Genomic DNA, 57,671 nt, shown 5'->3' on the forward strand with positions numbered 1-57,671 from the left:
AATGCCGGTTGGTATGAATATCTTCATGACGTTATTCCCGCCTCATAAACGCGGAGCGGCGATGGGATTACTAGGTGTAGCGATGATTTTAGCTCCAGCTATCGGACCAACTGTAACAGGTTGGGTAATTGAAAACTATAGCTGGAACTTAATGTTCTATGCGATGTTTATTATCGGTTTAATTATTACGTTCCTATCTTTAAAATTCTTTACACTAGCTCAGCCAGTGTCTAAAACGAAATTAGATATATTCGGTGTGGTTAGTTCAAGTATTGGACTAGGAAGCTTATTGTACGGATTTAGTGAAGCTGGAAATAATAGTTGGACTAGTGCAGAAGTTGTTATTTCACTTATCATTGGTGTAATTGGTTTAGCGTTATTTATTTGGAGAGAGTTAACAACGGACAATAAAATGCTTGATTTACAAGTATTTAAATATCCAGTATTTACTTTCACTTTAGTAATTAACGCAATCGTTACGATGGCATTATTCGGAGGTATGTTATTGCTTCCAGTATATCTGCAAAACATTCGTGGCTTTACGCCAATTGAATCTGGTTTACTACTTCTTCCAGGATCATTAATTATGGGGATCATGGGACCAGTAGCGGGTAAATTATTCGATAAATATGGCATTCGTCCATTAGCGATAATTGGATTGGCAATTACGACGTATGCGACATATGAATTTACAAAATTATCGATGGATACACCGTATAGCGTTATTATGACGGATTATATTATACGTTCAATTGGTATGTCATTCATTATGATGCCAATTATGACGGCTGGTATGAACGCGCTGCCGATGAAATTAATTTCTCACGGTACAGCAACGCAAAATACGTCAAGACAAGTAGCGGGTTCAATCGGAACAGCGATTTTAATTACACTTATGACGCAACAAACGACTGCTCACGTAGCAGATTACGGCAACATGTTAACAACATCAAACCCAATTTTAGTTGATAAAATACACGGCATGGGGCAAAGTTTAGCGGCCTTAGCTGGATCAGCTCAAGCAGGAGACGCGATGAGCACACAACTATTATATGGACAAATTTCAAAGCTATCTGCAATTAACGGTATTAACGATGCCTTCTTAATCGCAACGATACTAGCAGGTATCGCTTGGGTGTTATCGTTCTTCTTACCATCAGGCAATAAACCAAATAGAAAAGCAGGGAATTAAATTCCCTGCTTTTTTGTGTTCTTTATGCAGTTAAATATAAAAGCTGGTAACCAGCTACGGAGCATAGCCCTGTTATAAACAAAATTGTTCCCATAGCACGAATACTTGATATTTGTCTGCCGCTTATAATAGCTAATAGTCCAGCTAAAGAGAAGAGACCCCAATATAAAGTTCCTGAAATTGGAATCATCCCCTCTAAATCTATTCCATAACCTATACAAATGATAGGAACAACGATAAGAGATATGCTAATGAAACCAGCTATAATAGTAAATGATTTACGACATTTCATACCAGAAATAATTAAAAAAATACCGACGATGAATTCGCATAACATTAAAGTAAAAGCTAAAATCATCCAAATTAATATTCCGAACACTTCTGTATTACCTCCGATTTGTGGGTTTCGAAAAAAGTTATATATAGAATCAATCACCTACAGACATGAGTACCCAGAAGATAACTCCTAATATACCAGCGATAAAAATAATGAATCCCATATTACGTATACTTTTAATTTTTGCTTGGAATCCACTTATCCCTGCTAATAATCCAGTTAAAGAAAATAGGGTCCAGTAAAGAGCAGTTGGAATGGGGAAGATTGTATCCATATTAATTCCTATACTTAAAAAAACAAAAGGTAGTGTGACAAAGGATAGGCTAAGTAGCCCCATTAAACCAACTAGTAATTTCCGATATTTAATTCCTGTTACTATTAAAAAAATACCACCAGCAATCCCGCATAGTAAGAGAAGTGGCGTGAAAAGCATCCAAATAACACTGAACATATGTAAACTCCTTTATATGAATTAAGTTATATTTTACTACATGAGGTTTATTTTGGATATTATTAATAAATATGTATAAATTGATAGAGATGAGAAGTGATCATACGAATTAATAAAAGAGGTATCGTGAGGATACCTCTTTCTAATTCAAGAATGCCAACAAATTATTCATAATATGAAATAACATAGCTGGAATAATGGATTTTGTTTTTTTACATAAAATAGCCATTAATAATCCCATGAAGAAAGTAATGACCATTACGCCAAGTGAGTATGTATGAGCGATACCGAAGAAGAAGCTTGTTATAATCGCTGCAATCCAAAATGGGAAGCGTTCTGAGAAAAAGCGAAGTATAAAGCCACGGAAAATAAGCTCTTCAAAAATTGGTGTGAGTATTGCAAAGCCGAGAAGTAATAATATTTGATACTGCTTAAAGACATCTAAGTTTAGTGCGGAAGATTGCTGCTTTGTTGCGTCTTGGAACACATAATTTAACAAGATGTAATTGAGTAAAATGTTTATAGCGAAGAAAAGAAGTAAGTATACGTATGTACGCCATTCTCTCAGTGCTCTAAAGTTAAATGATTGTAGTAGTAATTTTTTTGCGGGTTCGAATTTAAAAATGAAGAATAACAACACGGCTAGCTGTAATGCAATACTTGCAGTATTTACGATAGATTCATACAGGGCAATTTGTTTTTTATCTGTAAGACCGGCTGTATAAATTGTTAAGGGCATTGCGAGGAACACAGTAATAAGTCCGGTTCCGAAAAAAGCGAATACAACGGAGCTAATAAATTGTCCCCATGACATAGAGTATTTCTGTTCATTAGAAAGTTGTGTAGCGGGTTGCATATGTAGAATCACCTCTTTATATTTGTATATTTAATTATAAGGTATTTTGTTTTCAGGCGTAATATTTAAATATTACATATAAAGGTGTATTTTCCATAAAATAATAAAAGAGGTATCACCCTGTAGTGATGCCTCTTTCTCATTGATAACTATGTTCTGTCTTGTTATTCAATTTTGCTTGCTCTATTTGCAATTCACGCTCTACCAATCGATCTAATTGCTGAATTGCTTTAAGTGCTTTTTCATAAGAAATTGTTCGATAATGATGCGCTCCGCCCGGTTCTTCATCTGCTTCATCTGCCCATTTAATAATATTTTGAAGCGATGTTCTTTCAATTTCTTGTTCCACTAAGAAAGAATCTGTATGAAGAAGAATTGCAATAGAAATTTCTTTTGCTAGTTTTGGATGTTCTCCTAATCTAATAAGTAATTTATGTGCTCTTTCAGCACCTTTAATTGCATGGATATCATTCTTTTTATATAAGTCATAATCCCATTCGCCGCCTGTGTACCACGTATGATGTCCGATATCATGAAGGAAGCCAGCTTTTGTGGCAGCATCGACTGAGGCGTGATGCTTTTTGGCTAGGTGAAACGCATGGTAAGCGACAGCGATCGCGTGGACCATTCCAGAACGGTTTACGTATTTTTGTGTAATGTGGTGTTTAAAAATTTGTTCAAGCGTAATACGGTGCATAAAACATTCACTCCTTTTATCTTATGGTGTATATGAAGAAAAATCGATCGGTTTAAATGTATTTTGAACATTGTACTCCATCATAGTTCGTTAGTAAAGTAGAAATGTTTAGGAGAAGAAAAAATTTTTCTGCAAAAAAATCACCTTAGCTTATGCAAAGGTGATTTTCAAATTACTTATTTTTTTAATCCTTGCTCTAGTGTTTCTAACATTTCGTGCTTTTCATTTTCATCAGCGTTTTTCCAAATGACTTCAAATAAAACGCCAAGACCTGGAAGCATTTTTTCTTCACCGCTTTGAATTGCATCGACGATTGTTTCTTGTAATTGATCTTGTGAATTTCCAGATACATTCGCTAATACGGCACCGCGTAAATTAAAACTCATTGCTTTCACCTCTTCTTCAGAATTGAAACTGACGTTAGTTTTTGTTCTTTTTTATGTAAATATGTATGAAAAATAGGCTATAATGATAAGACAAGAAGAGAGGGAAATACATATTATGAAAAACATTGATTCAGTACAAAATCCGCGTGTAAAGCAGTGGAAAAAGCTGCAAACGAAAAAAGAACGCGATAAAAAAGGTTTATTTTTTGTAGAAGGATTCCACTTAGTCGAGGAAGCTTTGAAGGCAGGAATTGTAACAGAACTTATCGTTTCAGATCAGACAGACCTTCCGAAAGATTGGACAGTTAATGATGTGGAAATGTATATCGTACCTGAGGCGATTGTCAAAATACTTCGTGAAACAGAAACGACACAAGGTGTATTTGCTGTTTGTGAGAAGCATGAGAAAGAAGTAGCTCTTACTGATGGGAAATTCCTTTTATTAGATGGCCTGCAAGACCCAGGTAATTTAGGAACAATTATTCGTACAGCTGATGCAGCTGGTATTCACGCCGTTGTGCTTGGAGAAGGTTGTGTTGATGTTTACAATAGTAAAGTACTCCGCTCTACACAAGGCTCTATTTTCCACTTACCAATTGTAAAAGGGAACTTAGAAGAATGGGTAGATAAGTTAAAAGAAAACAACGTTCCTGTATATGGAACAGCTCTTGAAAATGGAGTTCCGTATGGTGAAGTAACGCCGGCTGGCAGTTTTGCATTAATTGTAGGAAATGAAGGAAATGGCGTACGCCAAGAAATTCTTGCAAAAACGGATCAAAACTTGTATATTCCGATTTACGGCGGGGCAGAATCATTAAATGTTGCGGTTGCAGCAGGGATTTTAACGTATTATTTGCAAAGCCCGGTTGCGAACAAATAAAAAACTTCTTATAATAAGTTGAAGTACATTATATTAAAAGTTAAATAACGAAAAACGTTGATAGAGAAGAGTAACTTACAAAATCGCTATATAGGGAGAGAGTGCCGTAGACTGAAAGCATTCTTATGGTAGACGGAAGTGAATTCACCTCTGGAGTTGACGCCAGGACCATGTATATGTAAAGGCGTTCCGGTCAGAATTGATCGTTATAACTAATGAGTGGGCAGACTTGTTCTGTCAATTTAGGGTGGTACCGCGAATTTACCTCGTCCCTTTTTGGGAGCGAGGTTTTTTTATTTTTAAAATTAGGAGGGTTCCAAAATGGAAGCACGTTTAAAAGAGCTAAAGCAAAAAGCGTTAGAGCTTATTGAAGAAGCGAAAGAGCTAAAGGGCTTAAACGACGTACGCGTAGCGTATTTAGGAAAAAAAGGCCCAATTACAGAAGTATTACGCGGCATGGGAAAATTGTCAGCAGAAGAGCGTCCACGTATGGGAGCATTAGTAAATGAAGTGCGTGAAGCGATTCAAACGCGTTTAGATGACAAAATTAGTAACTTAGAAAAAGCAGTAATCGAAGCGAAATTAGCTACTGAAACAATCGATGTTACACTGCCAGGTCGTCCTGTTGAAACAGGTTGTCACCATCCGTTAACAGCTGTTGTTGAGCAAATTGAAGATGTATTCATCGGTATGGGTTATGAAGTAGCTGAAGGAACAGAAGTAGAAAAAGACTACTACAACTTCGAAGCACTAAACTTACCGAAAGATCACCCAGCGCGTGATATGCAAGATACATTCTACATTACAGAAGAAACGTTACTACGTACACATACATCTTCTGTGCAAGCACGTACGATGGAAAATAATAAAGAAAAAGGCCCAATCAAAATTATTTGTCCTGGTAAAGTGTATCGCCGTGATGACGACGATGCGACGCATTCACATCAGTTCATGCAAATTGAAGGTCTTGTAATTGATAAAAACATTCGTATGAGTGACTTAAAAGGTACACTGCAAGTATTCGTGAAAAAGATGTTCGGTGAAGATCGTGAAATCCGTCTTCGTCCAAGTTTCTTCCCATTCACAGAGCCATCTGTAGAGATGGATATTTCTTGTATGATGTGTCACGGCAAAGGTTGCGGCACTTGTAAAGGAACTGGCTGGATTGAAATTCTAGGCGCAGGTATGGTTCACCCGAACGTACTTGAAATGGCTGGTTATGATTCAAAAGAATATCAAGGTTTCGCATTCGGTATGGGCGCAGAGCGTATCGCAATGTTGAAATACGGAGTAGATGACATTCGTCATTTCTATACAAATGATGTACGTTTCTTACAACAATTCAAACGAGCGTAAGGGAAGGAGAGGATAAATATGTTCGTATCATATCGTTGGTTACAAGAGTATGTAGATATTAAAGATGTAACAGCACAAGAACTAGCAGACAAAATCACGAAAAGTGGTATTGAAGTAGAAGGCGTTGAAGTATTAAATAAAGGTGTAAAAGGTGTTGTAGTTGGTCACGTATTAGAATGTGAAAAACACCCAGAAGCTGATAAATTAAGCAAATGCTTAATCGATATCGGTGAAGAAGAGCCAGTTCAAATTATTTGTGGAGCTGCTAACATTGCAAAAGGTTTAAAAGTACCAGTTGCAAAAGTTGGAGCTGTACTTCCTGGTAACTTCAAAATCAAAAAAGCAAAACTACGCGGTGAAGCTTCTCACGGTATGGTTTGTGCTCTTCAAGAGCTTGGTATTGATGGAAAGTTAGTTTCAAAAGAATACGCAGATGGTATCTTCATCTTCCCAAGTGACGCTGAAGTTGGTGCAGATGCACTTGAAATTTTAAACTTACACGATGAAGTACTTGAGCTTGGCTTAACACCAAACCGTGCAGATTGCTTAAACATGTTAGGTGTTGCTTACGAAGTAGCTGCTATTTATGGCCGTGAAGTAAAACTTCCAGCTATCGACTTACAAGAAACAGCAGAAAAAACTTCTGATTATATTTCTGTAAGCGTAGAAGCGAAAGAAGAAAACCCATTATACATTGCAAAAATGGTTAAAAACGTAAAGATTGGTCCGTCACCAATGTGGATGCAAACTCGTCTTATGGCAGCTGGCATTCGTCCAATTAGCAACGTAGTTGATATTACAAACTACATTTTAATGGAATACGGTCAACCGTTACATGCATTCGATTACGATAAATTAGGTTCAAAAGAAATCGTTGTTCGTCTTGCAAAAGAAGGCGAAAAAATTGAAACGTTAGATGATCAAGAGCGTACATTACAAAGCCACCATCTTGTAATTACAAACGGCACGAAAGCTTTAGCTGTTGCTGGTGTAATGGGCGGGGCGGATTCTGAAGTTACAAATGAGACAGTAAACGTTCTAATTGAGTCTGCATACTTTGCAGGTCAAACAGTACGTCGTACATCAAAAGACTTAGGTCTTCGTAGTGAATCAAGTGCACGTTTCGAAAAAGGAATCGATCCAACACGTACATTTGAAGCAATTCAACACGCAGCTGCTTTAATGGCGAAATATGCTGGCGGTGAAGCACTTGAAGGTGTAGTAGAAGCTGACAACTTACAAGTACAAGAGCGTACAGTATCTGTTACTGCTGAAAAAGTAAACCGTGTATTAGGTACAAATATTTCTGCGAGTGAAATGGGTACAATGTTCACAAACTTGAAATTCCCATTTACAGAAGTAGAAGGAACATTCCATGTAAATGTACCAGCACGTCGTCCTGATATTACAATTTCAGAAGACTTAGTAGAAGAAGTGGGCCGTCTATACGGTTATGACCACATTCCAGTTACATTACCTTCTGGAACGATGACTCGTGGTAAATTAACATCAGCACAAACGAAACGTCGTAAAGTACGCCGCTTCTTAGAGGGTGCTGGTTTATATGAAGCAATTACGTATTCATTAACAAGCGCTGACAAAGCGAAACAATATATGGTTGAGCCAAACGAAAAGGCGCCTGTAGGTCTTGCACTTCCAATGAGTGAAGAACGTAGCCAACTTCGTTTAAGCTTAGTACCGCAATTACTAGAAGCAGTTTCATACAATGTCGCTCGTAAAAACGACAGCGTTGCTTTATACGAAGTAGGTTCTATCTTCTTACCGACAGAAGCAGGAGAACTTCCGAAAGAAGAACAACATCTTGCAGGTGTTATGACAGGCCTTGCTCTTCACCATGCATGGCAAGGTGAGAAGAAAGTAGTAGACTTCTTCGTTGTGAAAGGTGTACTAGAAGGACTATTCGACGTGCTTGGCGTTTCAAATCAAATCACATATGCACCAGCAAAACGTGAAGGTATGCACCCAGGCCGTACAGCTGACATCGTATTAGATGGCGAAGTAATTGGTTTCATCGGTCAATTGCACCCAGAAGCAGAAAAACAATTAGATGTGAAAAATACATTCGTATTTGAATTATCTCTTGTAAAAGTATTCGGTGCAGACGCTGAGGAAACTTACTACTCAGCAATTCCACGTTTCCCATCTATGACACGTGACATGGCTGTTGTAGTAACAAAAGAAACAAAAGCTGGTGAAATGAAGCAAGTCATTGCTGAAGCTGGCGGAGAACTTCTGAAAGACGTAACACTATTCGACTTATACGAAGGTGAAAAAATGGAAGAAGGCAAGAAATCACTTGCATTCTCTATGACTTACTTCGATGCAGAACGTACATTAACAGACGAAGAAGTAACAGAAGCACATAACCGTGTACTAACAACGGTAGAAGCGAAATTCGGTGCGGAGTTACGTAAGTAATTAGAAAATTGCCGGATTCATTCCGGCAATTTTTTTATTGGATTGGTTGTCGGACACTGTCGGTAAGTCGATATATTACAAAAATCGCTCATATATTTTCCGACACCTTGCATCTTTCTCTCGAATGTAGTACATTAATTTTAGTTTAACAAAATGAAAGACGATGATAAGGAAAAGTAGTATATACTATAATCCAAAGCGAGTCAGGGACGGTGAGAGCCTGATGAGGCGGTATATGTGAAGAACACCTTGGAGTTGCTAACCGAAATTGAATTTTGTATTCAAGAGTAGACTTAGACGGGAATCCGGCCTGTTACAAACCGGGAAGTATGTATTACATACGAGTTAAAGTTGGTCTTTATGACAAATTGGGTGGTACCGCGAAGTTTAACCTTTCGTCCCTTTATGGATGAAAGGTTTTTTTGTATTTAAATATATGAGCAAAGGAGAATTTCACTATGGAAAACACATTAGTAAAAAGTCTGTATAGAGATACAGAAAAGTATGCAAATCAAACAGTACAAGTATCAGGGTGGATTCGTAACTTACGTGATTCAAAAGCATTTGGTTTCATCGAATTAAACGACGGTAGCTTCTTTAAAAGCGTTCAAATCGTTTTCGATACAGAATTAGAGAACTTCAAAGAAATTGCAAAACTTCCACTTAGCTCTTCAGTTAAAGTAGAAGGTAAAGTAATTGCAACGCCGGGAGCGAAGCAACCATTTGAAATTAAAGCAGAAAAAATTGATATCGAGGGCTTATCAGATTCTGATTACCCACTTCAAAAGAAGCGTCATACGTTTGAATACTTACGTACAATCGCTCACTTACGTCCAAGAACAAATGCATTCTCTGCAACGTTCCGCGTACGTTCTATCGCAGCATTTGCGATTCACCAATTCTTCCAAGAGCGTGGATTCGTACATGTCCACACACCAATCATCACTGGTAGTGATACAGAAGGTGCTGGCGAAATGTTCCGCGTAACAACGCAAGATTTAAATAACCTACCAAAAGGTGAAGACGGAAAAGTTGATGAGTCAAAAGACTTCTTCGGTAAAGAAACAAACTTAACAGTAAGTGGACAGCTGAACGCTGAAGCTTATGCATTAGCATTCCGTGATGTATACACATTCGGACCTACATTCCGTGCAGAAAACTCAAACACAACTCGTCACGCTGCTGAGTTCTGGATGGTTGAGCCTGAGATTGCATTCGCTGAACTAGGTGACGTAATGAACCTTACAGAAGATATGCTGAAATATGCAATGAAATACGTATTAGAGCATGCACCAGAAGAAATGGAATTCTTCAACAGCTTCGTTGATAAAACAGTTCTAGAGCGCATGAACAACGTAATCAACTCTGACTTCGGTCGCATCACATATACAGAAGCAATTAAAGTGCTTCAAGAATCAGGTGCTGACTTCAAATACCCAGTAGAATGGGGAATTGACTTACAAACAGAGCACGAAAGATACTTATCAGAAGAAATCTTCAAACGCCCTGTATTCGTAACTGACTATCCGAAAGACATTAAAGCATTCTACATGCGTTTAAATGAAGACGGTAAAACAGTAGCTGCTACTGACCTTCTAGTTCCTGGCATCGGCGAATTAATCGGCGGAAGCCAACGTGAAGAAAGAATGGACGTTTTAGTAGACAGAATTAAAGAATTAGGTATGAACGAAGAGGACTACTGGTGGTACTTAGAACTTAGAAAATACGGCGGTACAAAACACGCTGGATTCGGTCTAGGTTTCGAGCGCTTCCTAATGTACATCACTGGTATGGCTAACATCCGTGACGTAATTCCATTCCCAAGAACTCCAGGTTCTTCTGAATTCTAAAATATGAAAAAAAGCGAGAGGATTTCCTCTCGCTTTTTATTTTACATATTGTATAGTTTATTCCCTCGTAGCAAAAAGTAACGCGAAGGGGTGAATATAAATGAGTAAAAAAGTGAAAAAAGATCATTCAAGATCGGGCCTAGGTTCTCCAGAAGTTGAAGGACAAGGAACGACGACACATGAAACAGGTTCTCATAAAGTATCTTCATCAAATAAGAAGCAGAAACGAAGCTAACATAACAAAGGAGAGTCTTAAGGGCTCTCCTTTGTTATGTGTTACATCTTATTATCGTTAATTTCTTTTGTAATCTTATTTATGTCTTTGTCTAATCGATCTAAATAGAAAAACCACAGTAAACTTATGAACACGTAATAGATGGCCATCACGCCAAGATTATCAGATATATTTTCGAATGTGGATTTAGTAGTGAAAAAAGCTCCCCAAATGATAGAAATAGTGAGGTAAGAAAGTGGGCCTACGAGGTGTACGAAAGCATATAGTACCTTTTTAACTTTTACAGCGTTCATATGAAAAACCTCCTTTTTCTAATCATACATTCAAGTTCTTCACAGAAGTGTTGTAGTTTTGCTGGATTATGTATTAACAAGCGTGCATCGTGTTTCCCGATAAATCTTCGAATCCGAAAGTTTAATAAGAAAGATCGACCATAACGCTCTATTAAATCGTTGAACGCTGGTTGTTCACTTAGTAGCTGAATGTTTTCTCTAATTTCGAACTGTCTTTCGTGTGGATCGCCTAGTAAAATATTTAGAATCATTTGTAGAAGTAGCAATGTAGATCCCCTCCTATGTTAGAATAATCTGTATATTATAATTATAACAAAACTATAAGGACAATAGTAGGATGAAACAAAAAACAGGAGTTTGTAGGCTCCTGTTTTTGTCGATACTATTTTAATAAGCGAAGCGCCTTCTCCGTATTAGCGAAATGCAGTTTCACAAACTCGGGTAATCGTTCTTTACCAAGCTTTTGAATTAATTTAGCAGCAGCGATATCAACTTGTTTACCAGCACCTTTCGGAAGTGGCATACCAGCTTTTTTACTTAGTTCGTCAAACTGTTTTACGAATGAGTAGCGAGCTAAAATAGAAGCAGCGGCTACTGCTAAATGGACGCTTTCACCTTTTGTAGCGAAATAAACATTTTCACGCTGTACCTGTTTTTGTTTTGCTAAATATTTATAGTATGTATCAGGTTGTGTGAATTGATCAATTAAGACGCCTTCAGGTTTTGTAGGTGCCATTTTCGCTAATAAGTTTGTAATAGCTTTATTATGTAGCAAGGCTTTTAACTTACCTTGGTTGTTGCCTTTATCAAATAGCTCGTTATATTTTTCATTATGAAGGACAAGAGAGCTGTAAGGAACAACGTGTAGAAGTTGTTTCGCAATGGCAGTAATTTGATCGTCATTTAAGTTTTTAGAGTCTTTTACACCAAGTTCTTTTAGTAGTGGAATTTGCTTCGCATCCACATATACAGCAACGACTGTCATCGGTCCAAAGAAATCACCAGTACCAACTTCATCAGACCCTACAATAGACATTGTACTGATGGAAGTAGGCGGCGCATAACGATGGGAATCGACAGATTTTTTTACAGCTGTTTTCGGCGCGTGAGAGACAGTTTGCCAACGAGAAGCTTCTGCTTCAGCGCGGCCTCCTTGGAACATTACTTTTCCAGATTTATACGCTGTAATCGTGCAAGATGGCACCTTAGCCATAAAGATACCGCCTTGCGGAATTTTCGGGCTAAGCGAATGTTTATATTGTTGTTTCATGTCTTCAATTACTGTAGAATTTGTTTGAATTACGATAGAATTTGACATAATGGTCGCCCCTTTTTTTATATTGTTATTTTTATCATATCGGATTGTTCTTTCTGTTTCCATATTATGAAGGTTCATGGTATGATAAACTTTAGGATTCTGTACGTGATTGGAGGCCGGTGAGTTGTCACAACAAAAGGGAAAGAAAAGTCGAATTAATGTAGAAATCTATGGTCAGCAATATTCAGTTGTTGGCGATGAAAGTACAAGTCATATCCGCATGGTAGCAGCGATTGTGGATGATAAAATGCGCGAACTCAATGCCAAGAATCCTTCGCTTGACACGAGTAGACTAGCGGTATTGACGGCGGTAAACGTCATACACGATTACATAAAATTAAAAGAAGAACATGAGAAATTGAAAGAAAGTATGACAAAAAAAGGAATGGAATAACATGATTGATATTATTATCATTTTACTGCTTGTTATGGGATTTTTCCTCGGCTTACGCAGAGGGTTTATTCTGCAACTTGTAAAGTTAACAAGCTTTATTATCGCATACCTTGTTGCATACTGGTACTGTAAAGATTTAGCGCCAGCACTTGCGAAATTTATTCCGTATCCATTTGATAAAAACGTATCTGTTCCAGAATGGATTGATGCAAATAATATTGAGACAGTATTTTATCAAGCGCTTGCGTTTATCATATTGTTTATTATTACAAAAATAGCACTTTCATTACTTGGTAATTTGTTAAATATGTTTGCAGAAATACCGGTTTTAAAGCAAGTAAATGCGTTTGCGGGGGCAATCCTCGGATTTTTAGAAGTATATATTGTTTTGTTTGTCTTAATTATCATTGGAAACATTCTTCCGATTGAACAAGTACAAACACCATTACAAAAATCATCAATTAGCAAAATAATTGTAGACGATACACCGATTCTATCTGAAAAGGTGAAGGAACTATGGCAGACAGGTAGCAGAGTATAACTTCTCTTTTTTCGGAAAGAGAAGTTTTTTTCTATGAAAGAAAGGCGGGGTAATGATGAAAGTAAATAAAAAACAAGTTATCAAATTATTAGAGACAATCGGGCTTTTTATGGAACTAAAGGGTGCGAATCCATTTAAAATATCTGCATTTCGTAAAGCGGCAGCAGCATTAGAAAGTGACGATCGTAGTCTTTCTGAGATTGAAGACTTCACAAAGATTCCGGGCATCGGAAAAGGAACAGCAGCCGTTATTCAAGAATATATAGAATCGGGAACATCTGAAGTATTACAAGAACTTGAAAAAGAAGTACCGAGTAGCTTATTGCCGTTATTAAAACTACCAGGTCTTGGTGGTAAAAAGGTGGCTAAGTTATATAAAGAGCTAGGCGTTATTGATATGGAGACGTTAAAAGCTGCTTGTGAGGAAAATAAAGTACAAGCTTTAGCTGGTTTCGGTAAGAAGACAGAAGAGAAAATATTAGAAGCAATCGATCAAGTAGGCTCTCGTCCAGAGCGTTTACCAATTGCGATGGTATTGCCTATTGCCGGGGAAATAGAGGAGAAATTGTCGAATATTGCTGAAGTAATTCGTTTCTCTCGCGCTGGTAGTTTGCGCCGTGTTCGTGAAACAGTGAAAGATTTAGATTTTATCATTGCAACGACAGAACCAGCAGCGGTACGTGAGCATTTACTACAATTCGATAATATGATTGAGGTAATCGCAAGTGGGGATACGAAAGTTTCTGTTCGTCTTCAATATGAATATGATATTTCAATCGATTTCCGCTTAGTAAAACCAGAAGAGTTTATTACAACACTTCACCATTTCACAGGATCAAAAGACCATAACGTAAAAATGCGTCAAATCGCAAAAGATAAAGGCGAGAAAATTAGTGAGTACGGTGTAGAGAACTTAGAAACAGGTGAAGTGAAAACATTTGAGACTGAAGAAGACTTCTTTGCTCATTTCGGTCTACCATTTATTCCGCCAGAAGTGCGTGAAGATGGAAAAGAAATTGAATTAATTAAAGAGTATCCGAACTTAATTCAGTTTTCCGATATACAAGGTGATTTACATATGCATACAACTTGGAGTGACGGTGCTTTTTCTATTGAAGAAATGGTACAAGCGTGCCGTGCTCGTGGATATAAGTTTATGGCGATTACTGATCACTCGCAATACTTAAAAGTAGCGAATGGTTTAACGAAAGAGCGTCTTCGTGAGCAAGCGAAAGAAATTGAACGTATGAATGAAAAGTATCCAGACATTACAATTTTACGCGGAATTGAAATGGACATTTTACCAGATGCCTCGCTTGATTTTGATGATGAAGTATTAGAAGAATTAGACTATGTCATTGGAGCGATTCACTCTAGCTTCTCACAAGACCGTGAAACGATCATGAAGCGTCTGCGTACTGCACTTGAGAATAAACATGTCACAATGATTGCTCATCCGACAGGACGTCTTCTCGGGCGCCGTGAGGGTTATGATGTAGATACAGATTTATTAATTGAACTCGCAAAAGAGACAAATACAGTTTTAGAATTAAATGCGAATCCGAACCGTCTAGATTTAAGCGCGAAATTATTAAAACAAGCACAAGATGCTGGTGTAAAAGTAGCGATTAATACAGATGCTCATACACTTGAAATGTTGGAAGATATGGAAACAGGTGTAGCAGCAGCACGTAAAGGTTGGATTCAAAAAGATAACGTGATTAACACATGGGATATTGAACGTTTATTAGACTATATTAAACGTAATAAGTAACGCAAGGGGGACCTGCAACATGTTAGAAAGAACGTTGCGTGTATTAGAATACAATAAAGTAAAAGAACAATTACTTGAACATACAGCCTCTTCACTTGGCCGTGACAAAGTGAAGCATTTAGTGCCGAGCACTGATTTTGAAGAAATTGTAGAAATGCAAGATACAACGGATGAAGCAGCGAAAGTTATTCGTTTAAAAGGTAGTGCACCATTAGGTGGTATTACGGATATTCGCTCAAATGTGAAGCGTGCAAAAATTGGGAGTATGTTAAGTCCAAATGAATTACTTGATATTGCGAATACGATGTATGGTAGCCGTAATATGAAACGTTTCATTGAAGATATGGCTGATAACGGTGTCGAGCTTCCGATTTTAGAAACTCACGTCGCTCAAATTGTATCTTTATATGATTTAGAAAAGAAAATTACAAATTGTATCGGTGACGGTGGTGAAGTAGTCGATAGCGCAAGTGATAAACTGCGTGGTATTCGTACTCAAATTCGTACTGCGGAAAGCCGTATTCGTGAAAAATTAGAAAATATGACGCGCTCTTCAAATGCGCAAAAGATGCTGTCTGACTCGATTGTAACGATTCGTAACGAACGTTACGTAATCCCAGTAAAACAAGAATACCGCGGCGTATATGGTGGTATTGTTCACGATCAATCAGCTTCTGGACAAACGTTATTTATTGAACCGCAAGTCATTGTAGAATTAAATAACGCACTGCAAGAAGCTCGTGTGAAAGAGAAACAAGAAGTCGAACGCATCTTATTGATGTTAACAGAAGAAGTGGCAGTAGAAGCCGATATCGTTTTATCAAATGTAGAAGTAGTTGCGAATCTTGATTTCATTTTTGCGAAAGCTTTTTATGCAAAGCGAATTAAAGCAACGAAACCAATCGTAAATAACGAGCGTTATATGGATTTAAGACAAGCTCGCCATCCGCTAATCGATCCAGAAATTATTGTGCCAAATAACATTATGTTAGGTAAAGATTTCACGACAATTGTTATTACAGGACCGAATACAGGTGGTAAAACAGTTACGCTGAAAACAGTTGGTATTTGTGTTTTAATGGCGCAATCTGGTCTTCACATTCCAGTAATGGATGAGTCAGAGATTTGTGTGTTTAAAAATATATTTGCTGATATCGGTGATGAGCAATCCATTGAACAAAGTTTAAGTACGTTCTCCTCACATATGGTGAACATCGTTGATATTTTAGAAAAAGCTGATTTTGAAAGCTTAGTTTTATTCGATGAATTAGGTGCTGGAACAGACCCACAAGAAGGTGCTGCACTAGCAATTTCGATTTTAGATGAAGTATGTAATCGCGGTGCTCGCGTTGTTGCAACGACGCATTATCCAGAATTAAAAGCATACGGATATAACCGTGAGCAAGTTATTAATGCGAGTGTTGAGTTTGATGTAAATACATTAAGTCCAACTTATAAATTATTAATCGGTGTACCAGGCCGTAGTAATGCCTTTGAAATTTCGAAACGTCTTGGATTATCTGATCGCGTTATTGACCAAGCACGCAACCACATTAGTACAGATACGAATAAAATTGAAAATATGATTGCGAAGTTAGAAGAAAGCCAGAAGAACGCAGAGCGTGACTGGAACGAAGCAGAAGCACTTCGCAAACAATCTGAAAAACTTCATCGTGAATTACAACGTCAAATCATTGAATTTAACGAAGATCGCGATGAACGATTATTAAAAGCGCAAAAAGAAGGGGAAGAAAAAGTCGAAGCCGCAAAGAAAGAAGCAGAAGGCATTATTCAAGAACTTCGTCAATTGCGTAAAGCACAGCTTGCAAACGTGAAAGATCACGAGTTAATTGAAGCGAAGAGCCGTCTAGAAGGCGCAGCACCAGAGCTTGTTAAGAAACAAAAAGTAAACGTGAAAAACACTGCGCCGAAGCAACAGTTACGTGCAGGTGATGAAGTAAAAGTATTAACGTTCGGTCAAAAAGGTCAATTACTTGAAAAAGTAAGTGATACTGAGTGGAGCGTACAAATCGGTATTCTGAAGATGAAAGTAAAAGAATCTAACATGGAATACATTAACACACCGAAGCAAACAGAGAAAAAAGCAGTTGCAACGGTAAAAGGTAGAGACTATCACGTTTCATTAGAACTTGACCTTCGTGGTGAACGATTTGAAAATGCAATGGCGCGCGTTGAGAAATACTTAGACGATGCCCAGCTTGCAAGCTATCCTCGCGTATCAATTATTCACGGTAAGGGGACAGGAGCACTTCGCCAAGGTGTACAAGATTACTTGAAGAAGCATCGTGGTGTAAAAACCTTCCGTTACGGTGACATGGGCGAGGGAGGCCTAGGCGTAACAGTTGTCGAATTAAAATAGAAAACAACGAAACAAAGGGGAAACCATTATATGTTTATGGACAAACTTGCAAAAGTATTGTTAGCTTGTTGCGGAATATTTTTGGTGATTGGGGTTATTTATTTAGTTGTTTTTGCGAAGTGAAAAAGCGTCAATCGTGGCAGAATGATATTGCCATAGATTGACGCTTTTAATATATGTGAAAAGGAATAGAACATGAAAATCAACCAATACATAAGCGAAGCAAAATCATGCTCCAGACGTGAAACAGATCGCCTCATTAAAGCTGGACGCGTGGCTATTAATGGCGAAATATGTACGCACGGTGAACTTGTGAGCGATGGTGATGTTGTAACGATTGATGGGCAAGTTATTGTAAAAGAAGAGAAAGAAAAGGTGTACATAGCCTTTCATAAACCAGTCGGAATTACTTGTACAGCAGCTGATCATATTGAAGATAATATTATTGATTATATCAATTATCCAGAGCGAATCTTTCCAGTTGGACGATTAGATAAAGCATCGGAAGGACTTATCTTATTAACGAATGACGGCGGCATTGCGAATCGAATTTTACATGGTGATCATGAGCACGAGAAGGAATATGTTGTCACAGTCGATAAACCTTTTACGGACTGGTTTATTGATGAGATGTCCAGCGGTGTAAAGATTAAAGATGGAATGACGAAGCCGTGCAAAGTGACAAGAGTCGATCAATCAACATTTCGTATTGTTTTAACGCAAGGAATGAACAGGCAAATTCGTAGAATGAGTCGAGCTTTCGGGTTTACTGTAATAAAGCTAAAGCGAGTACGCATTATGAATATAGAGCTAAATGAGCTTGAAGTTGGAAAGTGGCGGAGCGTTACAGCTGAAGAGTTAGAAATTTTAATAGGGCAGTTATAGGGAGGGGAAATTTTCTCCCTATATTTTTTTGTCAGAAAAAATAAAACTATTGATTTTTTAAAAAATAGCCCATATAATAAAAAACAACAAGTTTCGACAAGATATTTTATAAAAGTAATGATGAGGACATGAGTTGTATTTTACGATTCTCAGAGAGGGAAGCCTTAGGCTGTGAGCTTCCTAATACGAAAAGACAAGCTTACCACCTCTAAACTTCAAGAGTGAACTGCATACATGATGCATTGTAATTCTTGGCGGATAAAACCGTTATCAATTTACACGAGCTATAAAATGAGCTTATTTCGTTATAAATTCATTTTATTAGAATAAGGGTGGAACCACGATTTCAACACTCGTCCCTTTGTTAGGGACGGGTGTTTTTTGCGTTCTTTTATGGGGAAGTATGCTTGAAAGAGGATATGTGACGGATTTTTATTCAGAATATTTTGTTAATTCATTATTTTAGGAGGTTAGTAGAAATGAAATCATCTTTAAAGTTTTCAGAGATGTTTGCAATAAGTTTAATGTTATTTGCACTGTTTTTTGGTGCAGGTAATATGATTTTTCCACCAGCGTTAGGGCAAGGTGCTGGAACGGACGTATGGATCGCGCTGTTTGGTTTTATCGTAACAGGCGTTGGACTACCTTTATTAGGAGTAATTGTTATAGCTTTAAAGGGAGATATTAATGAGCTAGCAGGACGTGTACATCCTATATTCGCACTTGTTTTTATCACTGCAATTTATTTATGTTTAGGCGTATTCGTAAGTGTGCCGCGTACAGGAACAGTAGCTTATGAGATGAGTGTTGCACCGTTTTTACCAAGTGAGATAGCTGGTCAGTCATATCCACTTGTTATCTTTACACTTATTTTCTTTGCAGTCACTTTCTATTTAGCTTTAAATCCTTCGAAATTAGTGGGTCGTATTGGTAAGGTGCTAACTCCAATATTATTAGCTGTTATTGCAATTATCGTAGGTAAAGCACTTATTACACCAATTGGAGAATTTGGTGCACCAACAGAAGCGTATAGTGCTCCTCTCTTCAAAGGATTTATTGATGGATATTTAACTTTAGATGGACTTGCAGCACTGGTATTCGGAAATGTTGTAATTCATGCGTTAAAAGAAAAAGGCATTACAAATAAAAACAGTATTGCAAAAGTAACAATCTTTGCAGGATTTATTGCAGCGCTTGGTCTACTACTTGTGTATTTAGCACTTGCTTATCTTGGAGCTTCTAGTGTGTCACTTGGAATGGGTGCAAACGGAGGAATTATTTTAACAAATGTCGTGAATCATTTATTTGGTAGCTACGGAACTTTATTATTAGGGATCGCAATTACAGCAGCATGTTTAACAACTTCTGTAGGTATTGTTGCAGCTTGTGGTGATTACTTCTCTTCCTTATTACCAAAGCTTTCTTATCAAAAAGTCGTTTTCATTTTCTGTGTATTAGCATTTATGGTAGCAAACCTTGGGTTAACTCAGTTAAATGCATTAGCATTACCAATCTTAATCGCAATTTATCCAATTGGAATCGTACTTATCGTATTATCACTTGTTGAAAACTACGTTCGTCTTCCATTAGCGATGTATGTGGGCGGGATTGTAGGAGCATTTGCAATAAGTTTCTTTGATGGATTACACAATGCAAACCTTCAAATTGCAGCGCTAGCACCTATTTTAGATAAGATTCCATTATATAGTGTAGGAATTGGTTGGTTAGTTCCAGGCATAATCGGTATAGGATTTGGTTATATAGTTTCTAAGTTTCAAAAGCAGGAAATTGCTGTAGAGAAATAGAGAAAAGAGACTTTCTATAATAGAAAGTCTCTTTTTTGTAAAAAAAGCCGCATATAGAGAAATTCAGATATTAAAAATTTTATACGTAATATAGTTGACAAAAAATTTATGAGTAGGCTAAGATTGACTTAGTTGTGGAAATATTGGAAGGGAAGTGAGGAAAAAGGGGTTTCTATAACTATAGTGTTGTTATGGGAAGAGGTGAAAGAAGAGGAGAAGAGATAGTTTATTTTTTTTGATTTGCATTGAGAATGATAATCAATAAATGCGTTTTATCATTTTTTCTCAGTTTCTATGCCTTCGTATAAGGAATAGGGTGAGATATTATTTTTAATATTCAATGAGAATGATAATCAATAATACTTATGTTACATAAAAGAATGCTAATTAAATAATAGGTAGAAGAGATTATTTTTTTTCTTATAAATTGAGAATAATTATCATTTTCAAAAAAGTGAAATGAAAGATAACCAAGGAGGAAACAAGAAAAATGAAAAAGGTTTCTGTATTACCTGCTTTTATTATAACGTTCGTATGTATGTTAGCTTTTCTTGTAATGCCATACGGGAATGTATCAGCAAAACTAGCTGATGGTACTTACGATATTAATTACGTAATTCAAAAAGCGGAAAATGATTCAGCTTCAATGGCAAATGACTATTTTGAAAAGCCGGCAAAATTAATAGTGAAAAACGGTGAGATGAGAGTACAAGTTCCGATGAATCATAGTGCTTGGATTACAGAATTTAAAGCACCAGAGAACGGGAATTTTGTTGATGCGAAAGTTGTTAGTAAAGATGAATCGGCAGATAAAAGAACAGTAGAGTTTAAAGTAGATGATTTATCTAAACCGGCAGCTGTAAAAATTCATGTTGTTGTACCAAATGCAAACTATGACCACCACTACACAATTCGTTTTGCATTTGATGCAAATGTAAAAGCTGTAGGTGGCGATAACGGCGTAGCTGCTACAAAAAAAAATAATGATCAAGCGAAAACAGATACACATGTAAAAGAAGAGAAAACAAAAGTAGAGAGTAAGGAAACAGCTAAAGAAGTGAACAAAGAAACAAAAAATGAAAATGGAAAAGCTGAAAAAACAGATAACCCAAAAACAGGCGATGAAGCACGTATTGGATTGTTTGCAGCGTTAATTCTTATTTCAGGTGCTTTCTTAATTCGTAAAGTGAAGTTGAGTAAATAAATCTTTTGAAGGGTGATGAATATATGTTTAAACAATTTAAAATGATTATTGCCGTATTTGCTGTTTTATTTACGTTTATCGCAACACTAGGTTTACAAGATGCAAAGGCTGCTACAAAACTAGCTGATGGAAAATATAATATTGCTTTTACTGTATGGAAAGGCGATAAAGATGAATCGTCTAGAATGAATAGTTATTTTGAAAGCCCAGCAACATTAACAGTTAAAAATGGAAAACAATACGTTTCATTTAAAGTGAAAGATAGTGCTTCTATTAAAAGTTTCCAAGTAGAAAAAGATGGTCAATTTGTAGAAACAACCGTGTTAAGTGAAAACAAAAAAGATAATACTAGAGTAGTAGAATTTGAAGTTGCTGACTTGTCAAAAAAACTAAATGGAAAGGTGAAAATTAATATTCCAATTATTAATTATAATGCTTCGTATGATATTCGCTTTGTATTTGATGGGAGCAGTATTAAATAATTTTCAAAAGGGAGAGTCGTTCCATTGAACAGGTATACAAAAATTATTGTTGCTATGTTTTTAATGATATTTACATTCGTATCAACATTACAACCACTTGCAGTTCAAGCAGCTACCAAGTTGGCTGACGGTGAATATTCAATTGGCTTCAAAGTTTTAAAAGATACATCAGATGAAGAATCGATGATGAATCAATATTCAGTAAGTCCGGGAACTTTAAAAGTGAAGGATGGGAAAAAGAAAGTATCCTTTACATTAACTAATAGTTCATGGATTACGAAGTTTGAAACAGAAAAAGCAGGTAAGCTAGTTGCGACAAATGTAATTAGTGAAGATAAAGAAAAAGATACAAGAGTAGTAGAATTTGATGTAGAAGATGTAGAGAAGGTATTAAATGCAAAAGTAAAAGTAGATATTGATTTTTTAAATTATCATCATGAGTACGACGTTCGTATTGCATTTGATCAAAATAGTATTACACCAATTCATGTGGAACAACCAAATGAAAAAGAGGACCCAGCTAATAAGCCAGATCCAAATGAAAAACCGGATCCAAGTCAGAAGCCCGACCAAAAGCCTGACCCAGATCAACAACCAAATTCTAACACAATTACAGATGGTGCGTACAGCATTCCATTTAAAGTGTTAAAAGATCAAACAGATGAAGAATCTAAGATGAATACTTACATGGTAAATCCAGGAGTATTAAAAGTAGAAAACGGTAAGAAAAAAGCAATTGTAACATTAAAAAGTAGCTCATTAATTAAAAATTTTCAAACGGAAAAAGATGGCACATTTGTTGATGCAAAAGTAGTAAGTGAGGATACGGAAAAAGATACAAGAGTAGTAGAGTTTGAAGTAAACGATTTATCTAAAAAACTAAATACAAAAGTATTTATCGAAATGGCATCAAGAAATTATAAGCAAACGCATGATGTACAACTTTTATTTGAACAAGATAAACTTGAACAAATTAAAAATGAAGAGAAACAACCAGAAGTAGAAAAACCAGAAGCAGAAAAACCAGAAGTAGAAAAACCAGAAGCAGAAAAACCAGAAGCAGAAAAACCGGAAGCAGAAAAACCGGAAGCAGAAAAACCGGAAGTAGAAAAACCAGATGCTGAAACAATTAAAGATGGTGAATACAGCATCAATTTCAAAGCATTAAAAGATCAAACAGACGAAATTTCAATGATGAACACATATACAAAAAGTCCAGGTGTGCTAAAAGTAAAAGATGGTAAGAAGTATGTATCATTTACGTTAACGAACAGTTCTTGGATTACAAAATTTGAATTTGAGAAAAATGGTTCGTTTGTTGATGCACATGTAATAAGTGAAGATAAAAAAGCTGATACACGCGTAGTGGAAGTAGAAGTACCAGATTTATCAAAAAAGTTAAATGCAAAAGTAAAAGTAGATATCGATTCAATGAATTATCACCATTTTTACGATATTCAATTTGCATTTGATAAAGGTAGCATTAAGCCGTTAGATAGCCAAGGCGGAAACGACAACCAAGGTGGAAACGACAACCAAGGTGGAAACGACAACCAAGGTGGAAACGACAACCAAGGTGGAAACGACAACCAAGGTGGAAACAACAACCAAGATGAAAATAATAAACCGAGAGTAATAGTTGATTCGAAAAATTTAGTAGATGGCCAATATGATATTACATTTAAAGTATTAAAAGATAAAACAGATGAGATTTCAAAGATGCATGACTATGTTGTAAATCCAGCGAAATTAATCGTAAAAGATGGTAAAAAATATATTGAGATGACGCTGAAAAATAGTGCGTGGATTACGAAATTCCAAGCGGAAAACAATGAACTATTCGCTGATGCAAAAGTAGTAAGCGAAGATAAAAATGCAAATACGCGAGTAGTACAGTTTGAAGTAGAAGATCTATTTAAAAAATTAAACGCAAAAGTAAAGGTAGACATCGATGAGATGAACTACCATCATTTTTACAATGTACAAATTCAATTTGATACAAATAATATCGGTGCGTTAGGAACTATTAAAGAGGAACCGAAAAATGAACCGAAAAATCCAGTGACTACACCGAAAGTAGATAATGTAAAAACATTAGGTACTCCTGATTTTAATCGAAATGCAGATGGTCACAAGAAAAAAGAAGATACAAAAAATGATTCGAAAAAAGAGAAAAACTCAAAAACTGCAGATACAGCACAACTTGGTTTATACATGGTGTTACTGCTAGGTTCACTTGCTTTACTAGTTCGTAAATATAGAGCAGGTAGATTGTAATTTTTGGAGTCTTGATGCATGTTCGCGTGCATCAAGACTTGTTTCATATTGTATGGAAAGGAGTGGTGATTGAGAGTGAAGAAAATTGCAAGTGTACTAATGGCTATCATTTTGTTAATGAGTATAGCCGGGTGCTCATCACCAAAAAAAGAATCAGCAAAGCAGGTAAAGAGTGAAAGTAAAGAGCGCGTCGTTGCAACAACAGTGGCTGTTACTGAAATTATGGATGCGTTAGAAGTAGATTTAGTCGGCGTTCCAACAAGTTCTAAAACTTTACCGAAGCGATATAAAGGTTTACCTGAAGTTGGGAATCCAATGAGTCCAGATATGGAAAAGGTAAAGTCATTAAAGCTTTCAGAAGTGTTATCTGTGACAACACTTGAATATGAATTAAAGCCAGTTTTTGATGGTGTGGGTATGAAAGCAAACTTTTTAGATTTAACGAGTTTGAAAAATATGCAAAGTTCTATTAGCGATTTAGGTAAGAAATATGGGCGTGAAAAACAGGCCGAAGCAGTAGTAACTAAATTAGATAAAAAGGTTGCTAGCATTCAAAAAGAAGTAAAAGGAAAGAAAGAACCGACAGTGCTTATTTTATTAGGTGTGCCAGGAAGTTATTTAGTAGCAACAGAGCATTCTTATATTGGAGATTTAGTGAAACAACTAGGTGGTAAAAATATTGTGCAAGGTGAACAAGTAGAATATTTAGCTTCTAATACAGAGTATTTAAAGAAAGCTGATCCAGATATTATTTTACGAGCAGCTCATGGTATGCCTGATGAAGTTGTAAAAATGTTTGATAAAGAATTTAAAACAAATGATATTTGGAAACACTTTGCTGCGGTTAAAAATAACCGTGTTTACGATTTAGAAGAGCGTTTATTTGGAACGACAGGTAATTTAGCAGCAATTGAAGCATTAGATGAATTGAAAAAAATGATGTATCCGTGATGCATTTTAATATAAAGGAAGAGTAGAATGAATAAAAAAACTTGGAGTTTCCTCATTGTTACTGCATTGCTTATTGTTATGACATCATTGTCAGCGATGAAAGGTAGTTTAGAAGTAGGTATTGTTGAACTTGTACAAGGGATATTTACAGGTGGAAATGAAGATGTTGAAGTCATTAAAGATTTACGTTTTCCGCGTATTATTATTGCGTTGTTCACTGGAGCGGCTCTCGCTGTTTCAGGTGTGCTTTTTCAAGCTGTTATGAAAAATCCACTCGCTGATGCTGGGGTAATCGGTATATCTTCAGGAGCAAGTTTTATGACACTCGTTATTATTACGTTGTTCCCGCAATTCTTTTTCTGGACACCCGTATTCGCCTTTTTAGGTGGTGCGCTTGCATGTTATCTCGTTTATTCGTTTTCATGGAAATCAGGATTAAGCCCGCTTCGCATTATTTTAATTGGTATTGCCATTAATGCAATGTTTACTGGATTAAATGAATCATTCGTTACGATTTGTGGATATTTTATTAAGAGTATTAAGCAAACGACGACTTCTAACATAACAATGAAGACGTGGGGCGATGTAGAAATAATGGTGACTTATGGAACGATTGGTCTTATTCTTGCTCTGTTCGTAGGAGCTTGGTGTAACTTATTATCGCTACAAGATAAGACTGCGAAAAACTTAGGCTTGCACGTGACGAGAGTTCGTCTTATTATTTCTGCCATTGCAGTACTCTTAGCGGCAGTATCAACAGCGCTTGCAGGTGTTATTGCTTTTGTAGGATTACTAGTTCCGCATATTTCAAGACAATTAGTCGGTTCAGACCATAAAGTATTAATTCCATTTTCTGCTCTTGCAGGGGCGTTATTAATTTTGACGGCAGATACGATTGGAAGGTTAATTGTGCCACCTAACGAAATTCCAGCAGCAACAATTATGGCGGTTATTGGTGGTCCATTCTTAATATTCTTGCTTAGAAAGAGTGATAAAGTTCATGGAAATTAAAAATGTAACCTTTTCATACGATAACGTAACAAATCGATTAAAGTCTGTTAGTAGTGAAATAGAAATTGGGAAAATTACAACAATCATTGGACCGAATGGATGTGGGAAATCAACATTACTTAGTGTCATGTCTAGAAACCACGCTCCTAGCAGTGGAGAAGTAATACTTGATGGGAAAGCGATTAGTGAATATAAACCGAAAGAGTTTGCTAGAAAACTAGCGGTTGTCCATCAACAAAATGAGGCTCCAGCAGATATTACAGTGGAAAAGCTAATAAGCTTCGGGCGTATGCCATATAAAAATATATTCTCTCCGCAAACAGATGAAGATAGAGAAGCGATTGAGCGTGCGCTAGTATGTACGAATTTACAAAGTAAGCGTGATAAGCCAATTTATGCTTTATCTGGTGGAGAGAGGCAGCGAGTTTGGATCGCAATGACATTAGCTCAAAATACACCAATGCTCTTCTTAGATGAGCCGACCACATATTTAGATATTTACTATCAGCTAGAAATATTAGAGTTAGTGAAAGAGTTAAATGAAGTGCATGGACTAACGATTGTAATGGTATTACATGATATTAATCAAGCCATTCGTTATAGCGACCATATTATCGTTATGAAAGATGGAGAAATCATTACGAAAGGTAATCCTAATGATGTAATAACAGAAGAAATGGTTAAAGCAATATATGGTGTAGATGTCATTGTAAAGCAGGATGAAGATACCGGATTGTACATGGTACCTATGGGAATCTAAAGGCTGAGCATAATCCGTTTTGAGGTGATAATTTGAATAGTAAGAAAGGACGGAAAAAGAATTCTTTTTTTCAACGCATACTTACAATTGTGTTTTTAGGAATCTTTTTCTATTCAATGTACGAGTTGGGCGGGATTTTCATGGATTATTATGAAAATCGTAAAGTAATGGCTGAGGCACAACATATTTATAAAAGAAGTCCAATGGAAGAAAAATCAGAAGATGGAGAGGTACGTAAACAGTTTCAGGATCTCCAGAAAATTAATCCAGAGATAGTCGGATGGATTACGATGGATGATACACAAATTAATTATCCAATCGTTCAAGCAAAAGATAATGATTACTATTTATTTCGTAATTATAAAGGTGAAGATATGAGAGCGGGAAGCATTTTTATGGACCATCGTAATGATGTGAAATCTCAAAATCGAAATACGATTTTATATGGCCATCGTATGAAAGACGGTTCTATGTTTGGTAGTTTAAAAAAGATGTTGGATGAAGACTTTTTTATGTCTCATCGTAAATTATATTACGATACATTATTTGAAGGATACGACGTGGAAGTTTTTTCAGTATACACGACAACAACGGACTTTTATTACATTGAAACGGATTTTGAAAATGATGCAGCATATACATCGTTCTTAAAGGAAATTCAAGAAAAATCACTGTACAAAACGGATACGGAATTGACGGCTAATGATGAAATCGTAACACTTTCTACTTGTGACTATGCGCTTGATCCAGAGGCTGGAAGGCTAGTTGTACACGCAAAATTAATAAAAAGAAATTAAAGAAAAAAGTATAGAATATGAGAAGTGATAGATAACGCTTCTCATATTCTATACTTTAAAAAAGGACTGTTTTTACTGTGCTGCAGCCATTGGCATACGTACAACTTTTACATCATAGTAAGCAATTTTATTATCAAGAATATATTCTGGCATTCCGCCTTGATGTGAGTGAGCATCTTTAAATGCAGCGCTCTTTGTCCAACCTTGGAAATCTTCTTTTGCATTCCAGCGAGTGCTAATTGTAACTTCATCATAATCAACTGTATTTTGCGTTAAAAGAACTTCTAGACCTAAAAAGCCTGGCATCGTTTCAACTTTACCTACTTTATTAAAACGCTCAATTAATTTATGTCCATTTCCCTTTGTAATTTTAGCTGTATTTGTAACGATAATCATGTTTATTCCTCCTATAAATATAGCCTTTATTTTCGAGAACTCATATACATTAAATGATAATGAAAATCATTATCATTGTCAATGCTAAATGTGAAATATAAAAGTTTTTTATATTATATTGGACAGTAAGATTTCCAGTTCAAAATGTAGTAAATATGTGGCAGTTAAGCGAGAGAATGAGCGAGTTGTACTAGCAAAGCAATAATATGGTATAGTGAAACGAGGCTGTTTTTTCAGTCTCGTTTTTTAAATGCTTCCTGTAGAGAAAGCATGCAAATGGAAAGGAAGTTATTATATGCGATCAGAAGTAACTGTAAAAATAAAACCGAAATTTATAAAAGAAATTAAAAGTGGATATCCGCTTATTTTAAAAGATGCGATTCAAAATTTAAATGATGTTCGTGAAGAAGGAACAATCATTAAAGTAGTAGATGAGAAGAACCAATTTATCGGAAAAGGCTATTATGGAAAACAAAATAAAGGATACGGCTGGATTTTAACGAGAAAAGAGAGTGAACAAATTAATCAATCTTTCTTTGAAAGTAAAATCAAATCTGCCTTACATAAACGAAAGCAATTTTACAAATCAAGTGATACGACAGCATTCCGCGCCCTAAACGGTGAAGGTGATGGTCTTGGAGGACTAATTATCGATTATTATGATGGCTACTACGTAGTAAGTTGGTATAGTGAAGGGATTTACACTTTCAGAGACGAGATTATAGCCGCTCTTCAAAAAGTAGCAAACTTTAAAGGTATTTATGAGAAAAAGCGTTTTGATACGAAAGGGAAATATATTGAGGGGGATGATTTCGTAGCAGGAGAGCGCGGCGAGTTCCCACTTATCGTAAAAGAGAACGGTGTAAACTTTGCGGTTTATTTAAATGATGGGGCAATGGTTGGGGTATTTTTAGATCAACGTAACGTTCGAAAACAAATTCGTGATAAATATGCAAAAGGAAGAACAGTGTTAAATATGTTCTCTTATACAGGTGCTTTCTCTGTATTTGCAGCTCTTGGCGGAGCGAGTAAAACGACGAGTGTTGACCTTGCAAATCGTAGTTTAAGTAAAACGATTGAGCAGTTTAGTGTAAATGAAGTTGATTATGAAGCGCAAGATATTATTGTAGAAGATGTATTTCTTTACTTCAAATATGCAGCGAAGAAAAAAATGAAATTTGATATGGTCGTACTTGATCCTCCAAGCTTTGCACGCTCAAAAAAATATACATTTAGTGCAGCAAAAGATTATAAAAATTTATTAAAAGAAACAATTGCTATTACAGAAAATAACGGTATTATCGTTGCTTCTACAAACTGTAGCGCATTCGATATGAAAAAGTTTAAAGGCTTTATCGATACAGCCTTTAAAGAAATGAATGGCAAATATAAAATATTAGAAGAACATTCTTTACCAGAAGATTTCCGTACCATTGATCAATTTAAAGAAGGAGACTACTTAAAAGTAGTTTTCATCGAGAAAATTAAAGGTTAATAAAGAAAAGGAGCTCGAGTTTACTTGAGCTCCTTTTCTTATTGAACGATATTTTGTACTCTACCGACTTGCCCGTCCTGCAATCGCACTTTAATGCCATGCGGATGGGAAGGGGAGTTTGTTAAAATATCTTTTACAATTCCACGTGTTAATTTGCCTGTTCGTTGATCTTGTTTTAATACAATATCAACTTCAAGACCGGGGGCGATATCAGAACGTTTTTGTCCGTTCATTTATACACCTGTACGTCTACGTTGGTTGTTTGTTTTCTTTGTTTGTTGGTTTTGTAATTTTTTTGTTTCTTGGCTTTGATTTTTTGCATTTTGACCATTTCCATTTCCTTGCTTTTTCTTAGCAAGTTGTTCACGCATTAAATCAGCTAAGCTTACTTTTTTGTTTTCTGACATGATAAGTCTCCTTTATATAAAGTTAATTATGAACAATCGTAGTGAATTTCATCATATCATTGTTAAGGAAGGAAGGGAAGTTGGTTTGAAAATTCATATAATTGTTTCCAGTCTGTAGTAGTTACGATACAATTGGATTGTTAACGTTTGTAAAAAGGGGATAGACATATGTCACATCATATTTTATTAGTTGAAGATGATATCTCAATTCAAGAGATGGTGGAAAAGTATTTAATAAAGGAAGGCTTTCAAGTTACGATTGCGTCTGATGGAGAAGAAGGCGTGAACACATATTTAAAAGGTTCATTTGATTTGATTATCCTTGACATTATGATGCCAAAGCTAGATGGCTTAGAGGTTGTACGAATCATTCGAGAAAAAAGTGCAGTTCCGATTTTAATGATGTCGGCAAAAGATACAGATGTTGATAAAGCTGTTGGATTAGGACTTGGAGCAGATGATTACATTTGTAAGCCATTTTCTATGATTGAATTGGCTGCACGTGTAAAAGCAGGTATTCGGAGGTCTACGAAATACTCGGCTACAGAAACAATAGAAAAAATGATTCAAATTGGTGATTTAACAATTGATCCAATTAATTTTACTGTAGAAAAAAACGGGAAGCCTCTCAAACTTACTTTAAAAGAATTTGAGATTTTAAAGCTATTTGTAAAGAACCAAAATCGTGTATTTACGAAAGCGCAAATATATACGTTAGTTTGGAATGAAGAGTATTACGGTGACGATAACGTTATTAATGTTCATATGAGAAGATTGCGTGAGAAAATCGAAAGTGATCCATCTAATCCAGAATATATTAAAACGCTATGGGGCATCGGCTATAAGCTGGAAGTGATGTAATATGATCAATTTGTTAATAGGTATTATTTTTATATTGTTATGTGTTATTTATATGCAATATAAAATGAGAAAAAATAGTAGTAAAAATTTACGATACACATATGAAAAGTTAGAAAGTATTGTAAATGAAAAAACAGGCGAGACGTTACTCGTTATGACAGATGATCTAGAATTGCAAAAATTATTAGTGGCAATTAATCAATTATTAGATGCAAAACAGAAAACGAATGCAGATCATGCAAAAGTAGAAATTTCGATGAGAAAAATGCTTTCAAATATTTCGCATGACTTGAAAACACCACTAACAGTTATTCTTGGATATACAGAAATGTTAAATAAGGATAAAACGATAAATAAAGAAGAACAACAAATATTACTTGAGAAAGTGCATACGAAAACACTAGAAGTGATGGAATTAATTCATAAGTTTTTTGATTTAGCGAAATTAGAATCTGGTGACAAAGCAATTGAAATGAAAAAAGTAAATATGAATGAAGTTTGCCGCGAGAAGATTTTATCATTTTATGATTTAGTGACGACGAAAGGTTTTCAGGTTCATATTGATATACCAGAAAGAAATATATATGCACTTGGAAATGTAGAAGTATTAGGTAGGGTATTGAATAATTTAATATCAAATGCAATTACATATGGAGACGATGGAAAGGCACTCGGTATGACGTTAAGAGATGATGACACGGGCGTGTATATAGATGTATGGGATAAAGGAAAAGGGATTGATGAATCTCATATTGATAAAGTGTTTGAGCGTATGTACACACTTGAAGATTCAAGAAATAGATTGTACCAAGGAAGCGGTCTAGGATTAACGATTACGAAACGGCTTGTGGAAGCGATGGACGGAAAAATTCATCTTTCTAGTAAACCGTATGAAAAAACAATTTTTACAATTGCATTAACAAAGATACAGTTTTAGCTTGTAGAGCAGTAGATTCTACAAGCTTTTTTTCAGCGTAAGGAATTTGTAAGAAACGGGTAAGAAAAAAGAGATTTCCGTTGTCTATTATAGAAATATAGAGTATTGCGAAAGGGGAAAGTAACATGACATATATATTAAAAACAAACCAGTTAACGAAAGTGTTTAAAGGGAAAGAAGTTATTTCCGGTGTTAACATGCATGTGAAAAAAGGAGAAATTTACGGTTTTTTAGGACCAAACGGTGCTGGTAAAACAACGATTATGAAAATGATTACAAATTTAATAAAACCGACGAGTGGTGATATTGAAATCTTCGGTGAGAAATTAACAGATACATCTTATGAAGTATTAAAAAGAATGGGGACAATTATTGAATACCCAATCTTTTATGATAAATTAACGGCGAAAGAAAACTTAGACCTACATTGTGAATACATGGGCTACTACGATAAAAATGCAATTGACCATGCTTTACATTTAGTGAAACTACAAGGGGTAGATAATAAAAAAGTAAAAGATTTTTCATTAGGAATGAAACAACGACTCGGTATTGCAAGAGCAATCGTGACAAAGCCAGAATTGCTCATTTTAGATGAACCAATTAACGGTTTAGATCCAATTGGTATTAAAGAGTTACGAGACTTATTTAAAATGCTCTGCAAAGAATATGGCATTACATTATTAGTTTCTAGTCATATTTTAGGTGAAATGGAACTAATGGCCGATACAATTGGTGTGATTCAAAATGGAAAACTAATAAAAGAAGTTTCAATGAAGAGTATTAACGGAAAACAAACAGAGTACATTGAAATCACTGTTCCTGATGTGAAACGTGCAGCTTATATTTTAGAAGATAAACTTGGTATAAAAAACTACAAAATAATGAGTGGAACCATGATTCGTGTGTATGATACGTTAGCGTCTCAGCAGGCCATTTCAAAAGCACTTATTATGAACGATGTGGAAATTGAAAGTATTAATAAGAAACATAGTTCCTTAGAAGAATATTTCTTAAATGTAATGGATGGAGAAGGTATTCATGCTTAATGGACTATGGCTGAACCTGATAAGTGGATTTATCGTAATGCTAATAAGTGGAATTTTATATTATAGAAAACCAGAGCGGAAATGGTTGTTCATTGTACTAGTGATAGGAATGTTAAGCTTCGTTACTGCTGGAATTAGAATGTTAGCAGCGTAGAGACAGGTATATAAAGAATGGAGGCGTAATTTATATGTTTAAATTAATGAAGCTCGAATGGAAGAAACATAAATTATCTCGTTACTTTAAAAGTGTAGCAATTTGTATTATAGCAATTTTCGCTGCAGTAAGCCTTATGGCATTGGGAATGAAAGCCGAGGAAAACATGCTCTTCTCTGACTTCACACAGAACATGGCTGCAGCAAATATTTTTATTAGGATAACATTCATTATTTTTAGTTCGGTCATTTTATCACGTTTAGTAATTGATGAGTATAAGAACAAAACGATGCAATTATCGTTTATGTACCCGCTGCAAAGGAAAATGCTAATGAGGGCGAAATTAACAATTGTTTTTTGTTTTTGTTTTGTGAGTACCATTATCGCTACTTTTATTATTAGTTTACTCGTATATTTTGTGAGTCCCATGATGGGACTGATTGAAACGCCAGCTACGATGGGTGAAATAATAGCTATCGTTCCAGACACTTTTATAAGTGCATTTATGATATCTGGTATAAGTTTAATTCCTTTATTTTTTGGAATGAGAAAGAAATCGACACCGACAACGATTACTTCGGCAGTAATAATTGGTATGCTGATTAGTGGTAACGTTGGTCCTGGAAACGATCAAGTAAGTATGTTTGATTTTATAGCTATCCCAATCGTGCTCTGTTTATTAGGGATCTTCATTAGTTATTTATCGTTTCGTAAAATCGATAAGATTGATGTGGTGTGAAGCAAGCTTAAAACAACAACGAACTGGGGTATGAATGGTGAAAAAGATAATAGTAATTGCAATATTATTCATTACAATTGCTAGTGCGGTTTTTGGTTTTAAGGTGTTTCAGGGGGAAGGTTTTAAGAAAGAAAAGTCTTTTGAGATAAATAATATAAAAGAAATAGAAGTAGATAATGAAAACTGGAATCTTGAATTTAAAAGTACAGACGCTAATAAAATAGTAATTTCCGCTCAAGGTGAACAAGTAGATAAAGAGATAGATCCTGTCAAAATAGAAAATGATGAAAATAAAATTGTGATTAAACAAAAACAAAAGATGAACAGATTTTTTAATGGTTTCACGTTTAGGAAGAAAAATAGTATATCTATAGCTATTCCGAAGAAAGAAATAGATAAAATTGTATTAAATAATAAATCGGGTGATGTGAAAATAAGAGATATAGTAGTAAAAAATATCATGACAAAAGGCAAGTCTGGAGATGAAATGATTGTAGGACTATCAGCCGAGAAAGGTGAATTCATATCGCAAAGTGGAGAGTTAGTTTTAAAAGGTAGTTCAGTACAAGAATTAAATATAAAGTCTACGACTGGTGATAACTATATAACAAATGTAAGTAACTCAAATATGAACATCACTTCAACATCTGGGGAAGTATTGCTGAAAGATATGACAGAAGGAAAATCATTATTTATAGAAACAAAATCAGGGGATATTGGCGTACGGTATAAAGGTGTCCCGGCATCATTGAAGCTTATGGCTAAAAGTAATTCGGCTGACGTAATAGTAGATTTAAAAGGACTTAAGAAAGATAAAAATACAGAAAAAATAAAAGTAGGAACGATTGGTGATGCAAAAAATGAAGCGAAGATTTTAAGTGAAACAGGAGTCATTTATATTGATTAAATCTTAGGAGGAAGGAGGACACTATCATGCTACATTTAATGAAGCTAGAATTGAAAAAGTTTAAGCTTGGTTGGTACGTGAAGAGAGCAATTATTGCAAATATTGTTATACTGGCATTAATGATCTTTGTGAGCATCATTGCTCAAGTAGAAGGTGATGCAGAAATAAGGAATCCAGAGACGATATTGTTAATGGCTAGCACAATAGTAAGAGCAACGTTTATTGTTTTTGGTAGTGTATTAATCGCAAGGCTAATAATTGGTGAATATAAAAATAAAACAATACTACTTATGTTTTCTTACCCTATTAATCGGAAGAAAATGATGGCTAGTAAGTTGGCTATTGCAGCAATAGTAACATTTATAACAGTTATTGTATCTAACATTTTAGTAGTAGGAGTTTTCTTTGGTATAGATAGCTATTTTTCAATTCTTCCTAATTCATTTACAGTAGATCAATTGATGCAAGAAGGAATAAAACTAGTTCCTTTAGCCATTGCAACTGCGGGGATGAGTTTAATCCCATTATACTTCGGAATGCGTAAACGTTCCGTGCCAACTACAATTGTTTCATCTCTTATCGTTGTCACAATTGCAATGAATGGCAACCCAGAGTTTTCTACAGCAACTTTTCTTCCCCTTCAACTAGCACTCGCAGCAATTGGAGTTGTAATTGCGTATTACGGCATTAAAAATATAGAGAAGGAAGATATAACTGTATGATAAGAATATGTGAAAAAGAGTTGGCGTTACACCAACTCTTTTTTGTATATGTACGCTTCGTTACTACTCTGTAAATTTAGAGTGTGTGCTTAAATACTTTTGCACTTCTGGAGAAATGTTAAAGTTATTAGGACTTTTATATTCGATAGTAAACTCGCCGTCGGTACTTGTTTCAAAGGAGATTGCATAGCTATTCATTTTAGCATCGTAAGAAGTATTTTTGACTTCTGCATCTAGATTAAAATATTTTGTAATATACTCTTTTGAGTCCGTAATTGCTACTTGTTTTCCCCAAGGGGTACCATAATAGGTGAAATAAAGAGATACACTAATAACTCCAATAATAGAAGTTAGTAAAATAGTTCCCATAGCTATTTTTTTATTTTTTGTATTCAATTTGGTTACTCCTCTTCGTAATATGTATTCATTTTAACCTATCTTTTCCATAAAACAACCATTAAGAAAAAATAGTTTCACATGAAACAAGTTACAGAAAAAGACAAGATATGTAAACATCTTGTCTTTTTTGTCGTTACATTTTAGGAGCTTCCATTCCAGCCGCAGCCCATTCTTCTTTTGCGGGGCCATATACGCCAGGAACTGTTAAGCCAGCTTGTCGCATTAAAACCGTCATTTGTCCGCGGTGGTGATTTTGATGATTAATGAGTGTCATTAGAAATATAGAATTCGGCATAGGGCGACCAAAGAAGTCATTAATAGTAGCTAAGTCTTTATCAGTCCATTTACTTTGAAGTGTTTCAACAAAAGCCGCGTTTACTTTACGGTATTCATCTGCAATTGTTTTTGCAGAAGTTGGAACAGGATAATCTTTCGTTTCTCCTTCAAACTTTAGCCCTGTGCCAGATAGTATAACAGGAATTGCCGTCACGATATGCCAAGCAACTCTACCTAACGTCCAATGTTCAGGTGCAATTTCCTGTGATAAAGATGCATCGGTTAATGAATCAAGCATTTTCTCAGTAGACTCTGCTTCGTATGTCCATGATTGCAAGAAGCCTTCAATAGTTTGGTACATAGTTATCCCTCCTATTTTTGTTCATAGATTAAATTCGTGAGAGATAATATAATCCCTGTTCCACAAGAAATAATTAATTAAGCATTGCTACAATATGAAAACAATTAGAAAATATTTGTAAAAGTGTCAGGAAACGAATGTGCTCATTCGTATATATAATGAATAAAGAATAGGATAAAGAGTGGTGATAAGGGTGAAGGATATAGAAATAGTAGAAGGTCTTCGGAAACAAGATATGTTAGCATTACATACAGTAATTGATCGATATGGAGATTTAATTTATAAGGTAGTTCATAGTATTTTAGATACTGCACAGAGTAAGGTGTTAGTGGATGAATGTGTTGACGATATTTTATTAATCGTTTGGTACAACATTAGTAGTTATGATGAAAATCGTGGGAAGTTTAGAAACTGGCTTATATCTGTCGCTAGGTTTAAGGCCATCGATTATAAACGAAAAAGTAATAATTCTTATCAATTACAAGAGTTTCAGCAAGAAATATATGAAGATAGAAAAAATGTCAATTTAACAAAAGAAGAGCGAGATTATAATTTTTACGTTTTAATTAAAGAATTGAATGAAGAAGATAAGAAAATTTTTATAAAAAGGTATTTAGATGAATATAGCGTACAAGAAATAGCGCTTGAATTCGGTATGACACGAGATACGGTATATAGTAGGCTTTCAAGAGGGAGAAAGAAATTGAAGAAGCTGCTGGGGGGGAAAAGGAATGAATAAAGAAAAGTTACTTCAGGAATTAAATAACTTACAGTATAGCGATAATTGTGTAGATGATTATAGAAATGATGAGAAAATAGATAAAAAGAAAATAGATCGTACAAAAGAAGTTGTAACAAAAACAATTTTAATGAAACGTTGTTATGAGGTTGTACAAGAAGAGTTACAGGGAAGCGAAGAGATTTTATATAGTATGCTTGCCGAAAATCATCGTGTGAAAAATTGGCAGACAGGCACAGCAATGACATTAGGGATAGGCGTTCTTGCAATGAACTTCGGTATTAATAATGTGTTAATCGTTACAAATAAACGGTTGTATATGTTTTTTATGGATCGTTATTATAATGAAGTTGATTTAAAAGTATGTGTATTGAATGAAGTAGCTTATATGAAAACAATATTAGACCGTAAAGGTGGAAGTGAGTTTCTGCATATAAAGTATAAAAATGATAACGAATACGTATTATTGGGAAATGCTGATGATTACAGAGAGTTATTTCAAATAGTAGGTAGGTTGAAAATAGCGAATGGAATAGAATTGAGATTACAAGATAAGAAATTAAAGAGAAAGTTAACTTTAAAACGAAGTGTGTTCAATATAATCATGTATTTACTTGTTATATATATTATGTACAAAGCCTATGTTAATTTTATGCCATAATAGGAAAAGACGGCTTCACATATATGAAGCCTCCTTTTTAATTAACTTTCTTCCCACTCTTCCTTATCAACCATAAGAAATAAGGTGCTCCAAGTACAGCAACGACAAGACCAGAAGGAATTTCTTTCGGATATGCGATTGTACGTCCAAGTAAGTCAGCAACAGAAAGAAGGATTGCTCCAAATAGTGCTGAACAAACGAATAGTCTTTGATGATTCATACCAACAATAATTCTTGCTAAGTGAGGTGCGACAAGGCCTAAAAAGGCAATTGTACCGACAGCAGCGATATTTACTGATGCAAGTAGTGTCGCTAGCACAATCAGAGCAAGACGTGTTTTATTTACTGGTTGCCCAAGTCCAGTTGCTAAATCGTCTCCAAGTACGAGAACGTCAAGTTGTTTTATTAAGAAAAAGATAATGAATACAAGAATTAGAGATGGATATAGAATGATATTTTCTAAGTGATTCCATCCTCTTGCATACGTACTGCCAGATAACCATGTTAAAGCAGCGGCAACATTCAAATTGGCTCTAACGATAAAGATTTGAATAATTGCCGAGCCAAGTGCAGAAATACCAATTCCTATTAAAGCAAGGGCTGTTGGGCTAAATCCTGATTTCCATGAAAAGAAGAGGACAATTCCTACTGCAAGTAGTCCGCCGATAAATGCACCAATTGGTAGAAAGAAACCAGGAAGTGCAGGAAAGACATACATAATAGTTAAAGCACCAACACCAGCTCCCGATGAAATACCAATAATAGAAGGATCGGCAAGTGGATTTCGTAATATACCTTGGAAAACAAGACCACTTATTGCAAGGCATGCGCCAGCAATAGCAGCAACGAGCATTCTTGGTAAACGAAGATTCATCATCATGTTTTTGTCAAATAGTGTTAATTGACCTGATATAACATTTGTAATACTTTCGATATAAGCGTTACTACCGATTGTAACACCAAGAGCAATCGTCACAATACAAAGTGTGATAGATATAATGATTACCTTTTTATAAGAGTAATAGCGGGAACTAGCTCCAGCTGCATTCGCACCGTTATCATTCATATATTGTTTCGACTTCATCATTCGGTACACTAAGTAAATAAGCCAAGGAGATCCAATCATTGCTGTGACTGCCCCAACAGGAAGTTCTGCACCGGTTGGATCTATTAATTTACCGACAACATCTGCTCCAAGTAATAATACTGCCCCCCATAAGAAAGAAGAGAGAAGAAGAGTAAAGTGTTGACGGTATCCGATAAGGCGCATTAAATGAGGCGCAACTAAGCCGACAAATCCAATTGGTCCAACAACAGTAACAATTACTGCTGTTAAAAAGATTGCAGCAATGAAGGCGATAAGACGTGTTACTGCTGTTTTTTCACCAAGAGAAACAGCAACATCATCACCAAGTAAGAGAATGTTGAGTTTACGAGACATAAATAGTAAAACTAGGAAAGAAATAATGATAAATGGAAAAGCAAATTGAACGCCATCCCAGTTATTTTGAATAAGAGAGCCAGCTCCCCATAAAAATAAACCAGCTGTTTCATTTTCATAGAAAAGCTGCATCGTTCCGGTAAAGGCAGAGAGCATTAATGTAACGACCATACCAGCTAATGCCATTCTAAGTGGGGTTCCCTTTTTTCCACCAGAAATACGGTATACAAATAAAGCAGTAATAGCACCGCCGATAAATGTGAACAGAAGAGAATTAATTTGTAAACCTTTCGGTAAGAAAATTGTAGCCGCTACTAGAAAGAAATATGCGCCAGAGTGAATACCCATTGTACTGGATTCAGCAAGTGGATTTTTCGTTAACGTTTGTAAAATAACCCCTGATGCAGCAAGAGCGCCTCCAGCTAAAATGGCAATTACAGCTCTAGGTAATCGAAGCATGATTAAAGTTTGATGTTCTAGCGATTGGTTCGGTGAGATAAGAGCATCAATAATCATACTATAGGAAATGTTTGCTTGACCTTGTCCGATATGAATAAAGAAAAGGAGGAGCAAGAGAGCTGCTCCTCCTCCGAATACAAGACTTGCTCGAAGTGTGTGTTGTAAGCTATTCATCGTGTAATCACTTCTTCGCTGTCATTACATCTGCTACTTGTGTTGCTAAAGATGTTGCAGACTCAGGACCACCGAAAATCCAAGTATCGCCTTTTAATTTATACATTTTGTTTTCTTTTTTGAACTTTAATTCTTCCCAAGCAGGGTTGCCTTTTAGTTGCGTGTCAAAAATGTTATCTTCATCCGCTACAATGTAAATGAAGTTTGAATCTTGTACACTTTGTAATGATTCTACAGTTGTTTGTTTGAAACCATCTGGCTCAGATTTTCCTGCTTCAAAAGTATTTGTTAAACCTAATTTTTTTGTAACTTGTAAAGCTAAAGAATTGTCAGTTAAGATACGGAATGTTGGTACGTTTTTAGCAGTAAATGCTTGTGCCATTGCTATGTTTTTATCTTTTAAGTCTGCTTTCTCAATTTTTGCTTTTGCATCAGCGAATGCTTTATCCATATCAGCTAATACTTTTTTACCTTCTTCTTCTTTTCCAACTGCTTTTGCAATTTGTTTAAATGTTTCTGTCATTTCAGCAAAGTGATCGTTATTACTTGTTGATGGATCAAACATAACTGTTGGTGCAATTTGCTCTAATTCATTTTTAATTGCTTTACCACGGAATGAAGCTGTGATAATTAAGTCTGGTTTTAAACGGCTAATTTCTTCTAAGTTTGGTTGTTGACGTGTCCCTACATCTACAACATCTTTACTCGGTTTTGTTTTTGTATTTACCCATTTATTATAATTCTTAATGTCTGCCATCCCTACTGGCTGAACACCAAGTGCTAATAAGTCTTCTGAATATACCCACTCAAGTACAACTACTTTTTTCGCTGGTTTATCTAACTTCGTTTCCCCTTCAGCGTGTTTAATTGTTATAGCTTGATTTTTATTGTCCGCTTTTGTTTCTTTTTTCTCCTCTTTTTGCTGTCCGCATCCAACAGCGAATAGAAGAACTACTATGAAAATACCGAGAATTTTCTTCATCTTCTGCCCCCAAATTAAGTGTTTTTTGTAACTAGTACCATAAGTGAAAATGGTTATCAATTACAACACCCAAATCATACTATGAGGGTATTTTAAGTGTCAATATATTTTTAAAATTTTGACGAAAAATAACGAATTATACGGATTTTTATATATTATAGTCGCTATTTATGAAGAATAAGCCTCTTTACTAAAAATATTGGCGAATGTGGAAAGTTTAAATGGGAAAGTGGCTGTGTACGATAGTGTAATGTGTATTGTTAATAGTCTGTGGAGATAAGGCGAAAGTACAAGCAAAAGGAGAGTGAATCGCATGTAATAATTACTAGAATGTATGGAGGAAATCTGTGTTTTATCCCCGACTAGGCAAAGTATTTCTTTGTTATTTAGATAGGTGTTTTTTAAGTCGGTGATTGCGCTAAAAAGATCGAATGTAAAGGAAGTGATCAACATGTCTTCATGGAGCAATAACGTAAATGGATATTGTGGGTGTAATAATCAAAATGGTGTACATGTTGATTCATGCTGTTTTAGTTGCGATGGGACAGTTCCTAAAGTTGGTCCAACCGGTCCGACGGGGGCAACAGGAGCAACAGGCCCAACGGGGGCAACAGGAGCAACAGGCCCAACGGGGGCAACAGGAGCAACAGGCCCAACGGGGGCGACAGGAGTAACAGGCGACACAGGTCCAACGGGAGCGACAGGAATAACAGGGGCAATGGGCCCAACAGGAGCGACAGGCCCAACAGGAGCAACGGGTTTAACGGGGGCGACAGGGGTAACAGGAGCAACAGGCCCAACAGGAATAACAGGGGCAACAGGAATAACAGGGGCAACGGGTCCAACGGGGGCGACAGGAGTAACGGGAGCAACGGGTCCAACGGGAGCGACAGGCCCAACAGGAGCAACAGGCCCAACGGGATCAACGGGATCAACAGGCCCAACGGGATCGACAGGTTCAACAGGATCAACAGGTTCAACAGGATCAACGGGTTCAACAGGATCAACGGGTTCAACAGGTCCAACGGGAGCAACAGGATCAACAGGCCCAACGGGAGCGACAGGTTCAACAGGATCAACGGGAGCGACAGGTTCAACAGGATCAACAGGTTCAACAGGTTCAACAGGATCAACGGGTTCAACAGGTCCAACGGGAGCAACAGGAGCAACAGGCCTTACAGGAGCAACAGGTACAAGTATCACGGCGACATATGCATTTGCAAATAATACGTCGGGAACAGCGATATCGGTACTTCTTGGTGGAACGAATGTCCCGCTTCCGAATAATCAAAATATCGGTCCTGGTATTACGGTTTCCGGGGGAAATACAGTATTTACGGTTGCAAATGCTGGGAATTATTATATTTCATATTCGATTAATATAACAGCTTCATTATTGGTCAGTTCACGAATTACAATTAATGGAGCACCACTTGCTGGGACGATCAATTCTCCTGCGTTAGCAACTACATCATTTAGCGCAACAATTATTACAAATCTTGCAGCAGGAGATGCTATTAGTTTGCAACTATTTGGTTTGTTAGCTGTTGCAACATTATCAACAACTACACCAGGAGCTGTATTAACGATAATAAGATTAAGCTAAATAATAACTCTCTTACTTTTTTAAGATTAGGAGAGTTTCTACATATAATAAGAAGTTAATGAAGTAAAGCATAGTGATATAAAAGTCAGAATATTATGATTGTAACGTTATGGTGACTATAATATAATGAAAACAACCTCATGAATGAACATTCATTTATTTTTGATGTATTTGAAGGGGGAATGAAGGTGGAAAAACCATGGTTGAAAAGTTATCCAGAGGAAATTCCAAGTACGATTTCTTATGATATTCAGCCGCTTCATAAATATGTAGAACAGATGGCTTCTCGCTATCCAGAAAAGAAAGCGCTTCACTTTTTGGGGAAGGATATTACATTTTCACACTTCCATGATAAAGTGAAGAAATTTGCAAATTATCTTCAAAAGCTCGGTGTGGAAAAGGGTGATCGAGTTGCTATTATGTTGCCGAATTGTCCGCAAGCTGTAATTGGTTATTACGGTACATTACTTGCGGGAGGTATCGTAGTACAAACCAATCCACTGTATACAGAAAGGGAATTAGAATATCAGCTTCATGACTCGGGAGCAAAAGTAATTCTTTGCCTCGATTTAGTGTTTCCAAGAGTAACGAATGTTCAATCTGCTACAAAAATTGAGCATATTATCGTAACTCGCATTGCGGACTTTTTACCATTCCCTAAAAATCTATTGTATCCATTTGTGCAGAAAAAACAGTCGAATTTAGTTGTGAAAGTATCAGAGAGTGAAACGATTCATCTTTGGAATTCAGTAGAAAAAGAAGTGAATACGAATGTTGAGGTGCCTTGTGATCCTGAAAAAGATCTAGCTCTTTTACAGTACACAGGAGGAACAACCGGATTTCCGAAAGGCGTTATGTTAACGCATAAAAACCTTGTCTCTAACACGTTAATGGGAGTTCAATGGTTATATAATTGCAAAGAAGGAGAAGAAGTCGTTCTTGGGGTTCTTCCATTTTTCCATGTTTATGGTATGACAGCTGTTATGAATTTAAGTATTATGCAAGGATACAAAATGGTCCTTATTCCAAAGTTTGATATGAAAATGGTTTTTGAAGCGATTAAGAAGCATAAAGTGACATTGTTTCCAGGTGCACCAACCATTTATATCGCTCTTTTAAATAGTCCACTTTTAAAAGAATATGATATTTCTTCTATTCGTGCTTGTATTAGTGGATCAGCACCACTGCCAGTAGAAGTACAGGAAAAGTTCGAAACAGTTACAGGTGGTAAACTAGTAGAGGGATATGGTTTAACAGAATCCTCTCCAGTTACACATAGTAATTTTTTATGGGAAAAGCGAGTGCCAGGTAGCATTGGAGTTCCGTGGCCAGATACAGAAGCAATCATTATGTCACTTGAGACTGGTGAGGCATTACCGCCAGGAGAAATAGGGGAAATTGTAGTGAAAGGTCCTCAAATTATGAAAGGATACTGGAATAAGCCAGAGGAAACAGCGGCTGTATTGCAAGATGGCTGGCTCCATACAGGTGATGTTGGCTACATGGATGAAGATGGATTTTTCTATGTGAAAGATCGCAAGAAAGATATGATTGTCGCGAGTGGATTTAATGTGTATCCTCGTGAAGTTGAAGAAGTACTATATGAGCATGAAAAAGTGCAAGAAGTAGTGACAATTGGAGTTCCAGATCCGTACCGAGGAGAGACAGTTAAAGCATTTGTTGTGTTAAAAGAAGGTACGGAGTGCTCTGAGGAAGAATTAAATCAGTTTGCACGTAAATATTTAGCGGCTTATAAAGTGCCGAAAGTATATGAGTTTAGAGATGAATTGCCAAAAACGACAGTAGGGAAAATTTTACGCCGTGTTCTAATAGATGAAGAGAAGAGAAAGAATGAGGATGAGCAAACGGGCTAAGGCCCTTTCTTTTTGAAAAAATAGGATTGACACTTTTCTAAATAGTCAGTATTATAAGAATATGAATGACTATTCATTCAGTCATCTTCTTGAAGGGGACAGTAAATTGAAGAAAAATAGACCGAAATACAATCAAATTATTGATGCGGCAGTCATTGTGATTGCGGAGAATGGGTACCACCAAGCGCAAGTTTCTAAAATCGCAAAGCAAGCTGGGGTAGCTGATGGCACGATTTATTTATATTTTAAAAATAAAGAAGATATATTAATATCCTTATTCCAAGAGAAGATGGGAGAATTTGTCGAAACAATTCGTCAAAAAACAGCAGGAATTGAAAGCGCTGTATCGAAGTTATTCATGTTGGTAGAAACGCACTTCTTGCTGTTGTCGCAAAATGATCCTCTTGCTATCGTTACGCAATTAGAGCTAAGGCAGTCCAATCAAGACTTGCGCCTTAAAATAAATGAAGTATTAAAAGGCTACTTACAAGTTATGGATGAGATTTTAGAGACTGGTATAAAACAAGGTGAATTTCAAGCAGATTTAAATGTTCGCGTGGCAAGACAAATGATCTTTGGAACAGTAGATGAAGTTGTGACCAATTGGGTAATGAGCGATCATAAGTATGATCTGGTCGCACTTTCAAAAACGGTACACGGGCTACTTATTGCAGCTTGTGGTTATCGTCAATAATGGGAGGGATCATGTTGAAATTCCTATCTGTAAGAGTTGAAGATCATATCGCGGTGGCGACATTAAATCACGCACCAGCGAATGCGATGTCTTCACAAGTTATGCATGATGTTACTGAATTAATTGATCAAGTGGAAAAGGATGATAACATTCGTGTTGTTGTTATTCATGGTGAAGGACGTTTCTTCTCAGCGGGAGCAGATATTAAAGAATTTACATCTGTTACTGAAGCGAAGCAAGCAACAGAATTAGCACAGCTTGGACAAGTTACGTTTGAGCGTGTTGAAAAATGTTCAAAACCAGTTATTGCGGCAATTCATGGAGCGGCACTGGGCGGCGGCCTTGAATTTGCTATGTCTTGCCACATGCGCTTTGCAACTGAAAGTGCAAAACTTGGTTTACCTGAATTAACACTTGGATTAATTCCTGGCTTTGCAGGTACACAGCGCTTACCACGTTATGTTGGGAAAGCGAAAGCTTGTGAAATGATGTTAACAAGTACACCAATTACTGGTGCAGAAGCATTAAAGTGGGGACTTGTTAACGGATTGTTCTCTGAAGAATCTCTTTTAGATGATACGCTTAAAGTTGCAAAACAAATTGCTGGAAAAAGTCCAGCAACAACTCGTGCTGTACTAGAGTTATTGCAAACGACAAAATCGTCTCATTACTATGAAGGTGTACAACGTGAATCACAGATTTTTGGTGAAGTATTTACGAGTGAAGATGGAAGAGAAGGTGTAGCTGCATTTTTAGAAAAGCGTAAACCTTCATTTAGTGGCAGGTAGTTCAATTATTTTTTTAATATAAATTAACAGAAAATTAAAATTGATAGAATCTTTCTGAAAAACAAGGGGGTAAATGGAATGAACATCTACGTACTCATGAAACGAACATTTGATACAGAAGAAAAAATCGTAATTAAAAACGGTGCAATTTACGATGGCGAAGCGGAATTCATCATCAACCCTTACGATGAATATGCAATTGAAGAAGCAATTCAAGTAAGAGACGCACAAGGTGGAGAAGTTACAGTTGTAACAGTCGGTGGCGAAGATAGTGAGAAAGAACTTCGTACTGCATTAGCAATGGGCTGTGATAAAGCTGTATTAATTAATATTGAAGATGATGTAGAAAATGGTGACCAGTTCACGACAGCAAAAGTGCTTGCTGAATATTTAAAAGATAAAGATGCAGATTTAATTTTAGGCGGAAACGTTGCAATTGATGGTGCATCTGGACAAGTAGGACCACGCGTAGCTGAAGCGTTAAATATTCCGTATGTAACGACAATTACAAAACTTGAAATTGACGGTACAAATGTGAAGATTGAGCGTGATGTTGAAGGTGATACAGAAGTGATTGCAACTTCATTACCAGTTTTAGTAACAGCACAGCAAGGTTTAAATGAACCGCGTTATCCATCGCTTCCAGGTATTATGAAAGCGAAGAAAAAGCCGCTAGAAGAATTAGAATTAGATGATTTAGATTTAGAAGAAGATGATGTGGAAGCAAAGACAAAAACAATTGAAATCTATTTGCCTCCTAAGAAAGATGCAGGAAAAGTGTTACAAGGCGAGCTGCAAGATCAAGTAAAAGAACTTGTATCGTTGCTCCATACAGAAGCGAAAGTAATCTAATAAAATACGAAATTATATATGCAGGAGGGAAAATCTATGGCTCGTAAAGTATTAGTAATGGGTGAAGTTCGTGATGGATCGCTACGTAACGTTTCTTTTGAAGCGGTAGCAGCAGCAAAAACAATTGCAGAAGGCGGTGAAGTAGTAGGTCTTCTAATTGGAGACAGCGTTGCCTCTTTTGCAAATGAATTGATTCATTACGGTGCAGATCGCGTTGTGACAGTTGAAAATGATAAATTAAAATCATATACATCTGATGGTTATGCACAAGCGTTTTTAGCTGTACATGCTGAAGAAAATCCAGAAGGTATCGTTTTTGGACATACAGCACTTGGTAAAGATTTATCACCAAAATTAGCAGCGAAGCTTGAAGCTGGTTTAGTTTCTGACGTAACTGCTTTAGAGGTTGAAGGTGGAAATGTTATCTTCACTCGTCCAATTTACTCTGGTAAAGCATTCGAGAAGAAGATTGTAACAGACGGCATCTTATTTGCGACAGTGCGTCCAAATAACATTGCAACTCTGGAAAAAGATGAGTCTCGCAGCGGTGACGTATCTTCTATTACAGTTGATGTGAAAGATTTACGTACAATCATTCAAGATGTTGTCCGTAAAACAGCAGAAGGTGTGGATCTTTCTGAAGCAAAAGTTATTATCGCTGGCGGACGTGGTGTGAAGAGTGAAGAAGGCTTTAAGCCATTAAAAGAGTTAGCAGACGTACTAGGCGGCGCTGTTGGGGCATCTCGTGGTGCTTGTGACGCTGAATACTGTGATTACTCATTACAAATTGGTCAAACTGGTAAAGTTGTTACGCCAGACTTATACATTGCATGTGGTATTTCTGGTGCGATTCAGCATTTAGCAGGTATGTCTAACTCAAAAATAATCGTTGCGATTAATAAAGATCCAGAAGCAAGTATCTTTAAAGTAGCTGACTATGGTATTGTCGGTGACTTATTCGAAGTTGTACCTCTTTTAACAGAAGAGTTTAAAAAGTTAAAAGTACATTCATGATTTAAGTACCCTTGAGTTCCAAGTGAAGTACCCCTATATATAGAAAAAGGTGAGAGATCCCCTGTCTCTCATCTTTTTAGTATTTAATCCGTATTTTTATATAGTATAAAGGAACATTTTTTTGTTACAATACATAACGATACATATTATTCGCCACGTATATAAGTTAATGATATACTCTTGGTAGAATATACTTGAAGGAGGAAATAAAATGGCAATTGTAAACGCAAATGACCAAAGCTTCGCAGCAGAAACTAGCGAAGGTGTTGTATTATTAGATTTCTGGGCACCTTGGTGTGGACCTTGTAAAATGATCGCTCCTGTATTAGAGGAAATTGATGCAGAACTAGGCGAAAAAGTAAAAGTAGTAAAAGTAGACGTTGATGAAAACCAAGAAACTGCTCGTCAATTCGAAGTAATGAGCATTCCAGCTCTTTTCGTATTAAAAGACGGTAAAGTAGTTGATCAAGCGTTAGGTTACAAACCGAAAGAAGCGTTAGTAGAATTAGTTTCTAAACACTTCTAAAATAAAAAAGCTACCATTTGGTAGCTTTTTTTATTTTCTTTTTTACAGTCTTTCCGTTACAATAAAAGAACGTATGTTGGGTGTTTGGGCATAGTATGTTTTCAAGGGAAAATAAAAATGCTAAGTATGTAGAAATGGAGGGAGACGAGTGCACGAACATTTGAAAGAGAAGTTGGCTATTTTACCAGATCAACCTGGTTGTTATTTGATGAAAGATAAGCAAGGAACGGTTATATATGTCGGAAAGGCAAAAGTGCTTAAAAATCGTGTGCGCTCGTACTTTACTGGTTCACATGATGGGAAAACACTGCGGCTTGTAGGAGAAATTGTTGATTTTGAATATATTGTAACTTCTTCGAATTTAGAAGCACTTATTTTAGAGTTAAATCTAATTAAAAAATATGATCCGAAATATAATATTCAATTAAAAGATGATAAAACATATCCTTTTATTAAAATTACAGCGGAGAAGCAACCTCGCTTACTCATTACTCGAAACGTAAAAAAAGATAAAGGGAAATATTTTGGTCCTTATCCAAATGCACAATCTGCTCATGAAACGAAAAAACTGCTAGATCGTATGTATCCACTTCGGAAATGCACGAATATGCCAGATAAAGTTTGTTTGTATTATCATATGGGTCAATGTTTAGCACCTTGTGTGAAAGAAGTGACGGAAGAACAAAATAAAGAAATTGTAGATGAAATTATTAAGTTTTTAAATGGTGGACATAAAGAAGTTCGTTCAGAACTAGAAATAAAAATGTATGAGGCTTCAGAGAAACTAGAGTTTGAACGTGCAAAAGAGTTGCGTGATCAAATTGCTCATATTGATGCGATTATGGAAAAACAAAAGATGATTATGAGTGACTTAGTGGATCGTGATGTGTTTGGATATGCAGTGGATAAAGGATGGATGTGTGTTCAAGTTTTCTTCGTTCGAAAAGGAAAGCTAATTGAACGTGATGTTTCTATGTTTCCAATTTACGATGAACCAGAAGAGGGTTTTTTAACGTTTATCGGCCAATTTTATGAAAACAGTAGTCATTTTAAGCCGAAGGAGATTGTCGTTCCAGGAAGTATAGACTCGGAATTAGTAGAGCGCTTTTTAGAAGTGGAAGCGACGCAGCCGAAACGTGGTAAGAAAAAAGACCTTGTAGAATTGGCAAATAAAAATGCGAAGATTGCTCTTGAAGAGAAGTTTTACTTAATTGAACGTGATGAAGAACGAACGATTAAAGCGGTAGATCATTTAGGGAAGCAGCTTGGGATTGAAACGCCATATCGTATTGAAGCGTTTGATAACTCAAATATTCAAGGAACAAATCCCGTTTCTGCAATGATTGCTTTTATCGATGGGAAACCGGCGAAGAAAGAGTATCGAAAATATAAAATTAAAACGGTTCAAGGACCAGATGATTATGAGTCTATGAGAGAAGTTGTGAGGCGCCGTTATACAAGGGCGCTTAAAGAAAATTCACCTTTACCTGATTTGATTATTATTGATGGAGGAAAAGGCCATCTAGCGGCTGCAAGTGATATTTTAGAGAATGAGCTCGGATTATATATTCCGATGGCAGGTCTTGTAAAAGATGATAAACATAAAACCTCCCATTTAATTATTGGGGATCCACCGGAACCTGTGATGCTTGAGAGAAATAGCCAAGAATTTTATTTATTGCAGCGTATTCAAGATGAGGTGCATCGATTTGCGATTACATTCCATCGTCAATTACACGGGAAATCTGTCATTCAATCAGCATTGGATGATATTTCAGGAATCGGTGATAAACGGAAAAAGGTATTGTTAAAACATTTTGGTTCATTAAAGAAGATGAAAGAAGCTTCTATAGAGGAATTTGTCGAAGCGGGTATGCCGAAAAATGTCGCGGAGACGATTTATACGTATTTAACAGATAAGAAGACGTTGTAGTTTACAACGTCTTCTGTTTTTTGGTATAATTTCTGAAGATTTAAAATAAATGCATCTGAATGAAAATACAAAAAAGTCAACTAAACTGATATGTCTAGTTGACTGTAGGTAATGCTTACACTTCAATGAGATCTTTTATATCCCATTTTACAAGAAATGTAATAGAGTCAGAACGTTTTTTCTTTTCTTCGTATGACTCTGCAACGACGTTCCGTTGCTTTTGGATTTGTTCAGCGATGAATCCGGCTTCTAGTTGATAAGAAGAATGTCGTTTTTGTTTTTGACGTTCTGCGATGAGTGTGCCTTTAAGTTGGAACTGCATTTCACGACGCTTATGTTCAACAATGCTTAAAGTGCCCCAGCCAGCCTTTTCAAAGAACTGAATGACTTCTTCAATTGTTTCTAGCGGATATTTTCTTGCAAGGTTTCTACCAGACCAGTATAAAATACCATCTAAATCGTTGCCGATTAAATCAGGTAGTAATTCTTCACGTAGCAATTCATAAGCGAAGGCGTTCAATGAAACATCTTCTAAAGATGTTGTATCGATTGTATTTTTACTCACAATATTCCCCTCTTTCTATAGGGATTATTATATAACATTTCACATTTATAAAAACAGATTTTTCTTTAGGAAAATCTGAATATATAAGAAGAAAAAAAGAATTGGCAAATTATATGCAAATTATGTATACGTTTTCTTGACGCTTCGACAAAAATAGGAGTAAAATGAACTTGGTATCAAATTATGCTGAAATATTTCGAATAATTTTTTCAGTTTTTCTTATGCCAATAGTGAAAAAACATTATTGTCATAAACTAATCTGAAAACAGCAGTCAAACATTCAAGGGGGGTAATGGGGACATGAAAGGCCGCGAGTATACGTTTCGTAAGTGGCACTCATTAATGGGGGTCATCCCGGTTGGTGTCTTTTTGACGCAACATTTAATTGTAAACAACTTTGCAACACGAGGAGCAGAGGCTTTTAACAAAGCTGCAGGCTTTATGGAGCTCCTTCCATTCCGGTATGCGCTAGAAATTTTCATCATCTTTTTACCGATACTGTACCATGCTATATATGGCTTATATATTGCATTTACAGCTAAGAACAATGCGGTTTCTTACGGTTATTTCCGTAACTGGATGTTCGTTTTCCAAAGAATTTCAGGTATCGTTACGCTGATCTTCATTTCTTGGCACGTCTGGGAAACTCGTATTCAAGCAATGTTAGGTAAAGAGGTAAACTATGATATGATGGCAGATATTTTAAACAATCCAGCTATGTTTGCATTCTACTTAGTTGGTGTTGTTTCAACAATTTTCCACTTTGCAAATGGACTATGGACATTCTGCATCAGCTGGGGAATTACAGTATCTCCACGTTCACAAAGAATCTCTACTTATGTAACATTAGCTATTTTCTTAGGTTTATCTTATGTAGGTGTGAGTGCATTATTAGCGTTCATCGATCCACAGCTAGCAAACCAGTAAGGAGTGGGAGAGCATGAAAGGGAAACTTATAGTAGTCGGCGGTGGCTTGGCTGGCTTAATGGCAACGATTAAAGCGGCAGAAGCAGGAGTAAATGTTGAACTGTTTTCTTTAGTACCAGTAAAACGTTCACATTCTGTATGTGCTCAGGGCGGAATTAACGGTGCCGTAAATACGAAAGGTGAAGGGGATTCTCCATGGATCCACTTTGACGATACAATTTATGGTGGGGACTTCTTAGCGAACCAACCACCAGTTAAAGCAATGTGTGAAGCAGCACCTGGTATCATTCATTTAATGGACCGTATGGGTGTTATGTTCAACCGTACGGAAGAAGGACTTCTTGATTTCCGTCGATTTGGTGGAACGCAACATCACCGTACAGCATTTGCTGGTGCAACAACTGGACAGCAATTACTTTACGCATTAGATGAGCAAGTACGTCGTCACGAAGTAGCAGGACTTGTAACGAAATATGAAGGTTGGGATTTCTTACGAGCTGTTGTTGATGATGAAGGTGTGTGCCGAGGAATCGTTGCACAAGACTTACAAACTATGGAGATTAGAAGTTTCGGAGCAGATGCCGTGATTATGGCAACAGGGGGCCCTGGTATCATTTTCGGAAAATCAACAAACTCCATTATCAATACAGGTACAGCAGCTTCTGCTGTATATCAACAAGGCGCATATTATGCAAACGGTGAGTTCATTCAAATTCACCCAACGGCAATTCCTGGAGACGATAAATTACGTCTTATGAGTGAATCTGCACGTGGTGAAGGTGGACGTGTTTGGACATATAAAGATGGTAAACCATGGTACTTCTTAGAAGAAAAATATCCGGCTTACGGAAACCTTGTACCTCGTGACATCGCAACGCGTGAAATCTTTGATGTTTGCGTAGAGCAAAAACTAGGTATTAACGGTGAAAACATGGTGTACTTAGATCTTTCTCATAAAGATCCAAAAGAACTAGATATTAAACTAGGTGGAATTATTGAAATCTATGAGAAATTTACAGGGGATGATCCTCGTAAACTACCGATGAAAATCTTCCCAGCTGTTCACTATTCAATGGGCGGACTATGGGTTGATTATAAACAGATGACAAATATTCCAGGTTTATTTGCAGCAGGTGAGTGTGATTATTCTATGCACGGTGGTAACCGTCTTGGTGCAAACTCACTATTATCAGCAATTTATGGTGGTATGGTAGCAGGACCAAACGCAATTGAGTATATGAAAGGTCTTTCTAAATCATCTGATGCTGTTTCATCTACTGTATATGAGCAAAATGAATTAATCGAAACAGAGAAATTTAACAATATTTTAACGATGGATGGTAACGAAAATGCGTATGTTCTTCATAAAGAGCTTGGAGAATGGATGACAGATAACGTTACAGTAGTTCGTGAAAATAAAAAATTATTAGAAACAGATGCGAAAATTGAAGAATTAATGGCTCGTTACAAACGTATTAACATTAACGATACAGCAAGATGGAGTAACCAAGGTGCTTCATTTACACGCCAACTTGCAAATATGTTTGAGTTAGCACGTGTTATTACAATTGGCGCATATAACCGTAATGAGAGCCGTGGGGCGCATTACAAACCTGAATTCCCAAATCGTGATGATGCAAACTTCTTAAAAACTACGATGGCAAAATTTGAGGGAGAAGGAAATGCACCAGCATTCCATTACGAAGACGTTGATATTTCATTAATTAAACCGCGTAAACGTGATTATTCTTCAAAACACGATGTAGCTGCTAAGGGTGAAGAGAAGGGGGATAAACAACATGTCTGAGAAAACAATCCGCCTCATCATTACGAGACAAGACGGGCCAGATGCGCAAGCGTTTGACCAAGAGTTTGAAATTCCATATCGTCCGAATATGAATATTATCTCAGCACTTATGGAAATCCGTCGTAATCCCGTTGATTCAAAAGGGAATCAAACAACTCCGATTGCATGGGATATGAACTGCTTAGAGGAAGTATGTGGTGCATGTTCGATGGTGATTAACGGAAAACCACGTCAATCATGTACGGCACTTATCGATCAATTAGAGCAACCAATTCGCTTAAAACCGATGAAGACATTCCCGGTTGTACGTGACTTGCAAGTTGATCGTAGTCGCATGTTTAATGCTCTAAAACGCGTTAAAGCGTGGATTCCAATTGATGGTACGTATGACCTAGGTCCAGGACCAAGAATGCCTGAGAAAAAGCGTCAATGGGCTTATGAGCTTTCAAAATGCATGACATGTGGTGTTTGCTTAGAATCATGTCCAAACGTAAACAGTAAGTCTGATTTTATTGGACCAGCACCGTTATCACAAGCTCGCTTATTCAACTCACATCCAACGGGTGAAATGCATAAAGCAGATCGCTTACGTGCAATTATGGGAGATGGAGGACTAGCAAACTGTGGTAACTCTCAAAACTGTGTGCAATCATGTCCGAAGGGTATTCCTTTAACAACTTCAATTGCGGCATTAAACCGTGATACAACAATTCAATCGTTCAAAGATTTCTTTGGTAGCGATAATAACTATTAATAAATATTGCCTCTTCATATCGAAGAGGCAATATTTATAACTATATTTTTCTGTTTATTCTGTTTATTTTAAGGTGAAAAGGAGAGATAACAATGAAGAGGATTTCTTATATTGAAGACTTTGAGCAATGGGAAAGTGGTTTTTCGTTTTACAACCCTGTAAAGGTTCGTTTTGGTGAAGTAGATATGTTTGGACATGTAAATAATGTCGTTGCTTTTACTTATTTTGAAGAAGCTCGTATTGCGTTGTTTAAAGAACTTGGATTTATGCAAGAGTGGACACATGCATCATCAGAAACGATGATCGTTGTTGCGGATTTACAATGTAATTTTATTAAGCAAATATATTTTGATGAACAGTTGAAGGTGTATGTAAAAGCAGGGTCGGTTGGGAATTCTTCTTTAGATTTACATTATATGGTGAAGAATGAAGCAGGAGAGGTTTGTTTAGTAGGTCGTGGAATGATGGTTCAAGCGTCGAAAAAAACAGGAAGAGGCGAACCATGGCCTGAAGAATGGAAGAAGAAATTACTACAATAATAGAGTGAAAGAAAAATAAGAGAGCAATTTGCTCTCTTATTTTTTGTCTTCCATCGCTTCTTCTAATGTTAAGTGATGTTTATATAGGTATGTAGCGTATGGATTACCAACGTAGCGTAAGTGCCATGGTTCATATGCATATTCTGTTGTATCTGTTTTATCTTCTAAGTAACGAATGACAAAGCCGAATTCATGAGCGTGTTCTGCGACCCATTTTCCTTCTGCTGTCTCCCCGAAGATAGGCTCTAATTGAAATTTAGCTGATTTTGAACTAATATCCATTGCTAAACCCGTTTGGTGTTCACTTGTACCAGGAATTGCGCTTACCGAATTAGCTTCGGCTTTTCCTTGGCGTCTAACGTATGTATCATGCAACGATTTTTGGCGTTTGTATGAACGATAACCAGATACAGCTGTAAGATCAAGCCCTTCTTTTTTCGCAGCTTTAAACATGTTTTCAAGTGCCTCTGCAGCATCTTTTCGCAGCAATGTTTTTTCTTTATCTTTTGGACTAATAAATGGTACATTTGGTCTCGTTAAGTCTTCAGGAATGTATCCATCTGGTAGTTTTCGATGTTTATTAATTAAGACAAGATTAGATTTGGGATTTGTTACAACTGAAAAGTCATTGTCTATTTTCTTTGCATTATGATCAGCTTTTGGAAAAGCAGGAATCTCTTCTTTTTTATGGTTATTATGCTTTTGACTTTCGACAGCTTTTGCTTCATTATGTAGTGGTGTTTTAGAACCAAAATAAGCGAAAGATGTGATCCCGATTACAATAGTAGTGGCAGAAATAATTATTATCTTTTTCATGATGCCTTGTAATCACAGTCCCTTCTTCATAAAATGTGTATTTGTTTTTTTTTATTATAAATCTAGTTTGTTGGAAAAGGAATATAAGAGTCATAACGTAATAGAAATGCAAAGAAAATGTCAGAAAATGTGTGAATTTGTAGTATTTTTTTATATAATTCATTTCTTATCTTTCATGATTTGCATTTTTTATGTAATATATATACATAAGAAGATGTAGCGATTATCGAGAATAAAGAACTTCTTGTATAGACTAGGAGTGAATGGGAATGGATTTTGCAACAATTATTGGACTTATTTTAGGATTTGTAGCAGTGGTAGTAGGGATGGTCGTCAAGGGCGCTGACATAACAGCCTTATTAAATCCTGCCGCAGCATTAATTATTTTTATCGGTACATTTGCTGCAGTATGTATTGCATTTCCGATGAATCAACTAAAAAGGGTTCCAAAACTATTTAAAGTTCTTTTTGGTTCAAATAAAAAGGATTTAAGTTATGAACAGTTGCTAGAATTATTTGTTCATTGGACATCTGAAAGTAGAAAATACGGTATTTTGTCTTTAGAGCAACAATTAGACAAAATTCAAGATGAATTTCTTTTGCGCGGTATGAAATTTGTGATTGATGGCGTATCCGCAGAAGATTTGGAGCAGATTTTGGAATCTGAATTAGAGGCAATTGAAGAAAGACATGCAAAGGGAGCTGCTATTTTTTCACAAGCTGGTACGTATGCACCGACATTAGGAGTTTTAGGTGCTGTTATCGGTCTTGTAGCTGCGCTTGGTAACTTAACTGATATTGAAAAGTTAGGTCATGCTATTTCGGGTGCGTTTATTGCAACGATTTTTGGTATTTTTTCAGGTTATGTATTATGGCATCCATTTGCAAATAAGTTAAAGCAAAAATCTTCAGCTGAAATTGAGAAAAAACGTTTAATCATTGATTGTTTATTAATGTTACAAGAAGGTACATATCCGTTTATTATGAAGAACCGCATTTTAGGTGCACTTTCTGCAACTGAGCGTAAAAAGCTAGAAAAAGGAGCAGAAAAAAATGCGGAGTAAGAAAAATAGAAGAGGCAAAAAGAAAAAACATGATGAGCATATCGATGAAACATGGTTAATCCCATATTCTGATATGTTAACGTTGTTATTTGCATTGTTTATCGTTTTATTCGCAATGAGTAGTATAGATGCTGCGAAGTTTAAACAGATGGCAGTTGCTTTTCGAAGTGAATTAGCTGGGGGAACAGGTAACAAAGAATTTTTAAGTGATCAAAAGCCAAATGATGAAAAAGAATTATCAGCAAGTAGCCTTGAGACAGAACAAACAAAAAAACAAGAAGAAGCTAGAGCTAAAGAAAAAAAAGAGATGGATGAATTGAAAGCATTACAAAAAAAGATTGATCAATATATTAATGAAAAACAATTATCCTCTTCTTTTCAAACTAAATTAACTGAAAAGGGATTAATGGTGACAATATTAGAAAATATACTGTTTGATTCGGGGAAAGCAGATGTGAAATTAGAATCTTTAGGGATTGCAAAAGAGATGTCTAGCTTACTTGTTTCAGCGTCACCTCGTGAAATTACAGTATCGGGTCATACGGATAATGTCCCTATTGCCAATGCGCAGTTTGCGTCGAATTGGGAATTAAGTACGCAGCGGGCAGTTAATTTTATGCAAGTATTACTGCAAAATAAAGAATTACAACCAGAAAAATTTAGTGCGATTGGATACGGAGAATACCGTTCAATTGCTCCAAACGATACACAAGAAGGAAAGGCAAAGAATAGACGTGTGGAAGTATTTATCTTGCCTTTAACAGAGAAAGTAAAATAAAAGAGGATGGCGAATGCCATCCTCTTTTATTTTACTTCAAATGATTTTAAGTTGTCGCGACGGATTTTATCTTTTTCTGCATCTGATTTTTTGAAATCATAATCATATAAAGCGCCTTCCCAATCGCCATACATTGGATTCGGGAAAATAATGAATTTCTCACCAAATTGTGCTTTTGAATCTGCTACTGTTTGGTTACGATCTTTTACAGATTTTCCATCAAAACCTGTGAAATCAGATAAGTTATCACCGAAGAATAAGACAATATCATGAGTTTGAGAAACGAGTTCACGGCGTTTTTCTTTTCCTTTTTCTTTCGGATCTTGTAGTAATATATGTTCTTTCGTTGCTTGAGGAGCACCTACACGCTCAAGATTTTTAATTGTCGCATCTAGTTGATTCGTTTTACGATTTGAGATGTAGT

The 57,671-nt window shown here is 36.2% G+C and carries 61 protein-coding genes and 3 other annotated features (2 of these 64 running past the window's edge); of the genes, 43 read left to right on the forward strand and 18 right to left on the reverse strand.

The genetic code is table 11. The annotated features are described in order from the left end of the window. On the forward strand, positions 1-1,192 hold the 3' portion of the coding sequence (locus HMPREF1014_RS01620; protein WP_000095269.1) for a DHA2 family efflux MFS transporter permease subunit. Its footprint begins 608 nt before the window's first position; the window shows 1,192 of its 1,800 coding nt (coding positions 609-1,800); its start codon lies off the left edge, out of view; the stop codon is at positions 1,190-1,192. A 22-nt stretch (positions 1,193-1,214) separates the two neighbouring features. Here HMPREF1014_RS01620 and HMPREF1014_RS01625 read toward each other — a convergent pair whose 3' ends face one another. The 5 genes from HMPREF1014_RS01625 to sspI all read right to left on the reverse strand — a co-directional run bounded on the left by HMPREF1014_RS01625 (position 1,215) and on the right by sspI (position 3,919). Beyond that, on the reverse strand, positions 1,215-1,571 hold the full coding sequence (locus HMPREF1014_RS01625) for a hypothetical protein (protein ID WP_009326389.1): 357 nt from the start codon (positions 1,569-1,571) through the stop codon (positions 1,215-1,217). A 49-nt stretch (positions 1,572-1,620) separates the two neighbouring features. Continuing rightward, entirely contained in the window at positions 1,621-1,980 is a 360-nt protein-coding gene (locus HMPREF1014_RS01630) for a hypothetical protein (protein ID WP_000493174.1), read from the reverse strand. A 142-nt stretch (positions 1,981-2,122) separates the two neighbouring features. Next, positions 2,123-2,836, reverse strand: coding sequence for a CPBP family intramembrane glutamic endopeptidase (locus HMPREF1014_RS01635; protein ID WP_001182120.1), 714 nt, complete (start codon positions 2,834-2,836; stop codon positions 2,123-2,125). A 139-nt stretch (positions 2,837-2,975) separates the two neighbouring features. Further along, the gene (locus tag HMPREF1014_RS01640; protein ID WP_000554786.1) at positions 2,976-3,533 is read right to left on the reverse strand and encodes an HD domain-containing protein; all 558 of its coding nucleotides are present in this window, start codon (positions 3,531-3,533) and stop codon (positions 2,976-2,978) included. A gap of 176 nt (positions 3,534-3,709) precedes the next feature. Next, the gene (sspI, locus tag HMPREF1014_RS01645) at positions 3,710-3,919 is read right to left on the reverse strand and encodes a small acid-soluble spore protein SspI (protein WP_000009509.1); all 210 of its coding nucleotides are present in this window, start codon (positions 3,917-3,919) and stop codon (positions 3,710-3,712) included. An 82-nt stretch (positions 3,920-4,001) separates the two neighbouring features. On the opposite strand from sspI, the gene HMPREF1014_RS01650 reads away from it, so the two are divergent. The 5 genes from HMPREF1014_RS01650 (at position 4,002) to HMPREF1014_RS01670 (ending at position 10,679) form a co-directional block, all read left to right on the forward strand. Next, on the forward strand, positions 4,002-4,799 hold the full coding sequence (locus tag HMPREF1014_RS01650; protein WP_001986644.1) for a TrmH family RNA methyltransferase: 798 nt from the start codon (positions 4,002-4,004) through the stop codon (positions 4,797-4,799). A gap of 48 nt (positions 4,800-4,847) precedes the next feature. Further along, positions 4,848-5,076, forward strand: a binding site (T-box leader). A gap of 44 nt (positions 5,077-5,120) precedes the next feature. After that, positions 5,121-6,155, forward strand: a complete 1,035-nt coding sequence (gene pheS, locus HMPREF1014_RS01655) for a phenylalanine--tRNA ligase subunit alpha (protein ID WP_000388219.1) — start codon at positions 5,121-5,123, stop codon at positions 6,153-6,155. Positions 6,156-6,173: 18 nt separating this feature from the next. Continuing rightward, positions 6,174-8,594, forward strand: a complete 2,421-nt coding sequence (pheT, locus tag HMPREF1014_RS01660) for a phenylalanine--tRNA ligase subunit beta (protein WP_000498185.1) — start codon at positions 6,174-6,176, stop codon at positions 8,592-8,594. A 154-nt stretch (positions 8,595-8,748) separates the two neighbouring features. Continuing rightward, positions 8,749-9,000 (forward strand) — a binding site (T-box leader). Positions 9,001-9,052: 52 nt separating this feature from the next. Then, entirely contained in the window at positions 9,053-10,444 is a 1,392-nt protein-coding gene (gene asnS / locus HMPREF1014_RS01665) for an asparagine--tRNA ligase (RefSeq protein ID WP_000432190.1), read from the forward strand. Positions 10,445-10,544: 100 nt separating this feature from the next. Beyond that, entirely contained in the window at positions 10,545-10,679 is a 135-nt protein-coding gene (locus HMPREF1014_RS01670) for a YuzL family protein (RefSeq protein ID WP_000039590.1), read from the forward strand. A 41-nt stretch (positions 10,680-10,720) separates the two neighbouring features. On the opposite strand, the gene HMPREF1014_RS01675 is transcribed toward HMPREF1014_RS01670, so the two are convergent. From HMPREF1014_RS01675 to rnhC, 3 genes are all read right to left on the reverse strand, one after another. After that, positions 10,721-10,972: a hypothetical protein gene (locus HMPREF1014_RS01675; RefSeq protein ID WP_000994758.1), complete on the reverse strand. Its 252-nt coding sequence runs from the start codon at positions 10,970-10,972 to the stop codon at positions 10,721-10,723. Further along, positions 10,969-11,238 (reverse strand): hypothetical protein, encoded by a 270-nt coding sequence (locus HMPREF1014_RS01680; protein ID WP_000925537.1) that lies wholly within the window; start codon positions 11,236-11,238, stop codon positions 10,969-10,971. Before HMPREF1014_RS01680 ends, HMPREF1014_RS01675 begins: the two co-directional genes overlap by 4 nt. A 116-nt stretch (positions 11,239-11,354) precedes the next feature. Then, the gene (gene rnhC, locus HMPREF1014_RS01685; RefSeq protein ID WP_000071570.1) at positions 11,355-12,290 is read right to left on the reverse strand and encodes a ribonuclease HIII; all 936 of its coding nucleotides are present in this window, start codon (positions 12,288-12,290) and stop codon (positions 11,355-11,357) included. A gap of 124 nt (positions 12,291-12,414) precedes the next feature. Here rnhC and zapA point away from each other — a divergent pair, with 124 nt between their 5' ends. From zapA to srtB, 13 genes are all read left to right on the forward strand, one after another. Beyond that, positions 12,415-12,684, forward strand: coding sequence for a cell division protein ZapA (gene zapA, locus HMPREF1014_RS01690; RefSeq protein WP_000082701.1), 270 nt, complete (start codon positions 12,415-12,417; stop codon positions 12,682-12,684). Position 12,685: 1 nt separating this feature from the next. Then, positions 12,686-13,225, forward strand: a complete 540-nt coding sequence (locus tag HMPREF1014_RS01695) for a CvpA family protein (protein WP_000565412.1) — start codon at positions 12,686-12,688, stop codon at positions 13,223-13,225. A gap of 55 nt (positions 13,226-13,280) precedes the next feature. Continuing rightward, positions 13,281-14,999, forward strand: coding sequence for a DNA polymerase/3'-5' exonuclease PolX (gene polX, locus HMPREF1014_RS01700; protein ID WP_000867517.1), 1,719 nt, complete (start codon positions 13,281-13,283; stop codon positions 14,997-14,999). A gap of 19 nt (positions 15,000-15,018) precedes the next feature. Beyond that, entirely contained in the window at positions 15,019-17,379 is a 2,361-nt protein-coding gene (locus HMPREF1014_RS01705) for an endonuclease MutS2 (RefSeq protein ID WP_000893716.1), read from the forward strand. Positions 17,380-17,574: 195 nt separating this feature from the next. Next, positions 17,575-18,264, forward strand: a complete 690-nt coding sequence (locus tag HMPREF1014_RS01715; protein ID WP_000700746.1) for a 23S rRNA pseudouridine(2604) synthase RluF — start codon at positions 17,575-17,577, stop codon at positions 18,262-18,264. A gap of 108 nt (positions 18,265-18,372) precedes the next feature. Continuing rightward, positions 18,373-18,628: a binding site (T-box leader), on the forward strand. Positions 18,629-18,743: 115 nt separating this feature from the next. After that, positions 18,744-20,069 (forward strand): branched-chain amino acid transport system II carrier protein BrnQ6, encoded by a 1,326-nt coding sequence (gene brnQ6 / locus HMPREF1014_RS01720; protein WP_000842650.1) that lies wholly within the window; start codon positions 18,744-18,746, stop codon positions 20,067-20,069. Positions 20,070-20,559: 490 nt separating this feature from the next. Next, the gene (gene isdC, locus HMPREF1014_RS01725) at positions 20,560-21,273 is read left to right on the forward strand and encodes a heme uptake protein IsdC (RefSeq protein ID WP_000757960.1); all 714 of its coding nucleotides are present in this window, start codon (positions 20,560-20,562) and stop codon (positions 21,271-21,273) included. Between the two features lie 23 nt (positions 21,274-21,296). After that, complete coding sequence (isdX1, locus tag HMPREF1014_RS01730; RefSeq protein WP_000476165.1) at positions 21,297-21,755, forward strand: NEAT domain-containing hemophore IsdX1; 459 nt, start codon at positions 21,297-21,299, stop codon at positions 21,753-21,755. A 24-nt stretch (positions 21,756-21,779) separates the two neighbouring features. Beyond that, positions 21,780-24,032 (forward strand): NEAT domain-containing hemophore IsdX2, encoded by a 2,253-nt coding sequence (gene isdX2, locus HMPREF1014_RS01735; RefSeq protein ID WP_001083213.1) that lies wholly within the window; start codon positions 21,780-21,782, stop codon positions 24,030-24,032. 69 nt (positions 24,033-24,101) lie between these two features. Then, positions 24,102-24,983, forward strand: a complete 882-nt coding sequence (isdE, locus tag HMPREF1014_RS01740) for a heme ABC transporter substrate-binding protein IsdE (protein ID WP_009326413.1) — start codon at positions 24,102-24,104, stop codon at positions 24,981-24,983. 27 nt (positions 24,984-25,010) lie between these two features. Continuing rightward, complete coding sequence (locus HMPREF1014_RS01745) at positions 25,011-25,994, forward strand: FecCD family ABC transporter permease (RefSeq protein ID WP_001036849.1); 984 nt, start codon at positions 25,011-25,013, stop codon at positions 25,992-25,994. Continuing rightward, entirely contained in the window at positions 25,984-26,754 is a 771-nt protein-coding gene (locus HMPREF1014_RS01750) for an ABC transporter ATP-binding protein (protein ID WP_000403761.1), read from the forward strand. The genes HMPREF1014_RS01745 and HMPREF1014_RS01750 overlap by 11 nt, the downstream gene beginning before the upstream one ends. A gap of 32 nt (positions 26,755-26,786) precedes the next feature. After that, positions 26,787-27,551, forward strand: a complete 765-nt coding sequence (srtB, locus tag HMPREF1014_RS01755; RefSeq protein ID WP_001086121.1) for a class B sortase — start codon at positions 26,787-26,789, stop codon at positions 27,549-27,551. Between the two features lie 72 nt (positions 27,552-27,623). Here the strand turns inward: srtB and isdG are convergent, their stop codons facing one another. Beyond that, positions 27,624-27,947: a heme oxygenase gene (gene isdG / locus HMPREF1014_RS01760; protein ID WP_000587818.1), complete on the reverse strand. Its 324-nt coding sequence runs from the start codon at positions 27,945-27,947 to the stop codon at positions 27,624-27,626. A gap of 295 nt (positions 27,948-28,242) precedes the next feature. On the opposite strand from isdG, the gene HMPREF1014_RS01765 reads away from it, so the two are divergent. Beyond that, positions 28,243-29,442: a class I SAM-dependent rRNA methyltransferase gene (locus tag HMPREF1014_RS01765; RefSeq protein WP_001255970.1), complete on the forward strand. Its 1,200-nt coding sequence runs from the start codon at positions 28,243-28,245 to the stop codon at positions 29,440-29,442. Positions 29,443-29,480: 38 nt separating this feature from the next. Here the strand turns inward: HMPREF1014_RS01765 and HMPREF1014_RS01770 are convergent, their stop codons facing one another. Both HMPREF1014_RS01770 and HMPREF1014_RS31460 read right to left on the reverse strand, forming a co-directional pair. Further along, positions 29,481-29,675, reverse strand: coding sequence for a YwbE family protein (locus HMPREF1014_RS01770; protein WP_001014305.1), 195 nt, complete (start codon positions 29,673-29,675; stop codon positions 29,481-29,483). Next, on the reverse strand, positions 29,676-29,849 hold the full coding sequence (locus HMPREF1014_RS31460) for a hypothetical protein (protein ID WP_001293578.1): 174 nt from the start codon (positions 29,847-29,849) through the stop codon (positions 29,676-29,678). It abuts the gene before it with no gap. A gap of 168 nt (positions 29,850-30,017) precedes the next feature. Between HMPREF1014_RS31460 and HMPREF1014_RS01780 the strand changes: the two genes are divergently transcribed. From HMPREF1014_RS01780 to HMPREF1014_RS01810, 7 genes are all read left to right on the forward strand, one after another. Then, positions 30,018-30,710: a response regulator transcription factor gene (locus tag HMPREF1014_RS01780; protein WP_000018029.1), complete on the forward strand. Its 693-nt coding sequence runs from the start codon at positions 30,018-30,020 to the stop codon at positions 30,708-30,710. A gap of 1 nt (position 30,711) precedes the next feature. Then, positions 30,712-31,647, forward strand: a complete 936-nt coding sequence (locus HMPREF1014_RS01785) for a HAMP domain-containing histidine kinase (protein ID WP_000609138.1) — start codon at positions 30,712-30,714, stop codon at positions 31,645-31,647. Between the two features lie 125 nt (positions 31,648-31,772). Next, positions 31,773-32,696 carry an ABC transporter ATP-binding protein gene (locus HMPREF1014_RS01790; RefSeq protein ID WP_000221066.1) on the forward strand — a complete coding sequence of 308 codons (924 nt, stop codon included), beginning with the start codon at positions 31,773-31,775 and terminating at the stop codon, positions 32,694-32,696. After that, a complete protein-coding gene (locus HMPREF1014_RS31465; RefSeq protein WP_000931810.1) occupies positions 32,689-32,850 on the forward strand; it encodes a hypothetical protein in 162 nt (53 codons plus the stop codon). Before HMPREF1014_RS01790 ends, HMPREF1014_RS31465 begins: the two co-directional genes overlap by 8 nt. Positions 32,851-32,884: 34 nt before the next feature. After that, positions 32,885-33,589 carry an ABC transporter permease gene (locus HMPREF1014_RS01800; protein ID WP_000475530.1) on the forward strand — a complete coding sequence of 235 codons (705 nt, stop codon included), beginning with the start codon at positions 32,885-32,887 and terminating at the stop codon, positions 33,587-33,589. 34 nt (positions 33,590-33,623) lie between these two features. Beyond that, complete coding sequence (locus tag HMPREF1014_RS01805) at positions 33,624-34,496, forward strand: DUF4097 family beta strand repeat-containing protein (RefSeq protein ID WP_000239288.1); 873 nt, start codon at positions 33,624-33,626, stop codon at positions 34,494-34,496. Positions 34,497-34,522: 26 nt separating this feature from the next. Next, entirely contained in the window at positions 34,523-35,218 is a 696-nt protein-coding gene (locus tag HMPREF1014_RS01810; RefSeq protein WP_000902924.1) for an ABC transporter permease, read from the forward strand. A gap of 63 nt (positions 35,219-35,281) precedes the next feature. On the opposite strand, the gene HMPREF1014_RS01815 is transcribed toward HMPREF1014_RS01810, so the two are convergent. After that, on the reverse strand, positions 35,282-35,614 hold the full coding sequence (locus HMPREF1014_RS01815; protein ID WP_001093297.1) for a YfjL-like protein: 333 nt from the start codon (positions 35,612-35,614) through the stop codon (positions 35,282-35,284). 136 nt (positions 35,615-35,750) lie between these two features. Further along, on the reverse strand, positions 35,751-36,254 hold the full coding sequence (locus HMPREF1014_RS01820; RefSeq protein ID WP_000284965.1) for a DinB family protein: 504 nt from the start codon (positions 36,252-36,254) through the stop codon (positions 35,751-35,753). Between the two features lie 235 nt (positions 36,255-36,489). On the opposite strand from HMPREF1014_RS01820, the gene HMPREF1014_RS01825 reads away from it, so the two are divergent. Both HMPREF1014_RS01825 and HMPREF1014_RS01830 read left to right on the forward strand, forming a co-directional pair. Then, positions 36,490-36,993 carry a sigma-70 family RNA polymerase sigma factor gene (locus tag HMPREF1014_RS01825; RefSeq protein ID WP_232291885.1) on the forward strand — a complete coding sequence of 168 codons (504 nt, stop codon included), beginning with the start codon at positions 36,490-36,492 and terminating at the stop codon, positions 36,991-36,993. Further along, positions 36,986-37,654: a hypothetical protein gene (locus HMPREF1014_RS01830; RefSeq protein ID WP_001031128.1), complete on the forward strand. Its 669-nt coding sequence runs from the start codon at positions 36,986-36,988 to the stop codon at positions 37,652-37,654. The genes HMPREF1014_RS01825 and HMPREF1014_RS01830 overlap by 8 nt, the downstream gene beginning before the upstream one ends. 37 nt (positions 37,655-37,691) lie before the next feature. Here the strand turns inward: HMPREF1014_RS01830 and fhuB are convergent, their stop codons facing one another. Together fhuB and HMPREF1014_RS01840 are read right to left on the reverse strand one after the other, a co-directional pair. Beyond that, positions 37,692-39,728 carry a Fe(3+)-hydroxamate ABC transporter permease FhuB gene (gene fhuB, locus HMPREF1014_RS01835; protein ID WP_001087095.1) on the reverse strand — a complete coding sequence of 679 codons (2,037 nt, stop codon included), beginning with the start codon at positions 39,726-39,728 and terminating at the stop codon, positions 37,692-37,694. Between the two features lie 7 nt (positions 39,729-39,735). Further along, a complete protein-coding gene (locus HMPREF1014_RS01840) occupies positions 39,736-40,710 on the reverse strand; it encodes an ABC transporter substrate-binding protein (protein ID WP_000721843.1) in 975 nt (324 codons plus the stop codon). A 451-nt stretch (positions 40,711-41,161) separates the two neighbouring features. Here HMPREF1014_RS01840 and HMPREF1014_RS01845 point away from each other — a divergent pair, with 451 nt between their 5' ends. From HMPREF1014_RS01845 to uvrC, 8 genes are all read left to right on the forward strand, one after another. Then, positions 41,162-42,316: a BclA C-terminal domain-containing protein gene (locus HMPREF1014_RS01845; protein WP_000100382.1), complete on the forward strand. Its 1,155-nt coding sequence runs from the start codon at positions 41,162-41,164 to the stop codon at positions 42,314-42,316. A gap of 188 nt (positions 42,317-42,504) precedes the next feature. Beyond that, entirely contained in the window at positions 42,505-44,190 is a 1,686-nt protein-coding gene (locus HMPREF1014_RS01850) for a long-chain-fatty-acid--CoA ligase (protein ID WP_000414734.1), read from the forward strand. A gap of 106 nt (positions 44,191-44,296) precedes the next feature. Beyond that, the gene (fadR, locus tag HMPREF1014_RS01855) at positions 44,297-44,884 is read left to right on the forward strand and encodes a fatty acid metabolism transcriptional regulator FadR (RefSeq protein ID WP_000742223.1); all 588 of its coding nucleotides are present in this window, start codon (positions 44,297-44,299) and stop codon (positions 44,882-44,884) included. 11 nt (positions 44,885-44,895) lie between these two features. Continuing rightward, positions 44,896-45,672, forward strand: a complete 777-nt coding sequence (locus HMPREF1014_RS01860; RefSeq protein ID WP_000911292.1) for an enoyl-CoA hydratase — start codon at positions 44,896-44,898, stop codon at positions 45,670-45,672. A gap of 78 nt (positions 45,673-45,750) precedes the next feature. Continuing rightward, positions 45,751-46,524 carry an electron transfer flavoprotein subunit beta gene (gene etfB, locus HMPREF1014_RS01865; protein WP_001029028.1) on the forward strand — a complete coding sequence of 258 codons (774 nt, stop codon included), beginning with the start codon at positions 45,751-45,753 and terminating at the stop codon, positions 46,522-46,524. Positions 46,525-46,560: 36 nt separating this feature from the next. After that, complete coding sequence (gene etfA, locus HMPREF1014_RS01870) at positions 46,561-47,538, forward strand: electron transfer flavoprotein subunit alpha (RefSeq protein ID WP_000101945.1); 978 nt, start codon at positions 46,561-46,563, stop codon at positions 47,536-47,538. A gap of 211 nt (positions 47,539-47,749) precedes the next feature. Continuing rightward, positions 47,750-48,064 (forward strand): thioredoxin, encoded by a 315-nt coding sequence (trxA, locus tag HMPREF1014_RS01875; protein WP_001018943.1) that lies wholly within the window; start codon positions 47,750-47,752, stop codon positions 48,062-48,064. Positions 48,065-48,212: 148 nt separating this feature from the next. Next, positions 48,213-49,997 carry an excinuclease ABC subunit C gene (uvrC, locus tag HMPREF1014_RS01880; RefSeq protein WP_000544297.1) on the forward strand — a complete coding sequence of 595 codons (1,785 nt, stop codon included), beginning with the start codon at positions 48,213-48,215 and terminating at the stop codon, positions 49,995-49,997. Positions 49,998-50,112: 115 nt separating this feature from the next. Here uvrC and HMPREF1014_RS01885 read toward each other — a convergent pair whose 3' ends face one another. Further along, complete coding sequence (locus HMPREF1014_RS01885; RefSeq protein WP_000042226.1) at positions 50,113-50,562, reverse strand: YslB family protein; 450 nt, start codon at positions 50,560-50,562, stop codon at positions 50,113-50,115. A 300-nt stretch (positions 50,563-50,862) separates the two neighbouring features. Here HMPREF1014_RS01885 and sdhC point away from each other — a divergent pair, with 300 nt between their 5' ends. From sdhC to HMPREF1014_RS01905, 4 genes are all read left to right on the forward strand, one after another. Beyond that, positions 50,863-51,489, forward strand: coding sequence for a succinate dehydrogenase cytochrome B558 (sdhC, locus tag HMPREF1014_RS01890; RefSeq protein WP_000678354.1), 627 nt, complete (start codon positions 50,863-50,865; stop codon positions 51,487-51,489). 13 nt (positions 51,490-51,502) lie between these two features. Beyond that, the gene (gene sdhA / locus HMPREF1014_RS01895; protein ID WP_000676750.1) at positions 51,503-53,296 is read left to right on the forward strand and encodes a succinate dehydrogenase flavoprotein subunit; all 1,794 of its coding nucleotides are present in this window, start codon (positions 51,503-51,505) and stop codon (positions 53,294-53,296) included. Beyond that, positions 53,289-54,050 (forward strand): succinate dehydrogenase iron-sulfur subunit, encoded by a 762-nt coding sequence (sdhB, locus tag HMPREF1014_RS01900; RefSeq protein WP_001291827.1) that lies wholly within the window; start codon positions 53,289-53,291, stop codon positions 54,048-54,050. The genes sdhA and sdhB overlap by 8 nt, the downstream gene beginning before the upstream one ends. Before the next feature lie 92 nt (positions 54,051-54,142). Beyond that, on the forward strand, positions 54,143-54,589 hold the full coding sequence (locus HMPREF1014_RS01905) for an acyl-CoA thioesterase (protein WP_000822736.1): 447 nt from the start codon (positions 54,143-54,145) through the stop codon (positions 54,587-54,589). Between the two features lie 36 nt (positions 54,590-54,625). On the opposite strand, the gene HMPREF1014_RS01910 is transcribed toward HMPREF1014_RS01905, so the two are convergent. Further along, on the reverse strand, positions 54,626-55,405 hold the full coding sequence (locus HMPREF1014_RS01910; RefSeq protein WP_000720201.1) for a M15 family metallopeptidase: 780 nt from the start codon (positions 55,403-55,405) through the stop codon (positions 54,626-54,628). Between the two features lie 269 nt (positions 55,406-55,674). On the opposite strand from HMPREF1014_RS01910, the gene motA reads away from it, so the two are divergent. After that, entirely contained in the window at positions 55,675-56,469 is a 795-nt protein-coding gene (gene motA, locus HMPREF1014_RS01915) for a flagellar motor stator protein MotA (RefSeq protein ID WP_000344853.1), read from the forward strand. Beyond that, the gene (gene motB / locus HMPREF1014_RS01920) at positions 56,459-57,247 is read left to right on the forward strand and encodes a flagellar motor protein MotB (RefSeq protein ID WP_001256736.1); all 789 of its coding nucleotides are present in this window, start codon (positions 56,459-56,461) and stop codon (positions 57,245-57,247) included. The genes motA and motB overlap by 11 nt, the downstream gene beginning before the upstream one ends. 26 nt (positions 57,248-57,273) lie before the next feature. Here the strand turns inward: motB and HMPREF1014_RS01925 are convergent, their stop codons facing one another. Next, positions 57,274-57,671: the final stretch of a 5'-nucleotidase, lipoprotein e(P4) family gene (locus tag HMPREF1014_RS01925; RefSeq protein ID WP_000782768.1), read on the reverse strand. It continues 430 nt past the right edge of the window; the window shows 398 of its 828 coding nt (coding positions 431-828); its start codon lies off the right edge, out of view — the gene reads right to left on this strand; its stop codon occupies positions 57,274-57,276.

The organism is Bacillus sp. 7_6_55CFAA_CT2, from assembly GCF_000238655.1.
GTDB classification, from domain to species: Bacteria; Bacillota; Bacilli; order Bacillales; family Bacillaceae_G; genus Bacillus_A; species Bacillus_A cereus.

Bases quoted from the DNA above. Each gene is read 5' to 3' on its own strand.
- HMPREF1014_RS01630 (WP_000493174.1), bottom strand. From the start codon at position 1,980: ATGTTCAGTGTTATTTGGATGCTTTTCACGCCACTTCTCTTACTATGC.
- HMPREF1014_RS01635 (WP_001182120.1), bottom strand. From the start codon at position 2,836: ATGCAACCCGCTACACAACTTTCTAATGAACAGAAATACTCTATGTCA.
- HMPREF1014_RS01640 (WP_000554786.1), bottom strand. From the start codon at position 3,533: ATGCACCGTATTACGCTTGAACAAATTTTTAAACACCACATTACACAA.
- sspI (WP_000009509.1), bottom strand. From the start codon at position 3,919: ATGAGTTTTAATTTACGCGGTGCCGTATTAGCGAATGTATCTGGAAAT.
- HMPREF1014_RS01650 (WP_001986644.1), top strand. From the start codon at position 4,002: ATGATAAGACAAGAAGAGAGGGAAATACATATTATGAAAAACATTGAT.
- pheS (WP_000388219.1), top strand. From the start codon at position 5,121: ATGGAAGCACGTTTAAAAGAGCTAAAGCAAAAAGCGTTAGAGCTTATT.
- pheT (WP_000498185.1), top strand. From the start codon at position 6,174: ATGTTCGTATCATATCGTTGGTTACAAGAGTATGTAGATATTAAAGAT.
- asnS (WP_000432190.1), top strand. From the start codon at position 9,053: ATGGAAAACACATTAGTAAAAAGTCTGTATAGAGATACAGAAAAGTAT.
- HMPREF1014_RS01670 (WP_000039590.1), top strand. From the start codon at position 10,545: ATGAGTAAAAAAGTGAAAAAAGATCATTCAAGATCGGGCCTAGGTTCT.
- HMPREF1014_RS01675 (WP_000994758.1), bottom strand. From the start codon at position 10,972: ATGAACGCTGTAAAAGTTAAAAAGGTACTATATGCTTTCGTACACCTC.
- rnhC (WP_000071570.1), bottom strand. From the start codon at position 12,290: ATGTCAAATTCTATCGTAATTCAAACAAATTCTACAGTAATTGAAGAC.
- HMPREF1014_RS01695 (WP_000565412.1), top strand. From the start codon at position 12,686: ATGATTGATATTATTATCATTTTACTGCTTGTTATGGGATTTTTCCTC.
- polX (WP_000867517.1), top strand. From the start codon at position 13,281: ATGAAAGTAAATAAAAAACAAGTTATCAAATTATTAGAGACAATCGGG.
- HMPREF1014_RS01705 (WP_000893716.1), top strand. From the start codon at position 15,019: ATGTTAGAAAGAACGTTGCGTGTATTAGAATACAATAAAGTAAAAGAA.
- HMPREF1014_RS01715 (WP_000700746.1), top strand. From the start codon at position 17,575: ATGAAAATCAACCAATACATAAGCGAAGCAAAATCATGCTCCAGACGT.
- brnQ6 (WP_000842650.1), top strand. From the start codon at position 18,744: ATGAAATCATCTTTAAAGTTTTCAGAGATGTTTGCAATAAGTTTAATG.
- isdC (WP_000757960.1), top strand. From the start codon at position 20,560: ATGAAAAAGGTTTCTGTATTACCTGCTTTTATTATAACGTTCGTATGT.
- isdX1 (WP_000476165.1), top strand. From the start codon at position 21,297: ATGTTTAAACAATTTAAAATGATTATTGCCGTATTTGCTGTTTTATTT.
- HMPREF1014_RS01745 (WP_001036849.1), top strand. From the start codon at position 25,011: ATGAATAAAAAAACTTGGAGTTTCCTCATTGTTACTGCATTGCTTATT.
- HMPREF1014_RS01750 (WP_000403761.1), top strand. From the start codon at position 25,984: ATGGAAATTAAAAATGTAACCTTTTCATACGATAACGTAACAAATCGA.
- isdG (WP_000587818.1), bottom strand. From the start codon at position 27,947: ATGATTATCGTTACAAATACAGCTAAAATTACAAAGGGAAATGGACAT.
- HMPREF1014_RS01765 (WP_001255970.1), top strand. From the start codon at position 28,243: ATGCGATCAGAAGTAACTGTAAAAATAAAACCGAAATTTATAAAAGAA.
- HMPREF1014_RS01770 (WP_001014305.1), bottom strand. From the start codon at position 29,675: ATGAACGGACAAAAACGTTCTGATATCGCCCCCGGTCTTGAAGTTGAT.
- HMPREF1014_RS31460 (WP_001293578.1), bottom strand. From the start codon at position 29,849: ATGTCAGAAAACAAAAAAGTAAGCTTAGCTGATTTAATGCGTGAACAA.
- HMPREF1014_RS01780 (WP_000018029.1), top strand. From the start codon at position 30,018: ATGTCACATCATATTTTATTAGTTGAAGATGATATCTCAATTCAAGAG.
- HMPREF1014_RS01785 (WP_000609138.1), top strand. From the start codon at position 30,712: ATGATCAATTTGTTAATAGGTATTATTTTTATATTGTTATGTGTTATT.
- HMPREF1014_RS01790 (WP_000221066.1), top strand. From the start codon at position 31,773: ATGACATATATATTAAAAACAAACCAGTTAACGAAAGTGTTTAAAGGG.
- HMPREF1014_RS31465 (WP_000931810.1), top strand. From the start codon at position 32,689: ATGCTTAATGGACTATGGCTGAACCTGATAAGTGGATTTATCGTAATG.
- HMPREF1014_RS01800 (WP_000475530.1), top strand. From the start codon at position 32,885: ATGTTTAAATTAATGAAGCTCGAATGGAAGAAACATAAATTATCTCGT.
- HMPREF1014_RS01805 (WP_000239288.1), top strand. From the start codon at position 33,624: ATGGTGAAAAAGATAATAGTAATTGCAATATTATTCATTACAATTGCT.
- HMPREF1014_RS01810 (WP_000902924.1), top strand. From the start codon at position 34,523: ATGCTACATTTAATGAAGCTAGAATTGAAAAAGTTTAAGCTTGGTTGG.
- HMPREF1014_RS01820 (WP_000284965.1), bottom strand. From the start codon at position 36,254: ATGTACCAAACTATTGAAGGCTTCTTGCAATCATGGACATACGAAGCA.
- HMPREF1014_RS01825 (WP_232291885.1), top strand. From the start codon at position 36,490: ATGTTAGCATTACATACAGTAATTGATCGATATGGAGATTTAATTTAT.
- HMPREF1014_RS01830 (WP_001031128.1), top strand. From the start codon at position 36,986: ATGAATAAAGAAAAGTTACTTCAGGAATTAAATAACTTACAGTATAGC.
- fhuB (WP_001087095.1), bottom strand. From the start codon at position 39,728: ATGAATAGCTTACAACACACACTTCGAGCAAGTCTTGTATTCGGAGGA.
- HMPREF1014_RS01840 (WP_000721843.1), bottom strand. From the start codon at position 40,710: ATGAAGAAAATTCTCGGTATTTTCATAGTAGTTCTTCTATTCGCTGTT.
- HMPREF1014_RS01845 (WP_000100382.1), top strand. From the start codon at position 41,162: ATGTCTTCATGGAGCAATAACGTAAATGGATATTGTGGGTGTAATAAT.
- HMPREF1014_RS01860 (WP_000911292.1), top strand. From the start codon at position 44,896: ATGTTGAAATTCCTATCTGTAAGAGTTGAAGATCATATCGCGGTGGCG.
- etfB (WP_001029028.1), top strand. From the start codon at position 45,751: ATGAACATCTACGTACTCATGAAACGAACATTTGATACAGAAGAAAAA.
- etfA (WP_000101945.1), top strand. From the start codon at position 46,561: ATGGCTCGTAAAGTATTAGTAATGGGTGAAGTTCGTGATGGATCGCTA.
- trxA (WP_001018943.1), top strand. From the start codon at position 47,750: ATGGCAATTGTAAACGCAAATGACCAAAGCTTCGCAGCAGAAACTAGC.
- sdhC (WP_000678354.1), top strand. From the start codon at position 50,863: ATGAAAGGCCGCGAGTATACGTTTCGTAAGTGGCACTCATTAATGGGG.
- sdhA (WP_000676750.1), top strand. From the start codon at position 51,503: ATGAAAGGGAAACTTATAGTAGTCGGCGGTGGCTTGGCTGGCTTAATG.
- sdhB (WP_001291827.1), top strand. From the start codon at position 53,289: ATGTCTGAGAAAACAATCCGCCTCATCATTACGAGACAAGACGGGCCA.
- HMPREF1014_RS01905 (WP_000822736.1), top strand. From the start codon at position 54,143: ATGAAGAGGATTTCTTATATTGAAGACTTTGAGCAATGGGAAAGTGGT.
- HMPREF1014_RS01910 (WP_000720201.1), bottom strand. From the start codon at position 55,405: ATGAAAAAGATAATAATTATTTCTGCCACTACTATTGTAATCGGGATC.
- motA (WP_000344853.1), top strand. From the start codon at position 55,675: ATGGATTTTGCAACAATTATTGGACTTATTTTAGGATTTGTAGCAGTG.
- motB (WP_001256736.1), top strand. From the start codon at position 56,459: ATGCGGAGTAAGAAAAATAGAAGAGGCAAAAAGAAAAAACATGATGAG.